The organism is Breoghania corrubedonensis, assembly GCF_003053845.1.
In the GTDB taxonomy this organism is placed as follows: domain Bacteria; phylum Pseudomonadota; class Alphaproteobacteria; order Rhizobiales; family Stappiaceae; genus Breoghania; species Breoghania corrubedonensis.
The window spans coordinates 113,465-170,077 of sequence record NZ_QAYG01000010.1; the positions used below are offsets into that span (position 1 = coordinate 113,465).

The following is a 56,613-nucleotide window of genomic DNA, read 5'->3' on the forward strand; positions in this document are numbered from 1 at the left end:
AACCCTGTATACGAAAAGGGCCGCAATTGCGGCCCCTCTCTTTTCTCATGTCGCAAGCGTCGGCTGCGTCGGGCTTACTGTGCCGCGTCGCTGTCGTCCGAACGGCCATTGTCGAGATCGGCCGGAGCAGAGGACGGCGTATCGTCGTCCTGCATTCCCCAGCCCGGCATGCCACGGCCCATGCCGCCATAGCCCATGCCATTCGGCATCATGCCGCCGCGTATCCCTGCCTGGCAGGGGCCGCCTTTGCCCCAGCCACGATGATGACCGCCCCAGCCGCCGTGTCCTCGGCCCATCATCGGCATCATGACGCCCACTTCCTCGGCATCGACCTCACCGTCATTGTTTCGGTCGAGCAGAGCAAAGCGCTTGGCCCGGAAAGTGTCGAACTCTTCCTTGGTCACGTTACCGTCGCCGTTGGCGTCGAAGGGCGCGGACATACGCGCGACACGCTCTTCCATCCGCTTGGTCATGGCCTGAACGATTTCATCCCTGGTGACCGTGCCGTCCTTGTTCGTGTCGAAACGCGCGAAGAAGGGGCCGGCTTGGCCGAGAAACTCGTCCTTGGTCACCTTGCCGTCCTTGTTCGTATCCATCATCTGGAACATCCCCATCCTGGGGCCGCCCGGACGACCGTCGGGGCCGCCGGCCGGGCCGTTCGCCCCGGGCTGCATCCGGCCCTGTGCCACCGCAACACCGGCGAAGGCGGACGCCGCCACGGCGATACCGGCGCCGGAGAGAATGAGTGCGCGGGTTAAGGTCTTCTTCGATTTCGCTGTCATAGCTTATGCAACTCCTCTTGCATCGATATCCTGGATGCTTTTCAGGATTGCAACATGACAGCGGCTGGCTGAACCCCGGATGAACCGCGCCTTCATTTTTCCTTTTCTTTTGCTTCCCGTGATTTCACTGCACCGACTATCTTTTCGAATGTTTTCCGGACCGCACTTTGCGTTTCCTTCACATACACTTCGAGCCGTGCAAAATCGGTCTGATGAGCGGAACGGGCGATCAGTTCCAGAACGCCGACCGGCGCGGCGTCGCGGTCGAAGCCCTCGCCGACCGACAGGCGCAGGATCTGGGTCAGCGTGTGGTAGAGCCGGATGGCGGGAACGAGGACCTCCGCATCGCCGACCGGCAGCACGCCTGCCTCCGCCGCGCGCGCAAGCGCCGTCTCCGTCGTCTGCGACAGGATTTGCGGATGTTCGGCCGCGTGCGCGAGCTGCAGGTACTGGGCGATGAACTCAATATCGATGATGCCGCCGGCCACCGTCTTCAGCGCCCAGATGTCGCTGGTGCCCTTTTCCGCCTCGATGCGCGCCCGCATATCGGCGACATCGGCGCGCAACGCCGCGTCGTCGCGCGGCCGGCAGAGAATATCGCGAATGACCGCCCGCACCTTTTCCGCCAGCCCTTCATCGCCCGCGATCACGTCGGCGCGCGTCAGCGCCATGTGTTCCCAGGTCCAGGCGTTTTCCGCCTGATAGACGGAAAAAGACGACAGGCGGGTGGCGAGCGGCCCGGCATTGCCCGAAGGGCGCAGCCTGAAATCGACTTCATACAGCGAGCCTTCCGCCGTCGGCGCGGAAATCGCGGCAACAAGGCGCTGCGTGAGCCGCATGTAATATTGCGAGGAGGAAAGCGCGCGCCTCCCGTCCGAGGCCGTCACCTCGTCAGGAAAGTCGTAAAGCAGGATCATGTCGAGGTCGGAGGTCGGCGTCATCTCCAGACCGCCGAGCTTGCCCATGGCGAGCACGACCACCTCGCCGCCCGGCACCCGGCCGGAGACCTCGGCCAGATGGTCGGCGGCGCGCACCAGAAGTGCACGCACCAGCACACGCGCGAGCCTCGAATAGGCACGGCCCGCCTGACCCGGATTGAGCGTGTCGGACAGAAGCCTCACGCCGATCAGGAACATCTGCTCCTGACCGAAGATGCGGGCGCGGTCGAGCGCGTCCTCGTAGGAACGCGCCTGGGCGAGCGTCGTCTCCAGCCGCTCGGCGAAATCGGCCTCGCGCGGCATATCCTCGTAGAAGCTTGGATCGAGGATAGCGTCGAGCACGCTGGCGCGCTGGGAGACAATCTCCGACATGCGCGGCGCCTCGCCCATGATGGTGGCAAGCAGCGACAGCAGATGCGGATTGGCGTGCAGCAGCGAAAAAAGCGGCACGCCGGCCGGCAGCCGCGACAGGAACCTGTCGAAGGCCATCAGCGCGGCATCGGCGTTGGTGGTGCGGCCGAGCGCATCGATGAGCACGGGGTGAAGCTCGGTCAGCCGCTCGCGCGCCTTGGCGGAGCGCGTCGCGGGATAGCGCCCGAAATGCCAGGACTTGACGATGCGGATCGCATCGAGCGGCCGCTTGAAGCCGATGCGCGACAGCGTCTCCAGCGTGTCGGGATCGTCGTCGTCGCCGGTGAAAACGAGATTGCCCAGCTCCGACGACAGTTCCGGCTCCGCCTCGAAGAGATCGGCATAGTGCTTCTGGACGATCTTCAGCCGGGCACGCAGGGCATCACCGAAGCTCTCCACGTCGGCGAACCCCATCAGGGCCGCGATGCGCATCACGCCCTCGTCCGTCTCCGGCAATGTGTGGGTCTGCTCGTCGTTGACCATCTGGATGCGGTGTTCGACGCAACGCAGAAAGCGGTAGGCCTCGTCGAGTTCGGCGCGCGCCTCGTCGTCCACCCAGCCCTCGGCCCGCAACCGCCCCAGCATCTCAAGCGTACGCCGGCTGCGAAGTCTCGGGTTACGCCCGCCGGCGATGAGCTGCTGGGTCTGGACGAAGAACTCGATCTCGCGGATGCCGCCGCGCCCGAGCTTGACGTTGTGCCCGGCAACCGCGATCGCCCCGTGGCCCTTGTGGGCGTTGATCTGGCGCTTGATGGAGTGAACGTCGGCGATGGCCGCGAAGTCGAGATGCTTGCGCCAGATGAAGGGCGAGATCTCGTGCAAAAAGCTCTGCCCGGCCTTGATGTCGCCAGCACAGGGGCGCGCCTTGATCAGCGCCGCACGCTCCCAGTTCTGCCCCATGCTCTCGTAATAGATCAGCGCGGCGGGAACGCTCATGGCGATGGGCGTGGCGCCCGGGTCGGGGCGCAGGCGCAGGTCGGTACGGAAGACGTATCCGTCGGCGGTGCGCTCCTGCATGATCTTGACGAGCTTCTTGGTGAGCCGCACGAACTCCACCGGCGCCTCCGCACCGGCCGCCATTGGCGCGACATGCGGATCGTAGAGCACGATCAGATCGATATCGGAGGAATAGTTCAGTTCGCCCGCACCGTGCTTGCCCATGGCAAGCACGATCCAGCCGCTGTCCTTCGCCGGGTCTTCCGGATCGACCGGCTCGAACTTGCCCTTTCCGGCAAGCTCGGTGAGCAGGAAGCGGATCGTGGCATCGAGCGCGGCATCGGCGAGCGCGGTCAACGAGGCCGTCACCGGTTCCAGCGGCCAGGTGCCGGAGAGATCGGCGAGCGCGACCGCAAGCGCGGCCTCGGCCTTGGCGCGGCGCAGGTCGTGTTCAAGGGCGGCCTCGCTGTCGGGCCGCAGCGCGCGCACCTCGTCGAGCAGGCGAAGCACGAAGTCGGCAGGATCGCTCTCCAGGATCCGCGTCAGGCGGTCCGGCTCGGCCATCGCGAGATCGCGCAAGTAAGGTGCGTTGGCGAAAACGCCTGCGAGAAACGGCTTGAGCGCATCGTCGCGCGCCAGAACCGCCTCAAGGCGTGCAGCGCCCTCGCCCGCCTTTTCGACGATGTCATTGATCACCTCGCCATTGGGGCCGCCTTCGGGGACATCGGGCACGATATCAATGCGCTCGGCAAGCGGGCCACCCCCGCACAGGGCTTTGATCGCGGCCACCACCGTCCCGTCCTCGTCGCCCGCCGCCCAGTTCATGAGGTTATCTCCACCCTTGTGCTTTGTTGCCATCCCGTTTGCCAGTTTCGAGGGGCGCTGTCATCCCTGACGGAGGGTGGAGCACCGGTCGGTCCGGGAGAGCGCCGTCGTTACCGTCTTGCTGTCCCCTCTCCATCGCGCTTAAATGAGTGTATCGCATACGGTTTCATGCCCCGATCTCCACGGCGTGGTCCCCATTTCCGTCGCCATCCGAGAATGGATCGTTTTCAACGACAAGATGTGTGTTGCGATGCAATTCAGAATTCACTTGATACGGCTCCTGCTTGTCTGCGCCTTCGCCCTCGACATTCTTGCTCCCGCCGCAGCCGACGAAATTTGGCAAGGACTGGAGAGTGGAGATCTCGTCGCTGTGGAAACCACGGGGCCGCTGGCGACCTTCCTGAAGCAGGCGACGGGCAGCCGTCTGACGCATATCGGCATCATGCGAAACACCGGCGGCGGCCCCTATATCATCGATTCCACACCGCAGGAGGGCGTGTTCGAAGCCGATATAGAAGCCTTCATCGCGCGCGGGATTGCAGGTCATTACGCGGTCTATCGTTTCGACGGGCTTGAACACCCCGCCCAAGAAAACCACCCCGCCATTAAGGCGGCATACGACCACCACTATCTGAAACCCTACGACCCGTTCTTCAGGCGGGAAACGTCGACGTTCTACGATGCGGAACTCATCTGGACAGCCTATGCCGAGGCCGGGGCCGAGCTTGGGGAATTTCAGCGCCTACGGGACCTTGGGGCCGATACGCCCGAAGGCCGCGCGATTTTTCTTCACGACTGGCGACACAATCCGGGCTGCAAGAGCACAGCAAGCGCAGGTTTCGAAGCATGCTGGGAGAGGATCCTCGACCACAAGATCATCACCCCGGCAAGCATCCTGCGCGACCCGAGGCTGCGGCGCGTCCATTCCACCTTTCCCGGCGAGCGCTAGATCGTTTCATGGTTCGGCGGAACCGGATCGCGGGCAATTATGCTGGGGCCCATCCTTCAAGACGGACGCTTCGCGTCCTCCTCAGGATGACGTTGTGTGTGTTGCCGCTTCCGCAGAAATAACAACACGATAACGTCATCCTCAGGAGGCCCGCAGGGCCGTCTCGAAAGATGGGCGCAGCCTCCGCCCAACCGCGGCCGCCCTCAGCCCGCCGTCGGCAGCCGCAAGCGGGCTATCAGCCCCGGATCGTTGTCTGCCAGTTCCAGCTTGCCGCGATGAAGATGCGCCACCGCCTGCACCAGCGACAGGCCGAGACCGGAGCCCGGCGCCGTGCGGCTTTCCTCCAGCCGAACAAACCGGCGCAGCACCCGTTCATGGTCCTCTTGCGGGATGCCGGGGCCGTTATCGGCGATCGTCATCACCACCTCGCCACCCGCGCAGGCGACGCTCAGCGTGATGTGCAAGGGCCCCGCGTCGTCGTCCCTCGCGGCCAACGTGCCGTATTTCAGCGCATTGTCGACGAGATTGGCGAGCGCCTGGGCGATCAGTTCGCGCGAGCCTTCCACGGGGGCGGCCTCGCAGATGTCTGCGGTGAACATGACGCCCTCATCCTCGGCCACCGGTTCGTAGAGCTCGGCGACCTCGCGGGCGATCTCGCAGGCGTCCACCCGCTCGCGTCCCTCATCGGGCGAGCCCGCCTCGACGCGTGCGATCTTCAACAGCGCGTTGAAGATGCGGATGAGCTGGTCCGATTCCTCGATCGTCGCGTCCAGCGCCTCGCGATAGCCTTCCACCGAAGGCTCCTGGCGCAGCGCCGCCTCCACCCGGTTGCGCAACCGGGTGAGCGGGGTCTTGAGGTCGTGGGCGATGTTGTCGGAAACGTCCTTCAGCCCCTGCATCAAAAGCTCGATGCGCTCCAGCATGGCATTGACGTTTTCCGCCAGCCGGTCGATCTCGTCGCCCGATCCGGTCACATGCAGGCGGCGGGAAAGATCGCCTTCCATGATGCGCCGTCCCGTGTCGGACACCGCATCGATACGGCGCAGGACGCGGCGGCCGACGAAGAGCCAGCTCAGCACCGCCAGCACGCCGACCACGGCGATCGTGATCCTGAGCGCTGAGCCGATCACCTCGCGAAAGCGCCTGCCCTCGCTCATGTCGCGGCCGATCAGGATGTGGAAGCCATTGGGCAGGACGAAGACACGCACGGCCGCCTCCTGCGGTTGCGCGTCCGTGGCGTTTCTCAGATAGTGCACGATCTGGATCGGCACTTCCGGGTCGCGCGGCATGGCGCCCTTGAGCTTGGCGATGTTACCGGCGATGAAGTCGCCCGAATAGTCGGTGACGAGATAGAGGCTCGCGCCCGGCTGCCGACCGCGCCGTTCCACCACGTCGATCAGCCGGCGGATACCGCCTTGAGCGAACTGCTCGCCGAGCCCCTTGACCTCCGCCTCGATCGTCTCGTTGAGTTGCTCACGCATCATCTGCTGGGTGGTGTGGCCGATATAGACCACCAGCAACACCGAAAAGATCGCAAAGGCCGCCAGGTAGACGACCGAGAGCTTGAAGGCCGTCGTGCGGACGAGCTTACCGAGCGTCGTCACGAATCGTGTACCCCGCGCCACGGATGGTGTGGAGGAGCGGCCGCGCGAACCCCTTGTCGATCTTCGCGCGAAGCCGCGAAATGTGGACATCGATGACGTTGGTCTGCGGGTCGAAGTGATAGTCCCAGACGTTCTCCAGGAGCATGGTGCGGGTGACAACCTGGCCTGCGTGCTTCATCAGGTATTCCAAAAGCCGGAATTCGCGCGGCTGCAAGACGATGGGCTGGTCTGCACGGGTGGCGGAATGGGCGAGGCGGTCGAGTTCGAGATCGCCGACCTTGAAAGTCGTCTCCGCATCCGCCGGCCGTGTTCGCCGCCCCAGCGCCTCCACACGCGCCAGCAGTTCGGAGAAGGAATAGGGCTTGGGCAGATAGTCATCGCCACCGGCCCTCAGCCCCTTCACCCGATCATCGACCTGACCGAGCGCGGACAGGATCAGGATCGGCGTCTGGTCGCCTTCCTGCTTCAGCGCCTCGATCACGGCGAGCCCGTCACGCCTGGGCAACATCCGGTCGACCACCAGCACATCGTAATCGGCGGAGGACGCCATGGCATGGCCCGTCTCGCCGTCGCCGGCGTGATCGGCCACATGGCCGGCTTCCTTCAGGGCCTTGACCAGATAGGCGGCCGCCTCCTGATCGTCTTCGATGATGAGAATCCGCATGGTGGACATCTTATAGCAAGCCGCGTGAAGGTTGTGGCGTATCGTTCGGGCGCTTTCAGGGGCGAGATCGTCGTTTGTTCGGCACATCACCGAAATCTCCGCAGCGTCATCCCGAACGCGATGCGGCGCGAAGTGCCGCTTCGCAGATCCGGGATCTTCCCACGGTTCCGGCCGCTCGAGGTCCCGGGTCTGCGCCGCAACGTTGCACGTTGCAGCGCGCCCGGGATGACGCTGGAGGGCCCCAAATACAGACGGCGGCGGACCGTTGGTCCGCCGCCGCTGCTCCGACTGGACGAATGTCGGGGGCGACATGAAATCATCCGTCCGGCGGAATTGGGAGAAGGGGGCCTCAGCCGTCCTTCTTCAGCGAAAGCGCCACGAAGCGCATGTCGTTGTTGTGCTGGACACGCAACAGCAGTGCCTTGCGGCCGTCCTCGCGCGCGGCTTTTGCCTGCTTGGCGACATCCTGCGGCGTGTCGACCTTGACGCCACCGGCCTCAAGGATGACGTCGCCGGCCTGAAGACCCTTGCTGGCGGCCGGGCCGTCGGGATCGACCGAGCCGATCACGACGCCGTCCGTATCGAGCCCCGCCTCGCGGGCATTGGCGAGTTCAAGGCCGAGGGAGGAGACCGAGCCTTGCGTGTCGCCGCTGTCGGCGGAGGCCACCTGCTGCTTGTCCGGCATCTTGCCGAGCGTGACGCTCAGCGTCTTTTCCTTACCGTCGCGCCAGATCTGGACATCGACCTTCGCGCCCGGCTCATAGCCGGCGATCATCTTGGCGAGTTCGCGCGGCCCTTTCACCGGCTTGCCGTCGACTTCGAGGATGGCGTCGCCGGTCTTAATGCCGGCTTCCGCGGCGGGGCTGGTGTCGGTCGGGTTGGCGACCAGCGCGCCTTCCGCCTTCTTCAGGCCGAGGCTGTCGGCGATGTCCTGGGAGACGGGCTGGATCTGCACGCCAAGCCAGCCGCGCACCACATGTCCGTCATCCTTCAGCTCGTTGATGACCTGCTTGGCTGTCTCCGCAGGAATGGCGAAGGCGATGCCGACATTGCCGCCCGACGGCGAGTAGATCGCGGCGTTGATGCCGATCACCTCACCCCTGGTGTTGAAGGCCGGTCCGCCGGAATTGCCGCGGTTGATGGGGGCGTCGATCTGAATGAAGTCGTCATAGGGGCCCGCGCCGATATCACGGCCGCGCGCCGAGACGATACCGGCCGTCACCGACCCGCCGAGGCCGAACGGATTGCCGACGGCCACCACCCATTCGCCGACCTGCGGCGCGTCGTTGGCGAAGTCGACATAGGTGAACTTGTGACCCTTGCCGTCCACTTTCAGCAGTGCCAGGTCAGTGCGTTCGTCAGCGCCGATGAGCTTGGCATTGTATTCGGTGCCGTCGTCCATCTTCACCGTGAACTTGTCGCCGCCTTCAACCACATGCTGGTTGGTGACGATGTAGCCGTCATCGGAAATGAAGAAGCCCGAGCCTTGCGCCATGCCATAGCGGTGCTTCTTGTGCTGATCGCCGTTATTGTTGCCGCGGCGGTCGTTCCAGAAGCGCTTGAAGGGATGGTTGGGCGGCAGGTTGCGGAAGAAGTCCGGCACGTCGCCACCGAAGCCGAAGCTCCAGCCCTGCATCTCGTTGTCGGCGACCGGGGCGACCTCGGAGCGCACGATCACGGAAACCACGGCGGGCTGCACGGCCTTGACGACGCCGGTGAAGTCGGTGGGGCCGGCATTGTTCACATGGACCGGATCGGCAAGCGCGAACTGGCCCGGGATCATCGTCTGTGCGGTGAAGCCACCGGCCAGGGCCAGAGCAAGCGCGCCGGCCATCAGCTTGGAGCGGCGCGTGCGCAGGATGCCGGAGGGGGCCTTCTTTTCGTTTTCAGCAGTCATCGTTGGCGTACTCCGATAATGAAGATCAGGGGGACGGAAACGAGACGGGGAGGAGGCCCTGTGCGTTTCGCTCCGTGCTTGATGCTCAATATGGGGCAGGCCGGATTACAGACGCCTTTCGGGCGGATTAAACATTGGTAATGTGGCACCGGATGACAGGTTTACCGCCTGTCACAGGCAAGGATCCATCACCGGCAATCGCGGTGTTGCGAGCAACGTCTCCAGCGCCTCAACGTCGAGCAGACCGGGCAGAAAGGTCCGCACGCCGTCAAGGCTTGCAGCATCGCACGCCTTCTGCTTCTTGCGCGCCGCTACGGTCGAAACGATGGCGCCATAGTTCTCGGCTGCGCGTTCAACTGGAACAGGAGGAAACGCATTGCTCGCGTAGTACGAAAGCAGTTTCGCTTTATTCGCTTCAAAACCCGTGGCCTGCTTGTCATCCATAAGGTCGGGACATCTTTTGCCTGCCGCCTCAATCTCGATGAACAACATGGCAACGCATCCAACAGCCCCTTTCGGATCGTGGCCGAAGTAGCCGTCCCCCGTATCAATAATTTCAACACCGTCGGGCAATGTCACGGATTTCGTGCCATCGGCATTTCGAACGATGCGATCGGAATACTTTTCAAACAGCGCCGCGTAGTCGATGAGCCTCAGAGGATCGGCGGACGCAGGAAAGACAAACGCGACAAGGAACAAGAAAACAGGAACTACCCCGGCAGCGACACGCCACCGCAGATCGACATACTTTGCCAGCTCCACGAACATTCCCTCCTCTGCATGGATCGAAAGGAGTGATCGCCTTCGGCCCCTCACCCCTCCCCCATGATCCGCTTCAATTCCGCCTTCTCAGCCTCGTCGAGCGGTGTCGCGCCGGGGGCGTCGTCTGTGTTGTGCTTCCTGCGGCGGTAGCTGACGAACATGATCACAGCGCCCAGTAACAGCGCGCCAAGGGGCGCGAACCACAGGATGAATGTCTTCCTCTCGAAACGCGGTTTCAGGAGAACGAATTCGCCGTAACGGGCCACCAGATAGTCGCGCACCTCTTCGTCCGTATCACCCGCCTTCAGGCGCTCGCGCACCAGAAGACGCAGGTCGCGGGCGAGATCGGCGTTGGATTCGTCGATGGATTCGTTCTGGCAGACCATGCAGCGCAGGCCTTCGGAAATCTCTCTCGCGCGCGCCTCCAGCTTCGGGTCCTTCAGCATCTCGTCCGGCTGAACGGCCCAGGCGGGCGTGGTGGCAATCAATGTGAAACCGCCGACACCGGCCCCGCTCAGGGCAAAAGCGATCAGGAAGGCGAGGCAAAACCGGCGCATCTCGAAATTCCTTGAACTCATAATCACGCCTTCCGAAACAATAGCCTACTCAGCAGGCATCGCCGCTGCGGCATGGTGCGCGCGGCGTGGTGCGCCAACGCGCAACCGCCGGTCGCTCAAAGAGAAAAGCCCGCCAATGACCATGACCACAGCGCCAAGCCAGATCAGCGTCACCAGCGGTTTGTAATAGGCGCGCATGACCACCGCACCTCCATCCTTGGCATCGCCCAGAGAGACGTAAACCTGGTTGAAGCCGAAAGTCTCGATCGCGGATTCCGTCGTCGGCATCTGGCGCGCCATGTAGAAGCGCTTGGCGGGCTCCATGTTCGCGAGCATCACACCGCCCTTGCGCAGGCTGAAATGACCCACGTCCTCGCGGTAGTTGGATCCGGTCGACGGCGTCAGCCCCTCGAAGGTCAGATCGTAACCGCCGATCGACCTGGTTTCGCCGGGCTGCATCACGGTGATCACCTCCTGTTGCCAGGCGGTCACCGCGACGATGCCGAGCATGGTCGCCCCCATGCCGAAATGCCCCAGCATCGCGCCCCAGGAAGAACGCGGCAGGCCGGCGGCGCGCGAAAACGACTGGCCAAGCGGAATACGGCCGAGCTTAACCCGCCAGACGATTTCCGAAACCGCCCCGATCATCACCCATGCCGCGATGCCGATGCCGATCGGCGCCATGACGTTGGCCGCCCCTTCCACCCAAGCGACAACAAGCGCGATGACAATGGCGATGGCGAAAGCCACCATCAGCCGCTGGGCCGCGCCCAGCAGATCGCCGCGCTTCCAGGCCAGGAACGGCCCGAAGGGAATGGCGAGCAGCAGCGGGATCATAAGCGGGCCGAAGGTCATGTTGAAGAACGGCGCGCCAACGGAAATCTTGTCACCCGTCGTCACATCAAGCGCCAGCGGATAGAGCGTGCCGACGAGCACCGCCGCGCAGGCCGCCGTCAGGAACAGGTTGTTGAGGATCAGCGCCCCCTCGCGGCTGATAGGCGCGAAAATGCCACCTTGCTTCAGCATCGGCGCGCGCCAGGCGTAGAGCGACAGCGAACCGCCGATGAAGATCGCCAGGATCGCCAGGATGAACACGCCGCGCGAAGGATCGGTGGCAAAGGCATGCACCGAGGTCAAGACACCGGAGCGCACCAGGAAGGTGCCGAGCAGCGACAGCGAGAACGTGAGGATCGCAAGCAGAACCGTCCACACCTTCAGCGCATCGCGCTTTTCCATCACGAGGGCGGAATGCAGCAGCGCGGTGCCGGCGAGCCACGGCATGAAGGAGGCGTTCTCGACCGGGTCCCAGAACCAGAAGCCGCCCCAGCCAAGCTCGTAATAGGCCCAGTAGGAACCCATGGCGATGCCGAGCGTCAGGAAGATCCAGGCGATCAGGATCCAGGGCCGGACCCAGCGCGCCCAGGCCGCATCAATACGGCCATCGAGAAGCGCGGCGGCAGCAAACGAGAAGGTGACGGAGAAGCCGACATAGCCGAGATAAAGCAGCGGGGGATGGATGGCGAGGCCGACATCCTGCAGGATCGGGTTGAGGTCCTGGCCCTCCATCGGCGGATTGGCGATGCGGATAAACGGATTGGAGGTGAACAGGATGAAGGAGAGAAAGGCGAGCGAAATCCAGCCCTGAACGCCCAGCACGTTGGCCTTCAGCGTGGCCGGCATGGTGCGGCCGAAGGCGGCGACCAGCGCACCGAACAGCGCCAGAATCAGCACCCACAGCAGCATCGAGCCTTCATGGTTCCCCCACACGCCGGAAATCCGGTAGATCAGCGGCTTGTCGGAATGGGAGTTCTGCCAGACGTTGAGAACCGAGAAATCGGAGGTGAGATAGGCGAAGGTCAGCGCGGCGAAGGCAAGCCCCACCATCAGGAACTGCACGCCGGCAACCGGCGCGGCGACCGCCATCAACCGTTCGTCGCGCATCCGCGCGCCCCAGACGGGCACGACCGACTGCACGATCGAAAGCGCCAGAGCCAGCACGAGTGCGAAATGGCCGAGTTCGACGATCATCTGTTCCCTCTCCTGTTCCCGCGTGCCGGGCTTCATGCCCGTTCGTTAGTTCGTCCGGCCCGTCGCCGTCATCCGTCCGCAAACCATCCGGCCCCGAATGGAAGCGATGCGTCGCCTCAATTCGTCCGGCTTGCCGGTGCGCTCGGGGTCTCGGCCTGGCTCGTCTTGTCGGCCGCCGGCGCGCCCTTGGCGGCCGGATTGTCCGCGCCCATCTGCCATTCGCCGCGCGCCTTCAGCGCCTCGACGACCTCCTTGGGCATGTAGTTCTCGTCATGTTTGGCAAGCACGGTATCGGCGTGGAAAATGCCGTCATTGCCCACCGTCCCCTCGGCCACGACGCCCTGCCCCTCGCGGAAAAGATCCGGCAGGATGCCGGTATAGGTGGCGGAAAGATCGGCGGCGCCGTCGGTGACGACGAAACGCACCGTCTCGCCCTGCCGGTCGATGGAGCCGTCCTTCACAAGCCCGCCCAGCCGGATGCGCTGACCGTGCGGCACGGTGTGCTCGGCCACGTCGCTCGGCGACTGGAAGAAGACGATCTCGTCTTTCAGCGCATAAAGGATCAGCCCGGCGGCAACCGCCAGGACCGCCCCCGCGCCGCCGATCATCGACAGCCGCCGCTGCTTGCGCGTCATCGCCATAAGCTTCGTCCTCGTTTCGGCGGCGCGCCCGTCATCGCGCCACTCGTCGTCAAATCGGATCGCGGACCACCCGCAACAGCAACATAGGGGCGCACGGGCACCGCGATAAGGCCGACCTTCGCCCGAAACCTCAGCTCTCGAGCCCCAGCTGCGTCGCCAGGGCGTCGATGGTCGTCAGCCCCTGCTGATCGCCGGCAAGGCCCGCCCGCGCGCGCTTGACCGCATCGATAGCCTGATCGCGCTCGCCCAGCACCGCCAGCGCGCGCACCAGCCGGACCCATTCGTCCACGCTGCCGCCCTCAGCCTTCAGCCGTTCATCGAGCTGGGAAACCATGCCGCGGATCATCGCCTGGCGATCCTGCGCCGACATCTCGCCGGCAGCCCTCACATCGGCGGCACTCGGCCCGGGCATTCCGCTTGCGCCCGCACCATTCCCCGTCCCGGCGGACATACCGGGCGCCGAAGCGACCCCGGGCGCCCTCACGGGAGCGGCATCGGGGGTGGCGACACCCAGCTCGCGCAGTTCAGCCTGCGCCATCGGCACCCAGGCCTCGTTTCCCTGAGCATCCTTCAACAGCGTCTGCCACGCGCTGATCGCCTCGTCCTTCTTGCCCTCCTGGCCAAGCCCCAGCGCCAGATAGAAGCGCGGCTTGACCATGCCGGGGGCCAATTTCACGGCGCGCTCGAAGGCCTCGCGGGCTTCCGCCGTCACCACGCCGTCATTGGCCGCGACGATCGCTTCGCCCTGGTTGGCGCGGCGCGGCGCGTTCTCGCCGAGCAGACGGATCGCGTTGGCATAGGCCTTCGCCGCATCGCCGGCGCGCCCCATGCGCATGTAGGCCGGCGCGATCACATCCCAGCCGCGACCATCGCCGGGGTTCCTGGCGAGACGCTCCTCGACCTTGGCGACCAGATCCTTGAACTGGTGAAAGCCATCGTCGCTCGGCATCAGGCGTGCGGCAAGTGGTGCATCCGGCATGGAAGGCGAGCCGAGCGCCAGATAAAGGGGAACCGAGACGAGCGGCACGCCGACAATGGCGAGAGCAGCGGCGATCCGGGCCCGGCCGCTGCCGCTGCGCGGGCGCGTTGCGGCGTCATCCCGGTCGCTGCGCGCGGCCTTGAGCAGCCGGCGGGAGATCTCCGCGCGGGCCGCCTCTGCATCCTCCGGCTCAATCACGCCGCGATCGAGGTCGCGGTCGATTTCGGTGAGCTGATCCTTGTAGATGGCGACGTCAGGCCCGTTTTCACGGCCTTGCCCCTCCTCTTCCGCCGCATTGGAGCGGCGGGCGAGAGGCGCCAGAATCGCCAGCGCTGCAGCGACGGTCAGGACGGCGAACAGAAACCAGATCATCATGATGCGCGCGAAAGCCTGCGGTTGGCCGGGTCGGATAGGATCGTCCCGAATGGGACCGTCATCGGGATTGGGCTGTCGAATTCGAAGCCAGTCAACTTAGAACAGCTCTACACTATCCCTTGTCGCGTAGCGTGGCGACAATGTGTCGCCCGTTACGTCATCCTGGCTGGATGATGCGGCCTCTTATGCGCCAACGGCCGCGCCACTTCAACAATCGCCTTAATATGGAGCCAACATGCACCGATTACGGTGACATGAAGCTGACATACGGTACGATTGACAATCATTCCATCAGATTGAAGCAGGTCCGCCCGATCCGGATATGAGACACGGCTTCATGGGGGATCTGGGCGAATCATTCGTGCCGCACGCGCGTTTTTGCGCTCCGGCTACCGTTCGCCAATATCCGGTTCATGCGGAGAACCTGACGGCTTTCCGCAGACCGCGCCTCGCATCCGAACCGCTGCTATATCATTTGTGGGTAGACACCCTGGAGCATATTGCGGCCGGATCGAATCGATCCGTTTGTTCGCAAAGCGCTCTAGCTCGCCAGCGGCCGCCTCTCCTCGCCGATCACGGCGGTGCGGCGCTTCTTCAGAACCTCGACATAGTCGTCGCCGAAGACGATCGCGGCATAGGCGATGGCACGATCCAACGCTGCCTTCAACGCCTCGCGACGCGCGCCCACGGCGGCTCGCAGTTCATCGACCAGCGAACGACTGGCGATGTCCAGGACCTGTTCGATGGCACGGCGGGCCTTGGTGACGGTTTCCGAGACGGCCAGCATATCGGGGCTCTTGCACGCGATGTAGAGGACCCGCAACGCGCGGTAGGAGGTGGCGGCGGCCGCCACGTCGGGACCGAACCCGCCCTCCTCGGCTTCCCTGGGCACCTGCAGGGCCTTGTGGATATGACGATGGGCCTCGGAAATCTGGCCGCAAATGACATCGGCCATGTCCCGGTTGATGCGTTCCAACTCCTGGCGCCATTCGGAGACCTCGCGCAGATCGATGCCTGTGCGCATCTCCCGAAATTGATCGTGATAGCGCGACACCGCCACGACGACGGCTTCGCTTTGCCATTCCACCCCGTGTGCGGGTTCCTCCGCCGCCGCATCGGTCACGGCCTCCTGGGCCATCAGCACGTAGCGGCGCAACTCGCTGAGGGCGATTTCCACCATTTCGGCATAGGGACCGGAATGAATGGCCTGCGGCTGGGCGAGCCCCGTCGCGGCACCCGCGATACGAGCCAGAAGCGCCGGATCATCGCAACGCCACAACAGGATCGCAGCCAGCCAGCCGACATGGCCGGGATGGTCGTCCACCACCAGCTTCAGCGCATCGATGACCTGCGCGCGGGTCTTCGAAGCCTCGCGGGTCGCAAACGAGCGGCGGGTGATGACCGGCGGCAGGTTCGTCGCGAACCCTTCCAGAACGGCATCCGCCTTCAAGATTCCGTGAATGTCGCCAAGTTCGCTCAGGACATCCTCGCCACCGACGCGATAGGCGACACGCTGATGGGCCACGCCCGGCCCGCGCGCTTCCTCCAGCACATCGCCGATCGCGGCCACGACCACCTCGCGCAGCTTCTGCGCGGTGCGCCCGACCACGTCCGGGTCATAGTCCGATTGCGCCAAAAGGGTCTGGGCCTCGGCAATGCTGTCGGGCATCACGTCGCGCTCGACCCACGTCCACATCGCATCGAGGCGGGCTCGGCGGATCCGACCCGGCAACTTGCGCGGCAGCTCCTCGGTGATGAGATAGGGTTCGAGCGGCAGGAAGATCGCACGCTTCAGCAGGTTCTTGCGGTGAGCACGGGGCTGGTCGTTGCCGGCGCGCTTGCGCAGGAGCGGCCGCGCAGCGTCCAGGATCAGCTCGACTTGCGGATCCGTATCGCCGCGCTCGCGCGAGGCTTCCAGGTTGCGGATCAGCATGTCGCACGCGTTGCGCGACAGCGCCCCGAGATAGGAGCGCACCTTCAACGTCATGAGGCTCTGGTCGACCATGTGCCTGTCCGAAGCGGGGTCCCTGTTCGACGCGAAAACCGACGGCCGTTTCTTCCCGTGCATCACCTTATTCCACGTCAACCAGCCGAGAACGCCCTTGGAAGGCGCGCTCCCGGCGTGTTGTCTGTCAGATTGCCTCACAGATTTTAACTAAAGCTTTCGCTAACCGTAAAAAAGCGCAGGCGAAGGCCTTCGGCCCCACACGAACCGTGCGGGAAACACAGCCGTGGCCAAACGCAAAAAGGGCGGCCCGACCGGGCCGCCCTTTGCTGTTCGAAATGTTCCGGTCGTGAACCGGGCTCCATTCACCGATATCGGTTCACGGGCTTCCGTTTACCGGCTTCAGTTCACTGGACGCCAGGTGCCATCGGGCTGGCGGCAAGCGGTTCCGCGGGCGACTTCCGGACGACCATCGATGTAGATCGTGTGGGTGTAATCGCGGCAATTGGCGTTGTTGATGGTATATCCTGGGCCCGGAACCACCTCGCCGTAGTGACCGCTATCGGGGTTGCGCCATTCGACCGGCTGGCCGGAGCGCGAATATTCCAGCGCACGGTACTGGGCGTTGTAGGCTTCCTGCTGGTCGCGCTCATCGAGCGAGCGGCCGATTTCCTGACCGATCAATCCGCCGATAACCGCACCGGCCGCCGCCGCGGCAACCTGTCCGGAGCCGGCGCCGAACTGGCTGCCGATGACACCGCCGGCCACGGCGCCCGCCACGGTGCCGATGCCTTCCTTCGGCCCCGTGTTGGTGCAACCAACAAGGCCGAGCCCGGCCAGGACCACGACCGCAACCTTAAAAATCCGCATCTTCGTCCCCATAAAATGCCATATCTGCCGGCAGGCCGCCCGCTGCGGAGCGTTCTGCCCGTGTACCTTCCTTACCAACTGGCCTTACCAGTTGGCCATGCCAGCCAGCCATGCCGGCCGGCGATACCGAACCGCGATACCGAACCGCGATGCGCGACAGGTCGCCCCCGCCATGCGCCAATCTCCGGCCAGGCAGGCATCCGCCGTTCCACCTCGGCAAGCGCACCACCGTGGTATCGCCGCCACCGTTAACGAAACGGAAACCCATCAGCGATCGGCGAGCGAAATCACACAGATTTGTGGCCAAAGTAGGCCGATTGAAAGGGCGTGAAAGCACAACCGCACGTCTTTGCGGCGACGCGCACCCCGCTTGTCAGTCGAGGGTGGCCGCAGGCAGTTCCAGCCGGGCGCCAAGTCCGCCCAGTCGCGACCCCTCCAGCACCAGACGTCCGCCGTAAAGCCCGGCGAGCTCGGCGACAATGGAAAGCCCCAGCCCGGAACCCGGAACCGTCTCGTCGAGGCGCTTGCCCCGCTTGAGCGCCTGTTCGCGCTCCGCCTCGCTCAAGCCGGGACCATCGTCGGCGACGACGAAAACGAGCAGCGGCCGCTCCGCTTTCGCGCTTTCCTTCCGGCACACAGTCAAGGCGACGGTTGAACGGGCCCATTTGCAGGCGTTGTCGAGCAGGTTTCCCAGCATCTCCTCCAGATCCTGCCGCTCGCCGCGAAAACGAAGGCCCGGCGCAATATCGGAGGAGAGATCGAGATGGCGTTCGTCGTGGATTTTTTCCATCGCCCGCATCAGCCGTTCGCTCACGGGAGCGACCTCGGTCGCCACGCCGATCACCCGGCGCTGGGCCGCCATGCTGGCCCGCTCCAGGTGGTGATCGATCTGGGTGCGCATGATCGCCGCCTGCTCTGCCACCTTTTCCGCCAACGGCCCGTGCGCGGCGCGTGCTTCATTGGTGATGACCGAAAGCGGCGTCTTGAGCCCGTGCGCCAGATTGCCGACATGACCGCGGGCGCGCTGTACCGTTTCCTTGTTGGCCGCGATGAGCGCGTTGAGTTCCACCGCGAGCGGTGCCAGTTCGCGCGGAAGATCCTCGTCGATCTCCTCCGCGTCGCCCCGGCGCACTGCGGCGAAAGAGGCGCGCAACCGCTTGAGCGGACGCGTCCCGATCCAGACCTGCAGAAGCACAGCCCCCATGAGGCCAAGGCCGAAGACCGCAAGGGTGATGGCCACCTGCCCCGCGAAGGCCTCTATCTCGTCGCGCAGGCCGGAGGTCTCGGCTGCCACAGCGATGATATAGCGCTTTTCGGGACTGAAGCCGATGACGCGCTGGCTGGCGCGCAGCCCCTCGCCGCCAGGCCCGTGCGCGTAACCGCGCCAAACGCCATCGGCGGAGGTGACGGCAGGCAGGGAGAGAGTATCGCCCAGAAGAGAGGACGAGGCATAGAGAACGCGGCCGCTGGCCGCATCGCGCACCGTCCAGTACCAGCCGGACAGCGGCAGCCGGAACCGCGGCTCTCCGGGAAGCTCGAGAGAGATCGGCGTACCGTCCGGGTCGCTTGTACCGGAACCTTGAGCATCGGGCGTCCGGGTGTCGGACGACAGACTGTCGAAGGATTTCGTGTCGGAGGATGGGGTGTCGGAGGATGGGGTATCGGTCGGGGATACCGCCGCGTCCTCATCCGCCTCCTGCTGGTCGAGCCCGGCAAGCGCGCCGATGACCGTCGTCACGTAGACATCGATACGCTCGTCGAAGGCCCGTTCGCTCGCCAGCCGATAGACGTGCACCAGCACCAGCCCCGCGATCACCAGCGACACGATCGACCAGACGCCGGCGGAGATGAGCATGCGCAGGGAAAGGGATCTGTTGCGCTTTCGTTTCACCGCGCGGACGTCTCCCCATCCGCCTCGCCGGCGCCTTCGCCTGCCGCCCCGTCAGGCGTGTTGAGGCGATAGCCCAGTCCGCGCACGGTCTCGATCATGTCGGTGTCGAGCTTCTTGCGCAGCCGGCCGATGAAGACCTCGATCGTATTGGAATCGCGGTCGAAATCCTGATCATAAAGGTGTTCGGTCAGCTCTGTGCGCGAAACGATGCGGCCCATGTGGTGCATCAGATAGGCGAGCAGGCGGTACTCGTGCGAGGTGAGCTTGACCGGCGCGCCGTCGCACGTCACGCGGCTGGTGCGGGCATCGAGGCGGATCGCCCCGCAGACAAGCTCGTTGCTGGCGTGTCCGGCCGCCCGTCGCAGCAGCGCGCGCAGGCGTGCCAGCACTTCCTCGATGTGGAAGGGCTTGGCGACGTAATCGTCCGCCCCCGCATCGATGCCGGCCACCTTGTCGGACCACCGGTCGCGCGCCGTCAGCAACAGCACGGGCATGGTGCGGCCTCCCGCGCGCCAGTTTTCCAGCACCGTGAGGCCGTCCATCTTCGGCAGGCCGATGTCGAGCACAACCGCGTCATAGGGCTCGGTATCGCCAAGGAAATGGCCTTCCTCGCCATCCTCGGCGGCATCCACCGCGTAGCCGGCCTCCTTGAGAGCCTCGACCAGTTGACGGTTGAGATCGGGATCGTCTTCGACAACGAGCAGTCGCACGCCGCTTCTCCTTGGATTCTCGCTTCGGCCTTGTCGGCCCGTTCGTTATGTGTCGCACGACTGGCTCAGCGGCGGCGAAGGATCTTGCCGGTGCGCGCGTCGATGATCAGTTCGTCCACCCGCGCATCCTTCAGCACCGCGACGCGATAGATCAGACCGCGCGGCGTTTCGCACAGAATGGCCCGCACGATCTGCCCGCCGCCGATGGCGCTCATGATGCTTCCCAGCGGCAGCGCCTGGCCGGCACCGACCGCCTGACGCATTTCCCCCGGGCCCAGGCAGTGATGGCGCCCCATGGACGGCATTCCCGGGCGCCCGCCGCCCGGCGGCGGCGGCTGCGCCACGACCGGGAGGGCCAGCAACGCCGCGCAGAGAAGCGCGCACGTGGCAAGCACAAGCCGTCCGGGAAGCGTGGGGACCGAAATGACACTCATGATCGCCGTTTCTAGCGTCCCACGCGTGAACGGTACATGAATGAGGTTCCCAATCCCCCTCCGCTCACGCCGCGCCTGCCCGCTTTTCCGCCGAGCGCTGCCAGACATAGACCCCGAGCACCGATGCCCCCATGCCGTAGAAGGCGATGAGGAAGCCGGAGATGCCGGCCAGCGCGTTGATCGCCGCGGTGTCGCTCAGCCACAGCGCGCGCACCAGCGCCAGCGCCAGCGCCGCGAAGGCGAGTGCGTAGAAAAGCCCGAAGACAGGCCGCCAGATGCGTTGCAGCACACCGCTCGCCTGCTGTTCGCCGCGCATCGTGGCGTTGACATCGGCCAGCATTTCCGCCCAGTCCTCGCGCCGGTCGATTTCAACCTGCCGGATCGCGGCGGCCGCCGTATCGGGATCGGCGCGATAGGCCGCCGCGACCGCCTCGGGCGTCGCGGTGGTCCTCAGGCGCGCGGCCAGCGCATCGACGACCGCGGACCCGGCCTCGCCCGCCGCCCCCGCCGCATGACGGGCAATCAGCCGCTTCAGCAGCGGCGCGCCGACATCCGCCAGGATCGGCAGCAGAACGGCAATCGGAAAGGCCATGGCAGTCTCCTCGTGATATCGGCGTGGAAGGGTATCGTCACAGGCGCGCGGCCAGCAGCCGCAATTCCTCGCGGTAGCGCCAGACGAGAGCGGCGCCGGCGATCATCAGCACGACAAACCCGACACAGGTTACCACGACCAGCGGATCGCTCCACCCGCCACCGGCGACGGGGGCCGTGTCTGCGAGCGCCGCCGCGCCGCCGGCCGCGACGAGGGCGGCGCCACCGGCATGGCCCGCCTCCTTCAGCGCGTTAACCGCGCGCGTCAGCGCGGCGCGCGTCGCGGGCCCGACGATACCGTCCTCGTTCAGGTGCGGGTGGGCGCGCTGGAAGGTGCGCACGGCGGCGCGTGTCTGCGCTCCCGCCAGCCCGTCGAGCGCGCCGCCATAGAGCCCCAACCGTCTCAGCTGGCGCTGGTAGGCGCACACCTCTTCGCGTTCGCGCGAGCGCGACGGCACGTCCGGGGGCTCCGGCGAACCCGCCTGCTCCCCTCCGCCGGCCTCCCACGCTCCTGTTTGGGAGCCGGCGGCATTGTCCGTGGCAGGGCCATAGCGGCCGCGAAAGATGAGCGCGGCTTCGGCCGTGCGGCGGCGTTTCAGGCCCGGCCAGGTGCGCCCGCCGGCCTTCACCCATCGCATCAACGCGGTTTCTGCGCGGGCGAAGAGGCCGGCCCGGTAATGCGCGACCCAGGAGGCGTTGTGGATGCGTCCGGTGTTGAAGTCGAAGGAGACGGCACCATCGAAGGGGCCTTGCGCCCGGAAGGCACCGGTTCGCGCCACGCGCGCCTCGAACCTGGCGAGGTCCGCCTTCAGCAAGGCCTCTGCCTGCGCCGTGGTGATAGTCATCCCGGCCGCCGGTTTCAGCCCTCCCGCACGCGCGGTGTGTCCGACGCCGATGGTCCAGACGCCGGCCACGTCGCGATAGGCGCGCAGCACGATGCCCTCGTGCGCGGCGATAAACGCCCGCCCGCGATCACTGGTTCGCATGTCGGAGATCTCCGCATAAAAAAAGCCCCGCTAGTGGGCGGGGCTTTGGGTATTCGAAAATTTCGATTAGACGTCTGATTGCTAAAAAGCTTCGATAGGACGGAAGCCTGCGACCCCAGCAACCTGCACACTTAGTGGTGCCTTCCACGGACGTTTTGTGAGCACAGCTATTTGCTGTGTAGTTGTATGTGTACCATCTTCGCTCACGTTCATAAGCGGCCAATTAATATGGTACATATGATTGAACCCACTATTTTTTGCGATGTCTGAGAATTTTCTTGGAGTAAACGCAACACATTCCGGATAATACCATCCATCTTCTTTTACTTCATTTACCGGATTCAATATCCTTCCATAGGTTACAAGACATAAGGTGCCGTCATGTGAAACTTGCGCTAAATTTGTCAGAAGGCGCTTAAGCTCGGCGGGGCCTGTATGGGATGCAATTGATTGCGCAATTGCGAAATCAACTTCAGATTCAGTGAAAGAGAAATCGAAATCCGAATTATGAGAGAACGAGGGTTTTCTATCCTTTATTATTGGAGAGTTCTCCAGTTCCGCACCAAAGTTCCCAACCACACCCTCTCTCATAATCTTTTCGTTTGGCTCAACACCATAATATCGGCCTTCTAGCAAGTAGGTAATGAATAGCCGTCCTGCGCGCAACGAACCACATCCAACTTCTAGCAAACGATGATATTCACGCAAGCCAACGTTCGTAAGCAATTGAAATTGCATTGCGCTTTGAACATCGTAATTCATTGGAGGTCCAACCCAGGTACGCCAGTGGTCATGGCCAGCACCGAAACGGATCGCTAATTTCTCCGCCTCCGCCTCGGTCACCTTCTCCAAATACTCTTCTCTCTGCTTTTTTATGTTCGTAACCATCACAGGATCCCTGAATCATTATTCAGGCCTAGGATAAACAATTTCAGCACAATCAGACAAACTATAATTCCTAGAATATCCTGACGAATTACCCCCTATCCATAGTAACCGTCTTGGACTTGGCTTCCCACCGAATCGCCGGGAAGATACATACCTCCAGCACCATTTACAAATATAAATCCTTTTCCATCCACTCTATAGCGAATACCTATAGCGCTGTTAATGAATATAATTGAGTAAATTGTCTGATAACTCTGCCCCGACGCAATCGTGAAGTAGTTCGTAAACTCAGGTGTACCGGTGAACGTCACCGTTTTTCCTTGCACTTTCAAAATACCGCTATCGCCCGTCCGCCAATGTGCCCCGGCCCCGCCCGAGATCGTGTAATCCCCCTGCGCTTCGACAAGCGCGTGCCCTTCGGCGAAGATGTGATAATAATTCGCCACCGCCCCGATTGCCCCGAAATCCATGTTGCGGAAGCCGATGACGCCTGAGTTGGCGTGGATCGAACGTGAAATGCCCGCGCCCTCGATCTTCACCCCGCGCAAGCTCCAGGTGCCATTGATGCCGTTTGCACCGAACGCGATGCCGGCGGCCGGCGACACCAGCACGTTTCCCGGGGTTGTCTCGTCGCCGACGATGACGCAAGGGCCGCCGACGAGATCCTTCAGCACCACGCTTTCCGCATAAGTTCCCGCCGCGACCGATATGAAAGCCGTCTGGCCCGCCATGTCGATCGCCGCCACCGCGTTCACCGCGCGCTGGATGGTGGCAAACGCCGTGGCAGCCGACAGGCCGTCATTGGCGTCGTCGCCGGCCGTTCCGTTCACGTGGTAGGTCCGCGCCGCGCTCAGCGCCTCGCGCACGCCGGCAAGCCCGGCGGGAAACCGTGCGATGCCCGTCGCGTTGTCGATCGCCAGCGCCGTGGTGAAGGCCGCGCCATCCGCCGAGACCTTCACCTGATAGTCGCCGTCGCCGAAGAGACCGGCCAGCGCGCGGGCCTGCCAGCCGACCTTGTAGGCATGGCCCGCGTCGTTGGCATCCGCCGCCTTGTTGAGGGTGACGACCATGTTGCCGGTGCCGGGCGTCACGTCGTCGTGGGAACAGATCACCTCGTCCGATTTCACGGCGAGCCGCTGGCTGGCCGTCGCCATCGTGCCGATGCCCACGCTGGCGAGGTTCTGAAGCGCCAGAAAGGTCGCGAAATCGGCCCAGACGCCGCCGGCATGAACGATCAGCGCCATCTCGTCCGCCACATAGGCGACAAGCCCGTCGAAGGGCGCATAAAACCGCCAGCCGCCGTCGATCAGATAAGCGATGCGGCCCTCCTCGCCCGTCCACGCGCCCGCCGCCGGGCTTGCCACGAGATAGGCGTCGCCATCCGCCTCGCCGCCGGCGGGCTCGGCGAGATCGCGGTCGAGGAGGCGCAGGTTCACCAGCGCGTCGAGGCCGACAAGCGCCTCGTTGTGGGTGACGTGCTTTTGCGCCTGCGCGGCCTCGATGAGCGGCAGGGACAGTCTCGGGGTGTCAGACATGGATGGTGGTCCTTTGTGGCGTGCCGCGGCCGGTGCGCGCGGAAAGCTGGCTCAATGACAGGTGGATTTCGTCCGGCAGGACGGTGAAATCGGCGCTCTGGTCGGCGGCGGTGTAGGTCGCTCGCGGTTCGGCGAGGCTCAGCGTGCGGATGACCGCTCCGCCGGGCGCGTCGAGAATGTCGAGTTCATAGGCTTCCGCCTCCTCGGCCAGCGGCACCTCGAGCTGCTCCCAGCCATCGCCCGAGACCCGCGTGCGGCGGATCCAGGTGAAGACCACGTCGCCGGATGCCTGCCGCCTGCCGCGCAGATGCACGGGCGACAGGGGCCTGAGCGCCGCGCCCTCGACCGCGAAATCGAGCGCGGTGGCCGTCTCGTCGTCGATCGCCCGGCCCTGCGGCACGACACGCCAGGAAAACGGCAGGGCCAGCCGGTCCCCCCCGACATCAACGAGCGGAAGGGCCGCGTCGATCAGCACGAAGGCGGCACCAATCGCGGCCCCCGCCGCCATCGCCGCATCCGTGCCGGCCTGCGCGCGCAGAAGGCCCGAAAGCCGCCAGGAATTCGCGCCGGTCAGCTCGGCATGGCTGAATTGCAGCACCTCCCATCCGCCGTTCCCGCATTGAATGGCGGCGATGTTGGCGCCGGCCAGCACGTCGCGTTCGTCGCGCGCGGAAAGCGCCCCGCCATAAAGCGTCACATGGATCTCGTTGACCCGGTCCCAGCGCGCCGTCGGGCCGGGAAAGAGCGCACCCGACAAGGTGCCCATGGTCGCCGGTGTCGCGATCCCGGCCACGGCTTCGAAGCCGGCGCCGCTGGCCGAGCGCCACACGCTCATGCCACCGAGCCAGGGCCGCGCGAAGGCGGCGGCGCGGAAGGCAGAGACCGGCTCGTCGCCCTTCAGAAGCGGCAGGTCGAGGAATTTAACGGCGGGCGCTGCGGCAGCACTTGGCAGGGCCGAGCGATGGCTGAGCGATGCGGGCGGGCGCTCGCGCAACAGGTCGGGCGCGGCACTCACCCCCTCGATGCGGCGCATCGCACCGTCCTCGATCTGGGAGACGCGGATGAGCGCGCCTTCCAGCGTGACGAGATCGCCCGGCTCCAGCGCCAACCCCGTGCCCGCCCCGTTTTCCGGCAGCGAGAAGGCGAAACGTTCGCGCCCCGCCCAGGCATCGCGCAGTCGGGCTTCGACGCTCACCTGCATCAGCCCGGCATCGGCGGCGATGTTGAGATCGGCATCGCTGATACGCCGGCTCAGGCCCGCGAGCCGGCGCGAGGCGACGGAAATGCGCGCGAAATCGCGGGTCGGATCGGTGAAGCTCAGCCGGATTTCGGACGGAAGCTCGGATTCCTGCGCGCGGGTGGCGGAAAGCAGCGTGGCGCCCGCTTCCGCTTCGGCGAGATCGCCGCGCGACAGCGCCCGCGGACGGCCCAGCGCGGAGCGGAAGGCGAGCGCGGTTCCGGTATCGGCGGCGATGAAGCCGAAGATCTCTCCCAGCTGTTCCAGCACGGCGCGCGCGCTGGTCGGACCGGGAATGACGAAGCCGTCGATGGCCCCGCCGAACCCGTCCGCATCCGTATCCGCGACATCGATCTCGAAATCGGCGAGGATCGCGCGCACCAGGCCATCGACACCGGCACCGCCCAGCCGCCCGTTCAGCCAGTGGCCGAGCTGCCAGTTCGCGCCGTCGGCCCAGGTGCCGGTGTCGGAGGGAAAGGCCGGCCACGGCCGCGCGTCCCAGGCCCAAAGCTGGATGGCGGACGGGTCGACCATCGCGGCGCCATACAGGGACGAGACCGGATTGCCGCCGGGCTCAAGTTCGGGATGGTCGCTCCCCCACCAGCTCAGACAGGCCTCAAGCGCCCGGCGCTGCTGATAGTCGTCGCGCGCGCCGTTGGAAAAGTAGGGTAGCGCGGATTCGGATGATTTCGGGTCGTAGAAGACGTTCGGCTGGTTGGCACCACGGTCGATGGCGGGAACGCCCAGCTCGGTCAGCCAGATCGGTTTGGATTGCGGCACCCAGGCCGTGGGGCTTGCCGCTTCCACCCCGCCCGGCCGGTCGTGATGCGGGTTCGACCACCAGCCGACGAGGTCCTTGGCCCGGTAGACCCACGGCTTGCCATAGGCGCCATCGGTGATGGGCGTGCGGATATTGGCGGTTCGCTCCGCCTCGCTCGCGTAATACCAGTCGTAATCCTCGCCGCCGGCAAGGCGGGCGCGCAGATAGAAGAGATCGCAAGGGGAGAGCGCCTCGTCGCTGTCGGCGTGCGTTCCGTCGCGCCAGTCGCTGATCGGGGGATAGAAGTCGATGCCGACGAAATCGATATCGCTTGAGGCCCACAGCGGATCGAGATGGAAGGTGACATCGCCCGATCCGTCGGCAGGCCGGTGGCCGGCATATTCCGACCAGTTCGCCGCATAGGAAACGGCCGTATCGCCCCCGAGCACGCCGCGCACATCGCCGGCGAGCGCGACCTGCGCATCGACAAAGGGATAGCCGGCATCAGAACGCACCGTCGTCATCCCCGGCATCTCCGACCCGATCAGGAAGGCGTCGACCCCGCCGGCCGCCGCCGCCAGATGGGCGTAATGGAGAATGAAGCGCCGCCACGACCATTCGGAAGGCCCGGAATAGACCACCGTGCTGGACGTCGCCGTGAAATCGCCGGCAGCCGCCTCTCCGACGAAGCCGGCCACCTGCGCCGCCGCGTCCGAAGTCTTGTCCACGGACCCCGTCCCCCCCGGTGCCGGGTGACAGGTGATGCGCCCGCGCCAGGGATAGGCCGCCTGCTCGCTGGCGCCGTAAGGGTCGGCAAGGTCGTTATCCTGCGGCACGTCCATCAGCACGAAGGGATAGAGCATCACCTTCAGCCCGCGCGCCTTCAGATCGGCGATGGCCGCCATGACGCTCGCATCCGCCGGCGTACCGCCGAAGGCCGGACGGCCGTCCTTTCGCGAAACCTCGGGCGCCGCACTTCGCGAAAGCCCGCCGGCGAGCCAGGTCAGTCCCGAGCTTCTTGTGTTGCGGTCCTCCACCGCCGGGCGGATCCGGCACTCGCCGCATCGCAGATCGTCGCCGAACCAGGAAACCACCAGCGCCACCCGCTCCAGGTTGGGGCAAAGCGCCTGCAACTCATCAAGCGAGGCCTGCCAGTCGCTCGCCGCGTGAGCGATGTGGCGGTTGGCGGGCACGCTGGAGCCCACGCCCGTGACGAGATTGACCTTTTTGTCCGCATAGATGAACTCGCCCGCCCCGGGAATGAGACAGACGGCGCGCACCATCTCCTCCAGCCGGTCGACGGCGCGGATCACTTCCACCGCGATCTGCGGCAGCCGGTTGCCGAAATTGGCCAGCGCCAGCCCTTCGAATACCAGATAGGCCGTACCGCGATAGGCGGGCGCGTATCCCAAGCCCTGCTTGGCCTCGATCAGCGGATCGGGCTCCTGATCGGCAGACCCCAGATAGCGGCGCACGGTGATCGTGGTGGTGTCCAGCAGCTTTCCATCGGCCCAGATGCGACCGATATGGCTCACCGGCCCCTCGCACAGGGCGACGGCGAAATTGCCGTAATAGGAATAGCTGGTGACGGTGGTGGTCGAGCCGCCCCCACCGCCCTTGCCGCCGCCCTCTTCCTCCCTCTTCACCACCTCCTGAAACCGCGTCGCCCAGATCACCTGGCCCGTCAGCCGGGCGCGGCCGTAGACGCGGGGAACGGACGTGCCTTCGGTGGAGGACTGCACATCGAGGTCGGCCAGCCGCGCGCCCTCGACGGCGTTTTTCGTGCCGAACAGCCGCTGGTCGATCGCCTGGCCGGCGAGCGCGCCGGCGGTGCGGCCGATCATGCCGCCGATGGGTCCGCCGATCGCGGTGCCGACCGCCTGGCCGATGGTGGAAAGGACAAGAGTTGCCATCACTCGCTCACATCTGGAAAGCGGAAGACGAAGGCGAGCCGGCGGCGCCACCAGGGCGCCAGCCGGGTCTCCGTCACCGCGGAAAGCTCATAGGCGTGGATGAAAAGCCCCGCATGCGCGGTGCCCGCGCTCAGGATGCCGGCATGTTTTGCGGGCGCATTGGCCGCGAACCGGAAGAGCAGAACATCGCCCGGCAGGGCATCGGCCGGATCGACGGCGACGAGATGGGCGCGCCCGGCCTCGGCCAGTTGTTCGGCACCGCCGGCCTCCGCCCAGTCGGGCGTATAGGCGGGAAGACGCGCCGGCTCGGTTCCGTAAAAGGCCCGCCAGACACCACGCACCAGACCGAGGCAATCGGCGCCGACACCCTTCACGGATGCCTGATGACGATAGGGCGTGGCGAGCCATTGCCGCACCTCGGCGACGAGGGCGGCGCGGGTATAGGTGATCTGTGGCATGGATGAAATCTCGTGAAAGGATGGCGGCTCGCGGTGGATGCCGGACTTGCGCGGCCCGCGCTCTTTGCCATTGGAAACGGTGCCGGCGTCGGCTACATCTTGACGGCGCACTCCGCGCGTCTTTCCCACCAGAGCGCTTATGAAAAGGCCAATCGCTGTGCCACGACCGGTTGCTCCTCGTTCCTCCCTTCTGGGCCACAATGGCGGCCCGCCGCTCGACGGGTCCCGCCCCTGGAACGAAGGCCATTTCGGAAGCTATTTCGGCTGGCGGGCGGCCCATGACGCGGTGTGGAAATCGATCCCGCCGGCGATCGCCCTCAGGCGGGCCCGCAAGGCGGCCGCTCTCGGCCTGACCTATGTCGAATACACGATCGAGATCCTCGACCGCGGCCGTTACCTGCAAGCCGGCGACACCCAGCGCATCGCCGAGATCATCGCGGCCCGGCGGGGCTGAGCGTCCCTTTGCCGTCACGTCGGTATCTTGCCGGCCGCAGTGCGGCGAAGGGAGAGGGGAAATGGAGCGGCTTCGCCGCGCTTGTTGCGCTGGATTCCGGATCAGCGTTCGGCTTTGCCTCACTTGTCCGGAATGAGGGCGAGCGAAGCTCGCCGGGGCTTGAGGCTTCAACTTGCCTCTTGCTCCCTCATTCCGAGCGGTCTGCCGCGAAGCGGCCCCAAACCCTACTGGGCCAGACCCGGAATCCAGCGCAACAAGCGCGGCGAAGCCGCTCCATTTCCCTTCCCTTCCCTTCCTTCCCGTCCCCTTCTCCTATTCCACCAGCGCCCCGCCATCGTTCACACCGGTATTGCGGTCAGGGTAGGACAGCGCGAAATCGTTGCCGGGCATATGCGGAAAACCGCGAAAATTGATGAGGTTGGCGAATTTGGCGCGGCAGGTCGCCGCCCGCTTGTCGCAGCCCGCACTCACCGTGAAGCCGTCGCCCGCCGTGATCGCGGCCGAAGGCGCAAGCCACAGCGTGAGCACCGCGCCATCCGCGCCAATGGCATGGCCCGTCACTTCCATCGCCCGGCCCATATTGGCACCCGATGTCCAGCGCAGCAGCCCGCGGGCGAAGAAATCCTCCGCAAAGCCGTCAAGCCCGGCCACGACGATGCGGCGCTCATCCCAAACCATGCTCACGATGCCCGTTCCGCGATAGGCTCCCGTCTCGACATCGACGCCGCAGCGCGCATCGCCCAGATCCGCGTCGCAGACATGGGAAAAGACGCGACCGCGCACCTCCTCCAGGCCTTGCGCCAGCGAGCGCAGTTCGGCCTTGAAGGCACCGTCTGCGCGCGTCACCTCGCCGATCTCGGCGATCCGCATCAGCATGCGTTCGGCCGGATCGGCCCAGTTGACCCGCCACACCTCGATGCGCGCCCTGTCCCACAGCCCGGCGGCGAGATCTGCCTCCGACAGCGGTTCGCCCGACAGCACCAGATCGTTGAGCGCCCCGGCGATTTCCGATCCGCCAACGGCGAGACCCGGGCCTGTCGTCGCCTCGCTGGCCTCGGGCCCGCTATCGGCGAGATACGTCACGCCATCGAAGACGATATCGGCGTCGTGATCGGTAAAGCCCAGCACCGTGCCGTCGCCGCGCGCGGCCTTCCAGCAGGTGGCGAGCGTCGTCGCGCCGGCGGCCAGATGCGCGGCGAAGGCGGGATCAAGCGTCTTCACGGGAGGATCTCCACGATGGGGACCTGGGGAATGGCGCCGGCCTCGAAATGGCTCATGGAGATTTCCAGCCGGTCGGTGTCGAAGCGCGCGGGCACGTCGAAGGCGAAGCCGGCCGTGATCGCGGCGCCCTCGGCGGGCACCGATCCGGCATCGAAGGTGACGCTGCCGCTCAGCGCGTCGAGCGTGAAGCCGGACGCGACCTCCACCCCGTCGATGGCGATGCGCAGCGTGCCCGCCACCGGCTTGGTGATGGGGCGCACATAGGCGGTCGCACCGGATCCGTAGATCTTGACGAGCCGGAACCGGTCGGTCTCGCCGTCGCCGGTGCCGATGTTGCAGTCGGTGGCGGCGGGTTCGGCCGAAGGCAGGCCCGATTTCCAGTCGAAGGGATCACGAAAACGGAAGCCGTAGAGCCGGCCGCGCCGTTCCTCGAAGAAGGCGACGACCGCCGCCAGATCATCGAAACTGCGGATGCCGTAGCCGGCGTCATACCGACGGCGAGAGCGGGACCAGCGGGCATTGCGCGCTTCGCCGCCCGACCCCAGCGCCACGATATCGGTGCGCCGTTCCGGCCCGCCCGACGAGCCGAAGCCCACTGCGACCGGAAACCGCACCTCGTGGAAGGCCGTTATCGTCGCCATGCGTCACCTTTGCGTTTGGGATTTGATTTGCGTCATGTCGAAATGCGGACGGGTGGGCAAGAGTCACCGCATAGCGGAGGAGAAGAGCCCATGACGCATGTGCCCCATGAGCTGCAGGAGGAATTCCCCGAAGCCGCGCAGGTTCTGCACCAGCTGAAGATGTCCGATCCGAGGCTGGAGTCGCTTTGCGAACGCTACGGGACGGTCAACCACGATATTCATCTCATTGAATCGGAAATCACGCCCGCCAGCGACGCCGCGACCGAGGATCTCAAGAAAGAGCGGCTGGCGCTGAAGGACGATATCGCCGAGGTACTGCGAAAGGCCGGCGCCATCGGCTGAACGCCTTGCGTCAACATCTTGCGATCGGCGGCGCACGGTTGACGGATTTCAATGAACTCATGCGCCGTCTCTTCGTAAAGTGAGAAACGGTTCACGTGAGTAACCGCAAAGGCCTCCGACACGGAATTCCCCTCCCCTCCCCGTGTCGAAGACCCGAAGCACCGCTGCCGCAGCCCCTCCTCGCGGCGACGGTGTTACAGCCCGCGTTGCCCCCGTCCGGCAACGCGGGCAACCATTCTGGAAAGCTGCAATTCCGAACGGGCGAAGCTCTCGGCATCCGGCGTCGACACGTTGAAGGTGATGGCGACGCCGCCCGACCCGCTGGCCGACCCACTGGCCCCGCGCACGCCAAGCCGCCCGTCCGCGCCGCGCGCCAGCGGCAGGATCGCCTCCGCCCCGGCCTCCCCGGCAAGCCCTGTTCCGCCGTCCGACATCGGAAAGTACGTGGGCGCCGCGACCACGCCGCCTTGCGCGAAAGCGCGCACCGTTCCCCCCTTGGCGAAGGCCGTGGTGGAGCCGCCGCCGGAAAGGGCGTTGGTCAAGGTGGAGGTGAGCGTCGAGGTCAGCGACGACAGCGAGCGCGAGACGAGGCTTGAGGAAAAACTCAAGGCCGCCTGCCGCAGCACATCGTCAAGCCGCTTGCCATCGGACACCGCCCCCTTCAGCGCACCGGAAAGCACCCGGGAGAAATCGCCCGCGGAGGAATTCAGAAGCCGCATCTCGGAGCGGAACCGGGTGAGATCGTCAAACGGCAGATCGAAGCCGGTATCGTCGGTGGCGGGCATGGGATGACCTTTCGGGTTCGGGGCTCGGGACTCGGGGGTTTGAGTGTTCTGGAGAATGAACGAAGGAGGAGCCCGGCCCACCTCTCCGCTTGTCATCCGTGCCAGCCCTCTCCGCGTATCGTCCGCCTCCCGCAACGCTTGTCATCCCGGCCGCAGCGAAGCGGAGAGCCGGGACCGAGTAATCGGGATGCTTGTTAGCTGGCACGATGGCAAACCACGGAACCGCGCCTTCACGGCAAGAGCCTCAAACCGCAATGGCTACTGGGTCCCCGCTTTCGCGGGGATGACATCGAGGGTGGCGCGCGTCTTCCGGTTTTCCGGCGCGCGCCCCTCCCCCTCACCGGAACGACAAGAGAGAGCCGGGCCGCATCCGCCTGGATGCCGCGTCCTCAATCGGGATACCGTCTGAGCAATGCCGCCAGTCTCGCGCGCTCCGGCGCACCTGTCCTTGCGGGCGGCGCAAGGGCGGCGGCGAGTTCGCGTGGGGTGGCCTGCCACATGGTTTGCGGGCTCCAGTGCAGATGCGCCAGGCAGAACCGCATCACGTCGCGCCACGGAAACGGCGCTACGGAACGAAAGGGCCGCCGCTCTCCCCCGCCTCCCGCGCTTGAGGCGTCTGCGAGACCCCGGCGAAGTCCTGCCACTCGGCCTCGCTGCCCTCGCTGTCGGCGCCGCCGAAGGTGGCCCTGAGAAGATCGCCGACGATCGCGGCGAAGCCCGGCGCGCCGCCAGCGGCGGTCATCGCCGCGACCTGCTCGTCCTCCACCATGTTGCCCGCGCCTCTCAGGCCGGCAGCGATGATGCGCACCGCATCGCGCGCGCAAAGCCGGCCTTCAGCGAAACGCTCGGCAAGCGCGCCCATGTCGGCGACGGAGAACGCGTCCTCCAGCTCCGCGAGCGCGCCCAGCGTCAGGCACAGCGTCCAGCGCCGGCCATCGAGCATCGCCTCTATCTCGCCCCTGTGCCTGTTGACCATCCGCCCATTCCCCCTCATTCGGCCGTGAACGTGAGAGCGCCGGCCGATTCCAGCGCCATTTCGTAAGAGACCTCGCCGGCATGTTCGCCCGCATATTCCAGCGCGGTGAGCTGGAAGGGCCCGGCGACGGTGCCGAAATCCGGGATCACCACCTGCCAGACGCGGATCGCACCGGCGAAGAAGATCTCGCGCACCGCGGCATCCGACGCCCCGTCGCGAAAGATGCCGCCGCCGGAAAGCCCCGCCCGGCGCACGCCCGCGCCTTCCAGCAATTCGCGCCAGCGCCCCACGCTGTCGCTGTCGGTGACGTCGACGCTCTCGGCATTGAAGGCGATGCGGCGGGCGCGGAGCCCGGCCACCGTGACGAAGCTGCCCGATCCGTCGGAATCGAGTTTCAGCAAGAGGTCCTTGCCCCTTTGCGCACCCATGGTGTTCTCCCTGGACGTGGTGGATGAGTGATCCGGTTGATGGCCGCGACGGCGGAGAGCGATTGTTGATGGCGGTTGGCGGGGAACAGGACGAACCCCTCACGCGATCCCTTCCGGCTCCGTTACCGCGCGATAGACGAGCGTGCCGCGCCAGGTGCGCCCGTCGCGGGTGCGCGTCACGGTCTGGGACGTGCGGGCAAGCGTCACCAGCCGGTGACCGGCGAGCGTGATCGCGGCGCCGTCGATCAGGTCGGCAAGCCGCGCCAGCAGCGCCAGCGTCTCCTTGCGACCGCCGGCGCGCGAGAACACCAGAAATTCCAGCCTGTGCTCCTCGCCGGGCCAGTCGTCGCCGGCAATCGCGCGCGCCGACCAGTCGCCGATCGCCACGTTGGGATAGGCAGCCGCGCGCCTTGCACCGTCCTCCACCCGCCCCTCGCCGAGAAGCCCGCTCAAGCCGGCATCGGCGCGAAGCTGCGCAACCAGCGCCGCCTGCATCTCTTCCGCCGCATGGGTCATAGGCCCTCCTCCTCCGCCAGGAGGTCGAGCCAGCGCCCCCGATCGTCGGGATCGCTTGCGGCCAGCACCCGGAAGACCCGCGCGCCCTTGATGAGCCGCCAGCCGCCAGCAACCTGACTTGGCGCGCGCAGGCGAATGCGGTGGGTGACGACGCCGTCGAGCCGTTCGTCGGAAAAGCGCTCGGCCATGCCGCGTACCATCACGGCGCCCCAGATCGCGCCGGCGGGCTCGAAGCTCGTCACGGCGCCGCCCGCGCCATCGTCCGTGATGACCGGGCGCTGCACCGTCAGCCGCGTCGCGAGATCGGAAATCCGGGTCATCAGCGCCCCCCCAGGCTCACCAGCCGGTACGGCGCCAGCAGCGCCGCGACGGGACCCGGGACATCGCCGCCGGGATTGCTCTCGCGATTTTCGTACCAATGCGCGACGAGACGCCGGATCGCGAGGGTAAGCGGCTCGGGAACGTCGGCGGCCGTGCCGTAGCCGGCCGTAAAATCGATCTCGATGCCGTTGACGGCGGTCCCCGGCGCCGGCGCGGACGCGGAAACCACCAGCCGCGACGGCCGGCCGGCCGTATCGAGGCGGAGGTCATCGGGATCGAGGACGCTCGCCACGCCATCGGCGTCATAGACCGTCACCGCGTCGATCGCCGCCACGGGACTACGGGTGATGCGCACCACGCGGTGGGCGGGCCAGGCGTCCAGAACGGTCCGCCAGCCCTGGCTCATCAGCGCCCGGCCGGTGGCGTTTTCCACCTGTAGCCTGGCAGCGGTGACGAGCGCCTCTATGAGCGCGTCCTCGTCGTTGTGATCGACCCGCAGGAAGGCCTTCGCCTGCGCCAGCGAAACGGGCTCGCCCGCCGGGGGCGAGATCAGGATGGTGGGCATGGGCACCTCTTTGTGGAAGGGGCAGAAGGGATGCGGACGGGCCTGGCCGCTATCTTTCCGGCATCCCTGTTCGATTTCTCCAGGGTCATCCCGGACGCGAAGCGGCACTTCGCAGATCCGGGATGACGCTGGAGAGATCGCGGTCAGCGCGGAACGCTGTCAGCGGAGAATGCGGTTCCCAAGCGGCCCCGCCCTCAAAGAGAACGGGGCCGCTTGGGGGGGACGGCCGGCGGGAGGGGGCCGGCCGCAAGCGCTGCTCAAGGCGGTTCATCCGGGCGACAGGCGCCCGGAGGGATCAGGCCGAGAAGGCCAGCAGCTTGATGGCGTCGAAATCCTGCACCCCGCCGCCGACGCGCTTGGTCGTGTAGAACAGCACGTAGGGCTTGGCGGAATAGGGATCGCGCAGCACCCTGAGCCCCATGCGGTCCACCACCAGGTAGCCGCGGGCGAAATCGCCGAAGGCGACCGGCGTCGCGTCCGGGGCGATGTCGGGCATGTCCTCGGCCTCGGTGATGGGGAAGTTCATCAAGGAGGCATTGGCGCCGACACCGGCCGGCGGCTGCCAGAGATAGTTGCCGTCGGCATCCTTCAGCTTGCGGATCTCTGCCTGGGTAGAGCGGTTCATCACCCAGTTGGCGTTCTGGCGATGACCGGCCTTGAGCGAATAAATCAGATCGATCAGCACGTCGGAGGCGTCGGACGCGGGAAGCGTGCCGGCGACGCCGGTCGAGATCGTGCCGATCTTGCCCCATGCCCACCCGCTTTCGTCCACGGTGGGATAATCGAGGAAGCCGCGCGGCTTGTTCGCGCCGTCGCCGTTGATGAAGGCCGCGCCCTCCTGCTCGGCGAACGCCGTCTCCACCTCCTGGGCGATCCACTCGTCGACATTGACGGCCGCATCCTCCAGCAGCGAGGCGGTGGCCGCCGGCATGGCGTAAAGCTCCATCGTGGGGAAGGAGAGTTCGGCCAGCGTCGGCGTGGCGGTCTGGGCGCGGGCATCGGTCTCGCCCACCCAGCCGGTGGCCGCTCCGGTGGTGGCGAAGGGCTTCTTGAAGACGGAGGCCGAGACCTGCCGGTTGCCGGCGATCGCGCGGATCGGCGAGATGTTGGCAAGCCGCGAGAGCACCTGGCTTTCCGTCTCCTGCGGCACCAGATAGCCGCCATCGGGATCGGAGGCGACGGAAAGCGCCTTTTCCTCCAGCCCACGCAGCCGGTCCTCGCGGCCGGTGCGGATATAGGCCTCGAAGGCGGAGCGATGCTCTATCGCCTGCGAGGGGGCGAAGCGGCTGCCGTGCGTCGCCCCCGCACCGCCCAGCCCCGAACCACCGAGCCCCGAACCTCCAAGACCCGGCCGGCGGGACTTCAGCATCAGCTCGTCGAGAGCGCAGTTGATGCGGTCGAGCTTCTCGTCGTGGAGCACGTCGCCGCGCGTCTCCAGCGCCTTCAGCCTTGAATCATTTGCGGCCTTGAACTCCTCGAAAGCATTGAGGAATTCATCGAGACCGGCATCCGTATCGCCACCGCGATCACTGGCCGGCATCGCCGCCACCTTGGTCTCGCGCACCGGCGAGCCGTGTTCCGGCGCACCGCCCGGCTTCGACTTACGTTCCATAATGTCAGTCATTTCACGCACCTTTCGTGAAGGGTGGAAGATTGGGTTTGAGGGAGGGAGATGGAGAGGTCGGCGAGAATGCCGGGCGGCCGCCAGCTCGCGTGGGGCCGTCGTCTTGCCATGCACCAGCCGGTTCAATCGGCGCCCTGCCCTCGCATCAGGGCATCCAGCCGCATCCGCCGGGCGACCCGCCGCAGCCTCGCACCGGACGAGACCGCTGGCACATGAGCCCGCTTCATCGCGTCGATCCGGGCCCCCTCCTGCATCGGAAAGGTGACGACGGAGATCTCCCACAGGTCGACCTCGTTCAGCCGGCGGATGCCGGTGCGCGGATCGCGCTTGCCGCGCACGGTGCGAAAGCCGATGGAAAGCCCGTCGAGAACGCCGGCCTTCATCAGCGACAGCACCTCGCGCGCCCGCGCGAGGTCCGGCATCAGCTCGCCGCGCACCTTCAGTCCCCGTCCGTCCTCGACGATCTCCAGCCAGCGGCCGATGGGCTCGGCCGGTTCGTGCTGGTAGAGAAGCTTGATGCCCGCCGCGCCGCGCTGGCGCAGCGTCGCGGTGAAGGCGCCGGGCATCAGGATATCGCGCCCGAGGTCGGCGACGCCGAACAGGGCGGCATACCCGGAAAACACGCCCGCGTCGGAAACGGTCAGCGGCGCGGGCGGTGCGGCGGGGGCGATTGCCCCTTCCATGATCTGCATGGGCACTTCCCCTTTAGCGAAGCGCGCGGCGTACGCGCGGCTCGGGCCGGGGCGCCGCGTGCGGCCGGGCCAGGATCTGTTCCAGCGTGCGGGCAAAGCGGGCGAAGACATCGCGATGCGCGCCTTGCCGCCTGAAAAGTCGGATCCGGTGGTTCGCCTGCATGGCTTTCCTGTTCCTGTCGTTCGAGGGATGAGAGGAAGAACAACGACCGAAAGCGGAGCCCGTGGAATCCCTTGGCCGGGTTCCCTCAAGGCTCACTCGCGGCCGTTGAAGCGTTGATTCAACCGGGCGATTTCCTGAACGAAATCGTTGAACCGGCGGTTCGAAAGCGCCAGCTCGCGCAAGGCCCAGACGAGCAGCGAACTCGCGCCGCTCGCCCACAGGAAGAGCGCCAGATGGGCCAGGTCGCCGCGCTCGATGACGGAGCGGGTGACGTCTTCCACATCACGCGCCTTCGGCAGTAACAGCGCTGGCGGCAGTAACAGCGCTGGCGGCAGGATCAGCGGCGGCGGCCGGGTCCGGCCCGCCGTCGGGCGAGTAGCCGACAGCCTCGCGCTTTTCCGCCTGGGTCAGGAAATCGGCGCGGCCGAGACGCCGCCACAGCGCCTCGCGTTCGAGCGACAACGCCTCCACCGCGTCCGTATCCCAGCCGAGCCTCAGCCCCTCGCCGTAATGGGGGCTGAGCCAGTTGGTCAGCGCGCGCGCCGTGCGTGAGACGAGCGGCAGCACGGTCTGGCGCCAGAAGGCGCGGTTCGCCTCCTGGTAGTTGGAATAGGTGTTGTCGCCGGGAATGCCGAGCAGCATCGGCGGCACGCCGAAGGCGAGCGCGATCTCTCTGGCCGCCTGGTTCTTGGCGCCGATGAAGTCCATCTCCTGCGGGGTCAGCCCCATCGGCTTCCAGTCAAGCCCGCCTTCCAGCAGCAACGGCCGGCCGGCGTTGCGCGCGCCCTGATAGCCGTCCTCCAGCTCGCCCTTCAGCCGCTCGAACTGTTCGTCGCTCAGGTTCCCCCCCTCGCGCGCGGCATAGATCAGCGCGCCGGAGGGACGCGCCGCATTGTCGAGCAGCGCCTTGTTCCAGGCGCCAGCCGCGTTGTGGACGTCGAGCGAGACCTGCGCCGCCTCGATCGGGGCGAAGCCGTAGTGGTCGTTCAAGGGATGGAAGAGCTTGAGATGCAGCACCGGCGGCATCCCCTCCCCGCCCTCGGCCGCCAGCCGCACGCTGCGGCCCGCCACGGTATACTCGAAGGCTTCCGGCCAGCCGTCGCTCCCGGCGATCACCTTCATCCGGTCGGGCCTCAGCGCATGCAGCTCTCGCAAGGTGTCATCAAGGCTGACGGCCTCCACATAGGCGTTGCCGGCGACCAGCAGGTGGCCATAGACGGTTTCGAGAAAATCGCTTCCGGCCTGGCGCGGGTTGGGGCGGGAGAGAAGCGCGAGCAAGGGGTGAACATCGCGCTCCGCGTCGTTCTCGTAGAGCAGCCACGGCACCGAGGCCGCAGCCTCCGAGATCATCCTGACCGCGCGGTGGACGACCGGGTTGCGGGCAAAGCCCTCGCGCGCCAGGGCCGCATAGTCGCGCGGCGTCCATACCGGCTGACCGGCCCCGTGCAGGGCGATGAGTGGCCCGGTCCGCGAGGCCTTGGCGTCGGGTGCTGCCGATGCCGTCCGGACGGGTGCCGGGCGAAAAAGGTCGAGAAAGCTCATGGGATGATCCTGTTTTGCCTGATGGCCCGAAGAGATCGGCGCACCGGTGGCGCGGGTTCGCGAACCGTCGCGTGCGTGACCGCCGTCACAGCGGCGATGACGCAACGTCGCTAGTCTCAAATCATCGGCGCAAGGGAGGTCACCGCCCCCCCGCAACAACCGCCAACCGGCCGAGAACCGGCCACCACCAAGAGGGAATGAAAAGATGTTTCGCAAGACCGCCATCGCCGCCCTGACCGTCGCCGTCGTCGCGACTTCGGGCATCGCCGCCACCGTTGGATCGGCGGAAGCCAAGAACGGCAAGAAGGGGGCGTTCGCCGCCGGTGCCGTCATCGGCCTCGCCACGGGCGCCATCGTCGCCGGCCGCTATCGCGACCGCCACTACGACAGCGGCTATTATGACAGCGGCTACTACGGCAACGGCTACTACGCATCGCGTCCGCGCCGCTGCTGGGACAAGCCGGTCCGTCGCTGGGACCCCTACTACCAGCGCCGTGTCGTCGTCGGCTACCGCACCGTCTGCCGGTAACGCGCACGACCTGACATCCGCGAAAGAAGCCCCGGTCTCCCCGCCCGGGGTTTCTTTGCGTCTGAAAAGAGGCCGTCGGGCCAGAGCCGCGTTGCAGGGGCCGTGAACAGCCCGTTCAGCGGCAGTTCAAGCGCGGCGGATAAGCGTGGTTTTGCGGATAAAGGGGCTGTGTGTGATTGCGGTCACAGCAATCGGATGGAGCACACCATATCTCCCCATCGTCGCCACACGGCCGTCACAGGCGGGAGCTAGCGTTCCCTCCGCTCCGCTCGCCGGACCGAAAGCCGGCCGCCAGGAAGGAGACAGAAAGCCCATGTTCTACAAGATCATCCTCGCCGCCGTGACCTTCGGCATCGCCCTCGTCTCCGGCATCGCGGCAACGCTTGCCACCACCAATTCCGGCGACGCCGCCCGCCGCGCCGAAGCCCCGCGCGACTGCTACGAGATGCCCGCCTACAAGTGGGATCCCGAGACCCAGTCGAACAAGTTCGTCGGCTACCGCCGGATTTGCCGGTAATCCCGACCGGAAGCTTCCATATCGCCAGAAGGCCCCGGCATCCCCGCCGGGCAATGACGATGGAGCGTGCACAGGCCCGGTCATGGCCCATGGGCCAGCCGCCTGCCCCCCTCTCCCCCCTTGCGGGGGAGAGGTCGGCGAATGCCGACAGAGGGGGGGGGTGAGCCACCCGCACCGAGCCTGCCGCCTTCCCCCCTCTGTCACCCTGCGGGTGACATCTCCCCCACAAGGGGGGAGACGGGCGCAAGCTGCAAACTTTCGGTATACGGCGGGACCGAATATCCCTCACATCGCCCGCACCTTCGGCTCGCCGCTCTCGCTCAGCATCAGCGCGGTGAGCGCCCAGACGAGCGCATCCAGCCGGTCGGGCGAGCGGCCGGAACTCAGGCCGTCGAGGCCGAAGTCGCACATCTCGTCTTCCAGCTTCGAAAACGCGCCGACATGGTGTACCCGGCCCTGTTCGTAGAGCGCGGCCACCGGTTCCGCCCTGAGCCACTTGCCGCGCGTGGCCCTGACCGGCTTCACCGGCACCGATGCGTCGATGCCGGACAGAACGGCGGTCACCATCTCTCCGCCCTGGTTCACCTCCGCGATCAGGCAGTCGGCCGCATGGCGGTGATAGAGCGCGATGGCCGCCCTTCCCCAGCGCACCGGGCGCACCTCCTCCATCGTGCCGTCGGCCAGCACATAGGCATGACCGTCCGCCCCGAGGCCTGCGACGACGAGGCCGCAGGCATCCGCGCCCTTGCCCGACGAGGCCGGCGGATCGATCGCCACGACGATGCGACCCATGCGCGGGGCGGCGGTGGCGCGCGCCTCCTCGATCGCCTCGCGCCGCCACAGCGCATCCACCCGGTCCTCGATCAGTTCGCCGTCAAGCTCCTGCCGGCCAAGCCGCGTGCCGGCATAGCGGCCGACAATCGCCTCCAGAAAACCCGGCGCCAGATTGGTGGCGTTGTCGCGGGTGGCGGCCCGGCTCACCGCGGTCAGCGGATCGGCCAGCAGGCGTTTCATCAGCGCGATGGGGCGCGGCGTGGTGGTCGCCACCTGACGCGGCCGCTCGCCCAGTCTCAATCCGAATTGCAGCATGTCCCATGTCTCCTCGGCGTTGCGCCACTTGGCGAGTTCATCGCACCAGGCGGCCGCGAATTGCGGTCCGCGCAGGGCTTCGGGGTCCTCGGCGGAAAATCCTTGCGCCACCGCGCCGTTCGCCCATTCCAGGCGGCGGCGCGAAGGTTGCCACTGCGGACGCTGCCCGGCGGGATGAACGCTGAGCAGCCCCGAAACACCCTCCACCATCACGTCGCGCACGTCGCCTTGCGTCTCACCCACCAGCGCGATGCGGCCGACCGGCTCGCATGCATAGGGGGAAAGCCCCAGCGCCATGCCGCGCACCCATTCCGCGCCCGTTCGCGTCTTGCCCGCGCCGCGCCCGCCCATGACGAGCCACGTCGTCCAGTTGCCTGCGGGCGGTGTCTGGTCGGGCCGGGCAAAGAGGGCGAAATCATGGGCGAGGCGTTCGATCTCCGATCGTTCAAGGCTCGCCAGCAACGCCTCGATCCGGGCTCTCGATGAGCGCCTCAAGGCGTTGCGCAAGGCTTCGGCGGAATTCGTCAAGGTTCCCGTCTCCTTCCTGATCCGCCGCCACCGCGCGGCCGCTCGCATCGCCGCCACTCCACGCCGCATCGAGTGTCACCAGACGCGAAAGCGTCTGGGCGAGCGTGGAAAGCAGTCTCGCGTCGCGGTCGTCGAAGGCGGTATCGACCGGTTCGCCCTCGCCGTCGGCCCGGGCCTTCAGCCGGGCGCCGAGGCGTTCCTCCAGTTCGCCGACCTGCCGCTCGAAGGCGCGATAAAGCCTGCCGACCAGCTTTGCCCGTTTGGTGTGATTCTCGACCGTCCGGTGCATCCGTGCGCCCTCGGCGCGGATCCAGCCGTTCAGGCGGGCATGGTAGGCAAGCGTTCCCGCCGACATGCCGCATTTGCGGGCGATATCGGCCTGCGTGGCCTCAGCCTCGCCTTCGTAGAGCAGGCGGGCGGCGGCAAGCGCCCGGTCATCGACGCGCACACGTTTCGGCGCGGCGGAGGGAGACTCAGCCGTCATGAAGACCTCGTTGCGGATGAAGAAAACGGACCGGCGGTTATCAGACAGGGTTCAGACAGGTCAGCCGGCATGGTCAAGGCACACGGCATGACCGGTTCCCCTCTGCCATAGGGAGAGGAGATCGGAGTGGGCCTTGCCCGGATCAACGGGCCCGACAGCTCCCCGCCACACTCTCCGCCGTCATTGCCCGGCTTTGTCCTGGCAATCCAGCGCCGCTCGCAGCACTTGCCGATGACGCGATGGATCACCCGGACTTCGCCGGGCGATGACGGTGGAGGGATCGGTCCCCGATTTCCGCATTCTCGGAAACCGAGTTGATGACATCCGGAGGGAACGAGACAGCCCACAAGACAAGAAAGCCCGGCCAGCCACCCCGCATGAACCGGGGGCCCGCCAGGCGATTTATCCTCGCACCTGTCCGACGATGGCATCATCCTGTCAGATCAGCGTGACGGTGTCAAGGATAATTTTCCTATCTCTTGAACTGCCCCCTCGCACAGGTGCCCTATCCGTTCGGCGATATCGGCGACCTGCCGCCAATCGGTGTACTCGACCTGCGCCGTCCGCTCAGTCGGCCCGCCCGAAATCAGCAGGATCAGGCGCATCATCCACAAATCGTACCAGCGATAGGCGGGATAGTTCAGCCGCCCGGCGATCGCGGCGGCAAGCGCGGGTTTGACCGCAAGCTTCTTCAGCCACCGCCTCAGATAGCCGTTTGTCTGCGCCGACGTCCTGTCCGGCTTGCGGGCAAGCAGACACACCAGCAGGATCGCCAGCCGGTCGGGTGGAATGTTGCGAAGATGCGCGCGCAGGAAGCGATCGGCGGCGGCGAGCGGATAGCCGTAGCGTATCGGGGCCGCGACGATGGTGAAGTCCGCTTGCCCGATTTCGTCACAGGAAAGTCCCGACGCCTCAAGGTCGATCAGCGCGATATCGCCCGAACAGCTTTCCGCCAGCAGATCGCGCAGGACAGTCGCGATCTTGCGGGTCTGCCCGTCCCTGCTCGCAAAGAAGATATCGATCCGGCCCATATCGCCTTTTCCCCATGGCGGCGGGCCCGCTGGCGGGTCACGCGGCCGGCCGCAACCGAACCGGCCAGCCGGTCACCATGGTGCAGGATAGAGCGCGATCGAGGACGGGGGGAGCGGTCCATAGGACGCAGGAGGGGCGTGAGACAGTCCGCGAAAGCGTGTCAGACGGCGTTTCTGAGCACCAGAACGCCTTCGTCGTCCAACGTGTTCTCGCGCGCTGCCTTCGCGCTGCGCACGATCGTTTCGCGGCGCGAGCGCATCACGTCGTCGAGAACGGGCGCATGACGGTTCGCGCGCACGGCGGGCTTGTGGGAAAGCCCGGTCCATTGCGCCACCATGTGACGCGCGACGCGGATGTCGATATGCGCGCGCAGGAAGGAAAGCTCGCGCACCCGGTCCAGCGAGAAGGCGGCGGGGCTGACCTGGAGCAGCAGCGAAACCGTGCGCGAGGTCGGCAGACCGATGGCCGCGGCCGCGATCAGCAGCGGCTCGCCAAAGGGGTCGGCGATCATCCGTTCGATGGCGGAAACGGGAAGCTCCAGCGTCCGCGCCATGAGCCGGCGCAAGGTTTCCATATCCCGCGCGGCTGCCGCGTTTTCCAGGCAGCAGACCAGTTCCGCATCGATCTTGGCGCGCATGCGGACCCGTGACGAGACCGCCTCGGCCATGAGGCGCGCCTGCGCCGTGGCGATGGCCTCCATCCGTTCGCCGGTATCCGCGCGCAAGAACGCCACCAATGCGGCGGGAAGCGGCGGCACCTCGGCGCGCCCGGTCCCCTCGCCGGGGGTTTCGACGCCGTTCTCGACGGACGAACCGCGTATCATGCGGCCGGTACTTGCGGAAAAGCCCGGGGTTGGCGCCGAACGCTCGGCGCGTGGTGCAAGCGTCGCACCGGCCTCGACACTGCGTTCGCCGCGTGCGGCAACCGGTTCGGGACGCGGCGGTGCGCGGAACACGACCTGACGCGGCTTTGAGGGCATATCGGGTTCGACCGGAGAAGCCGCGGCGATCTCGCGACGGGTCTCAAGCATCCGGGGAATCGCGGCGAGCGATCCGGGGCGGGCGGGCGGCGGCGTGCGACGCAGGCCGAATTCGACGCGCAGCGGCGGCTCCGCGGGATCCGGCTGTTGTTCGGCCTTCGGCTGATGCTCCGGCGACGGTTCGGACCCCGGGTCCTCGGTGGCATCGGTGGCCTTGACGACATCGGCGACAACTTCACCGGCGTCCCGGTCGGGTGTGACGGCGCAGGCCGTTTCTGCCCCCTCGCGCTCAAGCGTGGCGGCGTGGATGACGTTCGGGGTCGATGCCACGTCGTCGCGGGGGGCCTTTCGTGTCGGGCGCGCCATATCCTTGAGCGCCTGCAACACCGCGTCGACGCTTTCGATATGCGCAGGGAACGCACTCGCCGGCGCAGCGAGGCGCGGCACGGCGGTTTCCTTGAGGTCCGCTTCCGGTTCGATCGCCTCACCCGCCGCAGCGATCACGGCCGGTTCACCCGCATCGCCGGGCGTTTCGTCAACCGGGGCGTTTTCGTCTTCTGCATGGGACGGCGCGCGCACATCGGGCTGGCCGCTTGCATCGGCGACGCCGGCCGGCACGTCCTCGTCCAGCAGCGCCAGACCGTCCCCGTCCCCGGCATGACGACGCAGCGCGGCGCGGACCTCGGGGGAAATGTCGTGGCGCAGGGAAATGGCGCGGCGCACGGCGTGCGGGCCACGGCCGATGGCGGCGATCAGATCGCAATCGCCAAGAACGGTGGAATAGGCCAGTACACGGTGAGCGACGGAGGCGTCCTTGTCCTGCGCCAGCCGCAGCGCGCAGTCATGCGGCACGAACGGACAGCGGGCGAGAAGCGTGGCGACCTGGCGGCGCTCATGGACCGGCGTTCCGTCGACATACTGACGGAAAAGCTCGGCATAGACGTGCCGCTCGATCTTGGTCGGCGCCTCAGTCGCGACGAAAAGCTCCGTCGCGGCCAGCAAAAGTTGTGTTTTGCGAGTCCGAACGTCCGCCTGCACGAGTGAACCGACGCCTTTCGGTGTGGTGTAGCCTGTCATGGAGCCGAATACGCAAAACTTTGAGAACGACCACGGGATTGATGGCTAAAATTGCGCCGAAACCGTTAGCGATCGATTAACCACAAGGAAACCGGCGCGATTATTTATCGCCCCGAGGGCCCGGATGAGGTGCGGCATCGCCGACGAACGGCGCGCGCGGAGGTCTCCCGGTACCGCAAAACCGCAGAAATCCGCTGCGTAGAAACCCGGCCCGGGCGCGCGGTTAAGGTTCCGTTAACCATCCAAGCCGCCTAATGTTAATGCAAAGTAACGGATACGGCCGGGCCAGGCCCGCCCGCAGACCTTCCGTTGCGACATGCGATCGGTAACGGAGGATAGGATGGGCACTTTGCTGGACTTTTCCGCGACCGCCCGGCCTCGCAGGCCGAGCCGGACAGACCTGCGCAAGGAAGGCGCGCAGATCCTGGTCTTTCCCGGCGTCCGGTTTGAGCGGCAGGCGGTTGATCTTGCCGCGCGAATCCGGAAAGTGACAAAGGAGACCGGCGGCACCGCGCAACCGGACGCCTGAGATCTTTTCGTGCCGGGGCGACGCCGCGACGGCCGGAAAGAGGATGAAGAGCGGCGCGCAACACGACGCCGTCGAGGATTCGATGCAAGACACGATGCGGCGGCCGGCACGGGCCGCGCCGATCCGGTCTCTGACGGCCGCTCTACAGGCAATGCTGGTCGCCGTTCTCGCGGCCGGCCTGCCGGGCGGGTGCGCGCGTCCCACCGGCGATTTCGATCGCGCCACCCCAAACGTCATGCATGACGAGATCCTGCCCGAAGCCGGCCGGGTGATGGCCGCCAAGCGGGGCGAGCCGACCTCCACCTTCAATCTCACCGATCAGGAGGAGGAGCTGCGCAACCGTGCCTGGGCGCTGATCCGCCCCGCCTCCTCGCGCGATTGGGTGGACGCGACCGCGACCGAGGCCCAGCGCACCCGCATCATCAAGCCGATCGACGACAAGCTCGATCCGCGCATCTATTACATGTACCTGCGCTCCGACAAGTTCTCCTCCTCGCAGACCCGCTACGATCGCGTCATCTCCGACATTTCCGGCGATACGGATCTGGTGCGCCCGTTCTGCCAGCTGGCGGTGCGGGTGGAGGACATGGACGCGGAACGGCTCAACGCCACCAACCGGCGGCCGGACCTCAAGCCGGAGGAATATGCGGCGGCCGTGGGGCGGGTAAACGAGAACCGAAGGATCATTTCCTGGGTGACGCGCGCGCTGAAGTTCCGCCTTGTCGCCTACCGCCATGCGATCGACCGGCTGGAGATCGAGACACCATCGCGCGATCGGGTATGGGACGCCAACACCGCCTGGCGGCATCTGGCCGGCGAGGTCGCCTTCGCCAGCGGCGGCTGCCGCGAAAAGCCTCAATCGGGCGCCGAGGCCGACGCCCGGGCACGCAAGTCACGCATCTACACCCACTGGGGCAACGAACGGCCGGCTCCGGTGAAGTGAGGCGGGCGAACGGGCGGAGGCCGCGCCCATATTCTCTCCGCCGTCATCACCCGGCACCCGCCTTCGCGGGCACAGGCTCCATCCGGGTGATCGAGCGCGCTCCGCTCACCCCTCCTCCAGCGGCCAGTCCACCACGTGATACTCGTATTCCTCCAGCGCCATGCCGTCCTCCGGCACGGTGCGGCCGCGCACCGAGATGCCGGCCTCGTGCACCGTATCCGGCGAGCCGGAGACCAGCGGATGCCACCAGTAGAGATCGCGCCCCTCCGCCACCAGCCGGTAGGCGCAGGTCGGCGGCAGCCAGGTCAGCGTGCGCACTTCCTCGGGCGTAAGCTGGATGCAGTCGGGCACGGTGGCGGCGCGGTTTTCGTAGTCGCGGCAGCGACACGTCTCGCCGTCGAGCAGCGTGCAGGCGACATTCGTCCAGGCGATCTCGCCCGTATCCCAGTCCTCCAGCTTGTTGAGACAGCAGCGCGCGCAGCCGTCGCATAACGCCTCCCATTCGGCGCCCGACATCTCGTCGAGGGTCTTTTCGCGCCAGAACGGTTCGTGGGCCGGGCGCATCGCCTGATCGGTTGCGGTCATCGTCATCATCTCGTTGGCTGTCGTCTCCCGCCCGCCGGGGCGGACGTCGCGGAATTCACGTGCGGGCGGGCGCATTGCGGACTTGTGCGAACGTCATTTCAACCCGGCATCTTCTTCCCATTGACGAGAGGGCGCGGTTGCGGTTCCCTCTCGCGCGACAGGATAGCGGACGGGGGTCATGTCTCGGCATTTGAAATGTGTCGTTTCGGCATCGTTTGCATGCGGATCGACACGGAGACATGCCTTCCAGACGCTTTCGCGTGTTTCACTGCCCCCCCGGCCCGTCCTATACTGTGTGACGCCCGGTTTGGAAACGCACCTTCGCCGATGGGCCGACAAGAGTTCGCGACCTCAAGGCCCCGCGCCACCAGAACCGCCTGGGCTGCTGCGGAGCGCCCGCTTCGCATATTGGCGGCTTGCGTCGTTCGCATCGCCGTTCGCATTGATGGAAACCTGAAACGTTGAGCCACAACGAAACCGATCAACCCGGCCGGCCGGACGCGCCCGAAGGCGAAAAACCGGGAAGCGCCGAGGCACCCAAGCGCAAGATGCGCCGCCTGTCGGAACGGCTGCTGGCGGTCGACGCCTGGATCGACAGTTCCGTCTGGCGGATCGGCCATGTCCTGCGCCGCGCCATCGAAGGCTATTCGATCTGGCTCCGCCGTTTCCGCGTCAAGGGCTTCGCCCGTGTCGCCAATGAACTGGCCTGCGACGGGCTGACCTTCGGCCTTGCCGGCTTCATCCTGCTGCTGGCGCTGGCCCTCCCCGCCTTCCAGGCGACCCGCAAGGCCGACTGGAAGACCACCAACGATTTCGCCGTCACCTTCCTCGACCGCTACGGCAACGAGATCGGCCGGCGCGGCATCCTGTTGAACAATTCCGTGCCGCTGGAAGAGTTGCCGGACTATCTGGTCAAGGCGACGCTGGCCACCGAGGATCGCCGCTTCTTCTCCCATTTCGGCATCGATGTGCTGGGCACCTTGCGCGCGCTCGTCGCGAACCTGCGCGCCAATACGGTGGTCGAGGGCGGCTCGTCCATCACCCAGCAGCTCGCCAAGAACCTTTTTCTGTCGAACGAACGAACGCTCGACCGCAAGATCAAGGAAGCCTTCCTGTCGCTGTGGCTGGAGGCGAACCTTTCGAAACGCGAGATCCTGAAACTCTATCTCGACCGTGCCTACATGGGCGGCGGCACGTTCGGCGTGGGCGCTGCGGCGGAGTTCTATTTCGGCAAGTCGGTGCGCGACGTAACGCTCGCGGAAGCCGCGATGCTGTCGGGCCTCTACAAGGCGCCGACCAAATACGCCCCGCACATCAACCTGCCCGCGGCCCGGCTTCGCGCCAACGAGGTGCTGACCAACATGGTCCAGGCCGGTTTCATGACCGAGGGCCAGGTCATCGGCGCGCGCCGCAACCCGGCCACCGCCGTCGATCGCTCCAAGAACGAGACACCCGACAATTTCCTCGACTGGGCGTTCGACGAGGTGAAGCAGCTCGCCCCGGGCAATGACCGCATCCTGACCGTGCGCACGACGCTCGACCCCGCATTGCAGGCCCAGGCCGACCGCGCCGTCACCTCCACCCTGCGCCAGTACGGCCAGGAGCGCCGCGTCGGCCAGGGGGCGCTCGTTTCGGTGACCACCGACGGCGCCGTGCGCGCCATGGTCGGCGGTCACGACTATGGCGCCAGCCAGTTCAACCGCGCGGTCGATGCGCTGCGCCAGCCCGGATCCTCGTTCAAGCCTTTCGTCTACATGACCGCCTTCATGAACGGCTATTCGGAGAACTCCATCGTGCCCGACGCGCCGATCAATATCGGCGGCTGGAGCCCGCGCAATTACGGCCGCTCCTATCACGGCTCGGTGACGCTGAAGACCGCGCTCACCCATTCCTACAACACGGTGCCGGTGCGCCTCGCCCAGGCGATAGGGCGCGACAAGATCGTCGCCACGGCGCACAACATGGGCATCCGCTCCGAACTCAAGATCACCCGTGCCCTGCCGCTGGGCGTGGCGGAGGTGACGGTGCTCGACATGGCCGGCGCCTATGCCGCCTTTGCCAATGGCGGCTACAAGGCGACGCCCTACGGCATTCTGGAAATCAAGAATTCCGAGGGCAAGACCATCTGGAGCCACGACCGCGACGCGCCGAAACCCCACCGTGTGCTGCCGCTGGACAAGGTGGAGGAAATGAACGACGTGCTGAACAACGTGGTGGAGCACGGCACCGGCCGTCGCGCGATCATCGACGGCGTCGTTTCCGCCGGCAAGACCGGCACCACCCAGGCCTATCGCGATGCCTGGTTCGCCGGCTACACCGGCAACTACTGCACCGTCGTGTGGTTCGGCAACGACAACTACACGCCAACGGGCCGGGTGACGGGCGGCAGCCTGCCGGCCATGACCTGGCAGAACTACATGCGCTATGCGCAGGCCGGCGTGGAGCAGAAGCCGCTTCCCGGCGTCAGCGAGAGCCCCGCCGATGCCAAGGTGGCCAACGCCGGCTCGGGCGACGACAGCCAGCCCTTCGGCGCAAATCCGCGACTGCTGACCAAGGAGGGCACCGAGGTGCTCCAGCGCATCCAGGCGCTCTTCAAGGACGCGGCCCCCCTGCCCCCGCCGGGCAGCCAGCGTCAGGCCTTCGCCCCGCCGGTGCGCAATGTCGGGCCCGGTCTGGCATCGAACATCACGACCGGCACCGTGTCTGCCTCCGCCAATGCCTCTGGCAATGCCTCTGGCGAGGTACACTAGGCCATGGCCCTCGTCGAGATCCCGCACACCCCCATCCGGCGGCTTGCCGGAGCGCTTTCGCGCGCGCGCCGGACAGGCAAGGGCGAGCGCCGGGGCGAGGCCGCACGGCCCGCTTCGCCACGCGACAACTGGCGCATCGACGATGTGCCCAGGCGCCCGACGGGCCGTCTGTTCCTGATCAACCTGCTGCTGGCGGTCATCGTGGCGCTGGTCTTCGGCATCGGCACGGCCTATCTCGCGGTCGATCGCGGCCGCCTGTTCGGCGAAGTCCGGCTCGGCCAGTGGACGGCCTATCCCACCGCCGGCACGCCCGACGCCGATCCCTATTCGGCGGCCACGACCGCGCGCACGGGCCAGATTCCGCTCGGCAAGGGCGAGGGTCTCGCCTTCTTCGCCGACCGTGACAGGTCCGGCAACCGGCTGGTGCCTTCGTGCGACTACCGCCTCGTCGGCCAGACACCGCCGGGCCGGCTGTGGACGCTGACCTCCACCGACGCGCACGGCCACCTGATGAAGACCCAAGCGGGCCGCGTCGCGCTCGACAGCCGCGACATCGTGCGCAAGCCCGATGGCGACTTCGAGATCACGGTGGCGGCGCAGGCGCGGCCGGGCAACTGGCTGCCGGTGGGCACGAGCGGGCCGCTTACGCTGGTGCTCCGGCTCTACGACACGCCGCTCACCACCGGATCGGGACTGGCCGAGATCGCCATGCCCGAGATCTTCAGGGGACAGTGCTCATGACCCGCGGCGGGCTCATAAAGACCGGGCTCTGGCTGCTGGGCGGACTGATGCTCGGCGGCATCATCCACATCGTCGCCGTCATTCTGGTGCCTGACTTCACCACCGACGACGCCTGGACGCGGCTTGCGAGCTTCGGTCCCGACGCGCAGTTCAACGTGCTGCCGGCGGTGGAACCGGGCGCGGAACCGCTGCCGATGCTGGACCCCACCATGGCGCACGCGGTGTGCCGGTTCACGCTGGACGATGGCCCGGTGCGCCTCGATGCGACGATCCCGGACACGTTCTGGTCGTTCTCGCTGTTCAACCGGCGGGGCGAGACCACCTATTCCTTCAACGACCGCACGTCGGGCGAGGGCAAGCTCGCCATGCTGGTTCTGACGAGTTCCCAGCTTTCGATGCTGCGCGAGAACCCGCCGGAAGACCTCGACAGCCTGATCGTGATCGAGACGGAAGACGACCATGTTTTTGCGCTGCTCAGGGCCTTCGTCCCCGACAAGCGCCGGGAAAAGGCGATCGATGCCGCGCTCGGCCGGGCCAAATGCGCGCAGGAGAAGGTCTGAGGGGAACGGGCGTTCGCAGGCTGCGTTTTTTGGCAGGGTACAAGCCGCCCATTCTTCGAGACGCCCGCCGGGCGCGGGCTTCTCGAAGTCTGACCCGAAAATGGTAGCCGGCTATGTGCGCCTGAACTATCCCCGTCATTGCCGGCTCCGACCGGCAATCCATGCCGTGATGTTTCGGCACGGTGTACTGGCGAATTCTCCCCTCATTTCAAATTCTTCCCGCATGGATGTTTCACGGCATGGATCCCGGCTCGGAGGCCGGGATGACGGGGGAGAAATAGAGACACATAACCGGCTACCATTTTCGGTTCAAACTTTGAGGAGCTCGCGTCAGCGACCGTCTCGAAGGACGGCCCACACGTCGCGCCCCATCCAACGCCCCCACACCACACTCCGCGCTCTCCATCGCCATCCCCCGGGCTTCGCCGGGCAACGACGAATGCGAGGGCGGAGCCAAGAGCTGGCTGCCGTCAGAAAAAGATACGTAATTTCAACAGGGAATAGATCGCGTACGGCACGTTTGCGGTTCCAAGCAGCACCAGCGAAACAAGCGACGCGACACCATAGGCCGCCCAGAGAGACTTTCTGCGCCCCCAGACAAGTCCGCAGAAAACGATGGCGATGTTCACTGCGGTAAACAGATAGCCGGGAAGCGCGCCGATCAGGCCTAATCCGGGTAAAAGCGAATGTCGGATTTCAAGCCAACCGACACTCAAGAAGAACACAAGCACGACCATGCCCGCGAGGAGACCGTCCCGGTTCTCCATCCATTGTCTGCGGATTACATCGCCGGTGCTCATCCTGTCGCCCCCCCCCGCCTGAGCAAACTGCCCATCCTTCGAGACGGCGCTGACGCGCCTCCTCAGGATGACGTTATCGTATTGTTATTGCGGTGAAACAAGCAACACAGACAACGTCATCCTGAGGAGGTCGCAAAGCGACCGTCTCGAAGGATGGGCCACAAACCGCGTCCCGTCCCCCTACTCCGCCAGATCGAGAAAGTGCCGGCCCTCGCGGTCCTCTATATCGAGCACCCAGAAATCCGGGTCCATGCGGGCTTCGCGCTCGAATTTTTCCTGAACGTCCAGCGGGCTCAGTCCCCTGCCGAGGCATTCGAACCGGCGCTCGCCGCTCGTCTCCTCGTCAAAATAGCTTTGCGGTGCGGGGCCGTAGAGATCGATCGTGCCGTCGAGACGGTCGACGCGCACGAAAATCGCGCCGGCTTCCGGCGATCCCTTGCGCACCACGGCCGCGAACCCGCCTTCGATGAAGACGCGGCGGACATGGGCGGCAATCCAGAATTCGGAGGTGAGTCGGGCCACGGATCAGGCGGCCGCAAGGGCGGCGTCCGCGTCGCGGCGGATGCGGTTGACCATCGAGTTCAGCCCGTTGGAACGCTGCGGCGTCAGATGCTCGCGCAAGCCCATCCGATCGAAGGTGGCGTCTATGTCGAGGTCCTTGATTTCCTTCACCGTCTTGCCGGAAACAAGGGCGAGAAGAATGGCCACGAGGCCGCGCACGATATGGGCGTCGCTGTCGCCCAGATAGGACAGCCGGGTCACGCCATCGGCATCCTTGTCGATCTTGCTGACCAGCCAGACCTGGGAGACGCAGCCCTGCACCTTGTTGGCGTCGGTGCGCTCGGCCTCGGGGAATTCGGGCAGTTCGCGGCCGAGCTCGATCACGTAGCGATATCGGTCTTCCCAGTCGTCCAGGAACTCGAAATTCTCGATGATGTCGTCGATGTCCGTCATGCCGCAACCGCGCTGTTCGCCTTGTCTGCCGCGCCCGGCACGGAGCCGGAGGCGACTTTCCCTATCCGACATATAGGCAAGCCGGCGGTGTGGCAAATGGCGGTGCGGAGAGGAGGGCAAAAAAGAAAAAACGCCGCAAGGGGAAAGGGCAGACACCCCTTGCGGCGTTGGCAGGACGAGCCCGCCTCAGTTGATGTCCGTGCCGGGGGTACAAGCGATACTTCACCGCTTTCCGGCAACGGCCACGTGATGGCAATTCTCCGGCTCGCCCGATCCCCGGCGGGCATGGAAAGGCGCGCCCGCGCAGGTCGGTCAGGCAAGGCCGTTTGGAACGGTCAGGCCGGCTTGTCCTGGGGCAGCGGCGGCACCCAGGCGGGGGCACGATCGCGCGCTGTCAGGGTTCCGCTGTCGAGCGGCGCGGCGGTCCCCGCCGCCGTTTCCGGCTTGTCGGGATAGCGGCTGGCGCTCGGCGCGCCCGCGGTGCCAGCAGTATCGGCGTTGATGGAGCCGGTGGCCGTGGCGTCGGGCGCTCGGCCTTCGGGGTCGAGATACTGGTAGATCATCCGCGCGCCGGTGCGCGCCTTGGCGCCGAAGACCTCCAGCGCAGCGCCGCCGGCCTCGCAGGCCGTGGTGTTGCGCTCGCAGAACCGCGTCATGTCGACATAGGTCTGCTGCGCGGCGCCCAGCGCCTGGAGTGCGGAGATTTGAGTCTTGTCGTTATCCCCGGTCGAGGCATCGGCGGGGATCAACAGGATGACGAGCGACAGCCAGAAGGCAGTGCGGAGAAGAAAAAACATGACGCAGCCCTTTTTCAGTCTTGCGGGAGCCTGCTCGTTTTTGTGGCGGGCTTTCCCGGTACGACTGGAGGCTAGCAAGGAGACGCCAAGACGCCGTTTCGTCGGGGCTTGCGATTTTCGACAAATGCGAAGCGAATTCGATACAAATTCGATTCAAATTTTAATCGAATGCGAAAGGCGCGCGGAAATGCTGGGGCGGCGGGGGACCCGGACGGGTGATGGCGGATTCGCGCCCTTTGCAGGCGGCCATAGATCAAGCCCTTGAAACCGGTTTTTTCCCCGCACCGGCAGGCTTGCCCACGCAAAAGCCGACACGTGCCTACCTTTTGCATAAGTACAATAGCGCAATTGTCGGAGAGCGCTTTAGCGTTCCTTAAGTCGTTGCTGCCATCATTCTCGCAGACTCACGATGAGGGACGATGTCCGCGTATACGGCATCGGATTCAAGGCTTTGCATAGTATCGAGTTCATAGCCTCCGCTGGGGCCTCCGCTGCGCGCTTTCTGGATGGGCTGGTGCACCCTTGCGCCGCCGCCGATTCGATGACGCGCGGCCGGCACCGGGCCTTCATCGCCGCCAACCTGACGGCGGGCGCCTTCGCGCTGTTCGCCCTGCCGCTGCACCTGGCCTTCACCGGCGGCATCTCGCTGCCGCAGGCGCTGGCCTTCGCCTGGCTCGCCGGCCAGATGCCCATCGCCATGTACCTTTCCTATTCGGGCAAGCTGGAGACGGCGCACGCGCTGTCGGCCGCACTGTTCTCGTGCTTCATCGGCTGGATGGCCTTCGTCACCGGCGGTCTCGACTCCGTCGCCCTGGTGTGGCTCGCCATCGTGCCGCTGGAGGCCGCGCTGTCGCGTTCGCGAAAGGTGATCGCGCTTGCCACCATCTCCGCCGCCACCGTGGTCGTACTGCTGCTGCTGGCCCGAGATAGCGGTGTCGACGCAGGCGCCTTCGCCGCCGACTGGGCGAGCGATCAGGTCCGCACGCTGGCCATTCTCGGCGGCCTTCTCTATGCGCTGCTCGTCGCCTTCCGGGTGGAATGGTCGGGCGCCGATGCAGAGGTAATCGCGAGCGAGCGCGAGGCCCGCTACCGCCTTGTCGCGGACAATGTTTCCGACGTCATCACGCTGCATTCCCAGGATGGCGACACGCTGTTCGCCACGCCCTCGATACGTTCGCTGCTCGACCTGTCGGTCAACGAAGCGACCGGCGACGGTCTGTTCCAGCGCGTTCACGTCGCCGACCGGCCCGGTTTTCTGACCACGCTCAACGACGTCGCCCGGCTCAAAGCCACGAAATCGCTGCAGTTCCGCGCCCGGCGCGGGCCCTCCAAGCCCGGTGAAAGCGGCCAGCCGAGCTACGTCTGGCTGGAGATGCGCTGCCGTCCGCTGGGCTATCAGGAGATCGTCGACGGCGAGGCGGCGGTGGTAGCGGTCACCCGCGACATCACCCGCTACAAGGCGCATGAAGAGGAACTGGAAGAGGCCCAGATCGAGGCAGAAGCCGCCAGTGCCGCCAAGACGCGCTTCCTCGCCAATGTCAGCCATGAACTGAGGACGCCGCTCAACGCGATCATCGGCTTTTCCGATATCCTGCGCCAGTTCACGCCCGCCCAGCTGCCGCCGGAGCGCCAGCGCGAATATGTCGACCTCATCCACGATTCCGGCCAGCACCTATTGCAGGTCGTCAACGACATCCTCGACATGTCGAAGATCGAAACCGGCAATTTCGAGCTCTGCGTGGAACCGTTCCTGCCCGCGCGCTGCATCGGCGAATGCGTCGACATGATGCGCCAGCAGGCGGCGAACCGCGAGGTGACGGTCCATTTCGACGTTCCCGAAAGCCTGCCCGAACTCAACGGTGACCGGCGCGCCTGCAAGCAGATCTTCATCAACCTGATCTCCAACGCCATCAAGTTCACGAGGTCGGGCGGCTCGGTGACGGTCGGCGCCAAGCGGCACGGGGCCTGGGTCGACGTCCAGGTTCGCGACACCGGCGTCGGAATCGCCTCCGAAGATCTCGCGCGCCTTGGCACCCCCTTCCTGCAGATCGACAGCGGCTACGACCGCCGTCACGAAGGAACCGGCCTCGGCCTGTCCGTGGTGAAGGGGCTCGTTGCGCTGCACGGGGGCGAAGTTCATTTCGAAAGCACCGTGGGTGTCGGCACCTGCGTGTCGGTGCGCCTGCCCGCTCACGCGCCAATCGCCGACGTATGCGAGACCCCCGTCACGGTGGCGCCAGTCGAGAAGGCGGCGCGCAACGCAAACACGATGGTGGCGTGATGCGGCGTGAACCGAGCTTCAACGGCAACAAGGCTGCTTCCGCGAACACGCGGCAGACCCGCAATCCGGGCGCCGGCGCCGCGGTCCTTCGGGCGACGGGTGTCGCGCTCGACAATCCGGTGGCCGCCGGCGGGTCTCTGGTCATGCTGCTCACCGCGAGCCTGATCGTCGCCAACGCGCTTTCCTTCCAGCCGGGCAAGCACCCGGCCCCGCTGTTTTCAACCCGGGCGTCGGCGGTCGAAGACGTGCAGCCAGAGCGGCCAAAGCCCACCGAACTCGTGACCGACCTGCAGAATTCGCTGAAGCGCATCGGCTTTTACGAAGGCCCGGTCGACGGGCTGAACGGGCCGCGTACCGAACAGGCGATCCGGGCCTACGAGCGCGCATCCGGACTTGCCGAAACAGGACGGCCGAGCCATGCGCTCAGAGCCCGGCTAATTCTGGAAGATGTGGCGCTGCCGCGCGCGGCGCCCGCCGCACCGACGGCGACCCCTTCCGTGCCTGTCCCCATCCCCCCGGCGGAAGTCGGCTCGGCGGACAGCCCGACCGGCTCCATCGGTCCTCAGGCCGCACGCGAGACGGTACGCTTCGTCCAGAAGCTT

At 66.1% G+C, this 56,613-nt stretch carries 55 protein-coding genes (1 of these 55 running past the window's edge); 12 read left to right on the plus strand and 43 right to left on the minus strand.

Translation table 11 applies throughout. The annotated features are described in order from the left end of the window. Window positions 1-74: 74 nt before the first annotated feature. Together C8N35_RS20010 and C8N35_RS20015 are read right to left on the minus strand one after the other, a co-directional pair. Window positions 75-782, minus strand: a complete 708-nt coding sequence (locus C8N35_RS20010; RefSeq protein WP_107991504.1) for an EF-hand domain-containing protein — start codon at window positions 780-782, stop codon at window positions 75-77. Between the two features lie 92 nt (window positions 783-874). Further along, window positions 875-3,892: a bifunctional [glutamine synthetase] adenylyltransferase/[glutamine synthetase]-adenylyl-L-tyrosine phosphorylase gene (locus C8N35_RS20015; protein ID WP_107991505.1), complete on the minus strand. Its 3,018-nt coding sequence runs from the start codon at window positions 3,890-3,892 to the stop codon at window positions 875-877. Window positions 3,893-4,142: 250 nt separating this feature from the next. Between C8N35_RS20015 and C8N35_RS20020 the strand changes: the two genes are divergently transcribed. After that, window positions 4,143-4,841: a YiiX/YebB-like N1pC/P60 family cysteine hydrolase gene (locus tag C8N35_RS20020; RefSeq protein ID WP_170122190.1), complete on the plus strand. Its 699-nt coding sequence runs from the start codon at window positions 4,143-4,145 to the stop codon at window positions 4,839-4,841. 203 nt (window positions 4,842-5,044) lie between these two features. Here C8N35_RS20020 and C8N35_RS20025 read toward each other — a convergent pair whose 3' ends face one another. The 19 genes from C8N35_RS20025 to C8N35_RS20110 form a co-directional block, all read right to left on the minus strand. Beyond that, window positions 5,045-6,445, minus strand: coding sequence for a sensor histidine kinase (locus C8N35_RS20025; protein WP_245926875.1), 1,401 nt, complete (start codon window positions 6,443-6,445; stop codon window positions 5,045-5,047). Beyond that, window positions 6,429-7,109 (minus strand): response regulator transcription factor, encoded by a 681-nt coding sequence (locus C8N35_RS20030; protein WP_107991571.1) that lies wholly within the window; start codon window positions 7,107-7,109, stop codon window positions 6,429-6,431. The genes C8N35_RS20025 and C8N35_RS20030 overlap by 17 nt, the downstream gene beginning before the upstream one ends. Before the next feature lie 349 nt (window positions 7,110-7,458). After that, on the minus strand, window positions 7,459-9,006 hold the full coding sequence (locus C8N35_RS20035; protein ID WP_245926876.1) for a Do family serine endopeptidase: 1,548 nt from the start codon (window positions 9,004-9,006) through the stop codon (window positions 7,459-7,461). A 171-nt stretch (window positions 9,007-9,177) separates the two neighbouring features. Next, window positions 9,178-9,774: a hypothetical protein gene (locus C8N35_RS20040; RefSeq protein WP_107991508.1), complete on the minus strand. Its 597-nt coding sequence runs from the start codon at window positions 9,772-9,774 to the stop codon at window positions 9,178-9,180. A 44-nt stretch (window positions 9,775-9,818) separates the two neighbouring features. After that, complete coding sequence (locus C8N35_RS20045; RefSeq protein WP_245926877.1) at window positions 9,819-10,346, minus strand: cytochrome c-type biogenesis protein; 528 nt, start codon at window positions 10,344-10,346, stop codon at window positions 9,819-9,821. A 24-nt stretch (window positions 10,347-10,370) separates the two neighbouring features. After that, window positions 10,371-12,353: a heme lyase CcmF/NrfE family subunit gene (locus C8N35_RS20050; RefSeq protein WP_107991573.1), complete on the minus strand. Its 1,983-nt coding sequence runs from the start codon at window positions 12,351-12,353 to the stop codon at window positions 10,371-10,373. Between the two features lie 116 nt (window positions 12,354-12,469). Next, complete coding sequence (ccmE, locus tag C8N35_RS20055) at window positions 12,470-12,988, minus strand: cytochrome c maturation protein CcmE (protein WP_107991574.1); 519 nt, start codon at window positions 12,986-12,988, stop codon at window positions 12,470-12,472. 136 nt (window positions 12,989-13,124) lie between these two features. Beyond that, window positions 13,125-14,348, minus strand: coding sequence for a c-type cytochrome biogenesis protein CcmI (ccmI, locus tag C8N35_RS20060; RefSeq protein WP_107991510.1), 1,224 nt, complete (start codon window positions 14,346-14,348; stop codon window positions 13,125-13,127). Between the two features lie 541 nt (window positions 14,349-14,889). Next, window positions 14,890-16,353 (minus strand): hypothetical protein, encoded by a 1,464-nt coding sequence (locus tag C8N35_RS20065; RefSeq protein ID WP_107991511.1) that lies wholly within the window; start codon window positions 16,351-16,353, stop codon window positions 14,890-14,892. Between the two features lie 342 nt (window positions 16,354-16,695). Continuing rightward, window positions 16,696-17,163, minus strand: a complete 468-nt coding sequence (locus C8N35_RS20070) for an RT0821/Lpp0805 family surface protein (protein WP_107991512.1) — start codon at window positions 17,161-17,163, stop codon at window positions 16,696-16,698. A gap of 373 nt (window positions 17,164-17,536) precedes the next feature. Then, on the minus strand, window positions 17,537-19,054 hold the full coding sequence (locus tag C8N35_RS20075) for an ATP-binding protein (protein ID WP_210203623.1): 1,518 nt from the start codon (window positions 19,052-19,054) through the stop codon (window positions 17,537-17,539). Further along, on the minus strand, window positions 19,051-19,764 hold the full coding sequence (locus C8N35_RS20080; RefSeq protein WP_107991514.1) for a response regulator transcription factor: 714 nt from the start codon (window positions 19,762-19,764) through the stop codon (window positions 19,051-19,053). Before C8N35_RS20080 ends, C8N35_RS20075 begins: the two co-directional genes overlap by 4 nt. Before the next feature lie 65 nt (window positions 19,765-19,829). After that, a complete protein-coding gene (locus C8N35_RS20085) occupies window positions 19,830-20,198 on the minus strand; it encodes a PepSY domain-containing protein (RefSeq protein WP_107991515.1) in 369 nt (122 codons plus the stop codon). Window positions 20,199-20,262: 64 nt separating this feature from the next. Continuing rightward, the gene (locus tag C8N35_RS20090; protein ID WP_107991516.1) at window positions 20,263-20,790 is read right to left on the minus strand and encodes a 3TM-type holin; all 528 of its coding nucleotides are present in this window, start codon (window positions 20,788-20,790) and stop codon (window positions 20,263-20,265) included. A gap of 37 nt (window positions 20,791-20,827) precedes the next feature. After that, complete coding sequence (locus C8N35_RS20095; RefSeq protein ID WP_107991517.1) at window positions 20,828-21,775, minus strand: glycoside hydrolase family protein; 948 nt, start codon at window positions 21,773-21,775, stop codon at window positions 20,828-20,830. Between the two features lie 81 nt (window positions 21,776-21,856). Beyond that, on the minus strand, window positions 21,857-22,663 hold the full coding sequence (locus tag C8N35_RS23730) for a class I SAM-dependent methyltransferase (RefSeq protein ID WP_146177440.1): 807 nt from the start codon (window positions 22,661-22,663) through the stop codon (window positions 21,857-21,859). A gap of 95 nt (window positions 22,664-22,758) precedes the next feature. After that, window positions 22,759-24,198 (minus strand): DUF2793 domain-containing protein, encoded by a 1,440-nt coding sequence (locus C8N35_RS20100; protein ID WP_107991518.1) that lies wholly within the window; start codon window positions 24,196-24,198, stop codon window positions 22,759-22,761. Further along, window positions 24,191-28,108, minus strand: coding sequence for a baseplate multidomain protein megatron (locus C8N35_RS20105; protein ID WP_107991519.1), 3,918 nt, complete (start codon window positions 28,106-28,108; stop codon window positions 24,191-24,193). The genes C8N35_RS20100 and C8N35_RS20105 overlap by 8 nt, the downstream gene beginning before the upstream one ends. Then, complete coding sequence (locus C8N35_RS20110) at window positions 28,108-28,677, minus strand: C40 family peptidase (protein ID WP_342753517.1); 570 nt, start codon at window positions 28,675-28,677, stop codon at window positions 28,108-28,110. The genes C8N35_RS20105 and C8N35_RS20110 overlap by 1 nt, the downstream gene beginning before the upstream one ends. A 46-nt stretch (window positions 28,678-28,723) precedes the next feature. Between C8N35_RS20110 and C8N35_RS20115 the strand changes: the two genes are divergently transcribed. Continuing rightward, window positions 28,724-29,020, plus strand: a complete 297-nt coding sequence (locus C8N35_RS20115; RefSeq protein ID WP_245926878.1) for a hypothetical protein — start codon at window positions 28,724-28,726, stop codon at window positions 29,018-29,020. 312 nt (window positions 29,021-29,332) lie between these two features. Here C8N35_RS20115 and C8N35_RS20120 read toward each other — a convergent pair whose 3' ends face one another. Together C8N35_RS20120 and C8N35_RS20125 are read right to left on the minus strand one after the other, a co-directional pair. Continuing rightward, the gene (locus tag C8N35_RS20120) at window positions 29,333-30,241 is read right to left on the minus strand and encodes a DUF2163 domain-containing protein (RefSeq protein ID WP_107991521.1); all 909 of its coding nucleotides are present in this window, start codon (window positions 30,239-30,241) and stop codon (window positions 29,333-29,335) included. After that, the gene (locus C8N35_RS20125) at window positions 30,238-30,882 is read right to left on the minus strand and encodes a DUF2460 domain-containing protein (RefSeq protein ID WP_107991522.1); all 645 of its coding nucleotides are present in this window, start codon (window positions 30,880-30,882) and stop codon (window positions 30,238-30,240) included. The genes C8N35_RS20120 and C8N35_RS20125 overlap by 4 nt, the downstream gene beginning before the upstream one ends. Window positions 30,883-30,972: 90 nt before the next feature. On the opposite strand from C8N35_RS20125, the gene C8N35_RS20130 reads away from it, so the two are divergent. Further along, window positions 30,973-31,224 carry an HP1242/YdcH family protein gene (locus C8N35_RS20130; protein ID WP_107991523.1) on the plus strand — a complete coding sequence of 84 codons (252 nt, stop codon included), beginning with the start codon at window positions 30,973-30,975 and terminating at the stop codon, window positions 31,222-31,224. 194 nt (window positions 31,225-31,418) lie between these two features. On the opposite strand, the gene C8N35_RS20135 is transcribed toward C8N35_RS20130, so the two are convergent. From C8N35_RS20135 to C8N35_RS20185, 11 genes are all read right to left on the minus strand, one after another. Next, a complete protein-coding gene (locus tag C8N35_RS20135; protein ID WP_107991524.1) occupies window positions 31,419-32,009 on the minus strand; it encodes a phage tail tape measure protein in 591 nt (196 codons plus the stop codon). 389 nt (window positions 32,010-32,398) lie between these two features. Next, window positions 32,399-32,653, minus strand: a complete 255-nt coding sequence (locus C8N35_RS24415) for a phage tail assembly chaperone (protein ID WP_281261783.1) — start codon at window positions 32,651-32,653, stop codon at window positions 32,399-32,401. Then, a complete protein-coding gene (locus C8N35_RS20145) occupies window positions 32,575-32,985 on the minus strand; it encodes a gene transfer agent family protein (RefSeq protein WP_107991526.1) in 411 nt (136 codons plus the stop codon). The genes C8N35_RS24415 and C8N35_RS20145 overlap by 79 nt, the downstream gene beginning before the upstream one ends. Before the next feature lie 14 nt (window positions 32,986-32,999). Further along, a complete protein-coding gene (locus C8N35_RS20150) occupies window positions 33,000-33,413 on the minus strand; it encodes a phage major tail protein, TP901-1 family (RefSeq protein ID WP_107991527.1) in 414 nt (137 codons plus the stop codon). A gap of 99 nt (window positions 33,414-33,512) precedes the next feature. Further along, window positions 33,513-33,929, minus strand: coding sequence for a DUF3168 domain-containing protein (locus C8N35_RS20155; protein ID WP_107991528.1), 417 nt, complete (start codon window positions 33,927-33,929; stop codon window positions 33,513-33,515). Continuing rightward, a complete protein-coding gene (locus C8N35_RS20160) occupies window positions 33,926-34,249 on the minus strand; it encodes a phage head closure protein (RefSeq protein ID WP_107991529.1) in 324 nt (107 codons plus the stop codon). Before C8N35_RS20160 ends, C8N35_RS20155 begins: the two co-directional genes overlap by 4 nt. Continuing rightward, window positions 34,249-34,923 (minus strand): head-tail connector protein, encoded by a 675-nt coding sequence (locus C8N35_RS20165; RefSeq protein WP_245926879.1) that lies wholly within the window; start codon window positions 34,921-34,923, stop codon window positions 34,249-34,251. The genes C8N35_RS20160 and C8N35_RS20165 overlap by 1 nt, the downstream gene beginning before the upstream one ends. 187 nt (window positions 34,924-35,110) lie before the next feature. Continuing rightward, window positions 35,111-36,427, minus strand: a complete 1,317-nt coding sequence (locus tag C8N35_RS20170; RefSeq protein WP_428977128.1) for a phage major capsid protein — start codon at window positions 36,425-36,427, stop codon at window positions 35,111-35,113. Between the two features lie 134 nt (window positions 36,428-36,561). Next, window positions 36,562-37,131 (minus strand): HK97 family phage prohead protease, encoded by a 570-nt coding sequence (locus tag C8N35_RS20175; protein ID WP_107991531.1) that lies wholly within the window; start codon window positions 37,129-37,131, stop codon window positions 36,562-36,564. Window positions 37,132-37,386: 255 nt separating this feature from the next. Next, window positions 37,387-37,575, minus strand: a complete 189-nt coding sequence (locus C8N35_RS20180; protein ID WP_107991532.1) for a hypothetical protein — start codon at window positions 37,573-37,575, stop codon at window positions 37,387-37,389. Between the two features lies 1 nt (window position 37,576). Further along, on the minus strand, window positions 37,577-38,836 hold the full coding sequence (locus C8N35_RS20185) for a phage portal protein (RefSeq protein WP_107991533.1): 1,260 nt from the start codon (window positions 38,834-38,836) through the stop codon (window positions 37,577-37,579). 205 nt (window positions 38,837-39,041) lie between these two features. On the opposite strand from C8N35_RS20185, the gene C8N35_RS20190 reads away from it, so the two are divergent. Together C8N35_RS20190 and C8N35_RS20195 are read left to right on the plus strand one after the other, a co-directional pair. Continuing rightward, window positions 39,042-39,365 carry a tyrosyl-tRNA synthetase gene (locus C8N35_RS20190; RefSeq protein ID WP_107991534.1) on the plus strand — a complete coding sequence of 108 codons (324 nt, stop codon included), beginning with the start codon at window positions 39,042-39,044 and terminating at the stop codon, window positions 39,363-39,365. Between the two features lie 313 nt (window positions 39,366-39,678). Continuing rightward, the gene (locus C8N35_RS20195) at window positions 39,679-39,882 is read left to right on the plus strand and encodes a hypothetical protein (protein WP_107991535.1); all 204 of its coding nucleotides are present in this window, start codon (window positions 39,679-39,681) and stop codon (window positions 39,880-39,882) included. A 285-nt stretch (window positions 39,883-40,167) separates the two neighbouring features. On the opposite strand, the gene C8N35_RS20200 is transcribed toward C8N35_RS20195, so the two are convergent. The 4 genes from C8N35_RS20200 to C8N35_RS20210 form a co-directional block, all read right to left on the minus strand. Then, complete coding sequence (locus C8N35_RS20200) at window positions 40,168-41,499, minus strand: DNA-packaging protein (protein ID WP_428977127.1); 1,332 nt, start codon at window positions 41,497-41,499, stop codon at window positions 40,168-40,170. Beyond that, window positions 41,417-41,983, minus strand: a complete 567-nt coding sequence (locus C8N35_RS24295; RefSeq protein ID WP_245926880.1) for a hypothetical protein — start codon at window positions 41,981-41,983, stop codon at window positions 41,417-41,419. The genes C8N35_RS20200 and C8N35_RS24295 overlap by 83 nt, the downstream gene beginning before the upstream one ends. Window positions 41,984-42,426: 443 nt before the next feature. Next, complete coding sequence (locus C8N35_RS20205) at window positions 42,427-43,014, minus strand: flavodoxin domain-containing protein (RefSeq protein ID WP_107991537.1); 588 nt, start codon at window positions 43,012-43,014, stop codon at window positions 42,427-42,429. A gap of 161 nt (window positions 43,015-43,175) precedes the next feature. Further along, on the minus strand, window positions 43,176-45,071 hold the full coding sequence (locus C8N35_RS20210) for a DUF2336 domain-containing protein (RefSeq protein ID WP_107991538.1): 1,896 nt from the start codon (window positions 45,069-45,071) through the stop codon (window positions 43,176-43,178). A 340-nt stretch (window positions 45,072-45,411) separates the two neighbouring features. On the opposite strand from C8N35_RS20210, the gene C8N35_RS20215 reads away from it, so the two are divergent. Together C8N35_RS20215 and C8N35_RS20220 are read left to right on the plus strand one after the other, a co-directional pair. Continuing rightward, window positions 45,412-45,600 (plus strand): hypothetical protein, encoded by a 189-nt coding sequence (locus C8N35_RS20215; protein WP_107991539.1) that lies wholly within the window; start codon window positions 45,412-45,414, stop codon window positions 45,598-45,600. Between the two features lie 82 nt (window positions 45,601-45,682). Further along, window positions 45,683-46,543 (plus strand): hypothetical protein, encoded by an 861-nt coding sequence (locus C8N35_RS20220; RefSeq protein WP_210203624.1) that lies wholly within the window; start codon window positions 45,683-45,685, stop codon window positions 46,541-46,543. 105 nt (window positions 46,544-46,648) lie between these two features. Here C8N35_RS20220 and C8N35_RS20225 read toward each other — a convergent pair whose 3' ends face one another. Continuing rightward, a complete protein-coding gene (locus tag C8N35_RS20225; protein WP_245926881.1) occupies window positions 46,649-47,128 on the minus strand; it encodes a YcgN family cysteine cluster protein in 480 nt (159 codons plus the stop codon). Between the two features lie 548 nt (window positions 47,129-47,676). Here C8N35_RS20225 and C8N35_RS20230 point away from each other — a divergent pair. The 3 genes from C8N35_RS20230 to C8N35_RS20240 are packed head-to-tail and all read left to right on the plus strand — an operon-like array spanning window position 47,677 to window position 51,179. After that, window positions 47,677-49,878 (plus strand): transglycosylase domain-containing protein, encoded by a 2,202-nt coding sequence (locus C8N35_RS20230; RefSeq protein WP_107991579.1) that lies wholly within the window; start codon window positions 47,677-47,679, stop codon window positions 49,876-49,878. A 3-nt stretch (window positions 49,879-49,881) separates the two neighbouring features. Then, window positions 49,882-50,619 carry a DUF1214 domain-containing protein gene (locus C8N35_RS20235; RefSeq protein ID WP_107991540.1) on the plus strand — a complete coding sequence of 246 codons (738 nt, stop codon included), beginning with the start codon at window positions 49,882-49,884 and terminating at the stop codon, window positions 50,617-50,619. Continuing rightward, on the plus strand, window positions 50,616-51,179 hold the full coding sequence (locus tag C8N35_RS20240) for a DUF1254 domain-containing protein (RefSeq protein ID WP_107991541.1): 564 nt from the start codon (window positions 50,616-50,618) through the stop codon (window positions 51,177-51,179). Before C8N35_RS20235 ends, C8N35_RS20240 begins: the two co-directional genes overlap by 4 nt. Window positions 51,180-51,649: 470 nt before the next feature. Here C8N35_RS20240 and C8N35_RS20245 read toward each other — a convergent pair whose 3' ends face one another. The 4 genes from C8N35_RS20245 to C8N35_RS20260 form a co-directional block, all read right to left on the minus strand. Next, window positions 51,650-51,979, minus strand: coding sequence for a DUF4175 domain-containing protein (locus C8N35_RS20245; RefSeq protein ID WP_146177441.1), 330 nt, complete (start codon window positions 51,977-51,979; stop codon window positions 51,650-51,652). 180 nt (window positions 51,980-52,159) lie between these two features. Further along, a complete protein-coding gene (locus C8N35_RS20250) occupies window positions 52,160-52,501 on the minus strand; it encodes a DUF1491 family protein (RefSeq protein WP_107991543.1) in 342 nt (113 codons plus the stop codon). A 3-nt stretch (window positions 52,502-52,504) separates the two neighbouring features. Beyond that, on the minus strand, window positions 52,505-52,933 hold the full coding sequence (locus tag C8N35_RS20255) for a SufE family protein (protein ID WP_107991544.1): 429 nt from the start codon (window positions 52,931-52,933) through the stop codon (window positions 52,505-52,507). 335 nt (window positions 52,934-53,268) lie between these two features. Then, window positions 53,269-53,730: a DUF5330 domain-containing protein gene (locus C8N35_RS20260; protein WP_170122191.1), complete on the minus strand. Its 462-nt coding sequence runs from the start codon at window positions 53,728-53,730 to the stop codon at window positions 53,269-53,271. Window positions 53,731-54,181: 451 nt separating this feature from the next. Here C8N35_RS20260 and C8N35_RS20265 point away from each other — a divergent pair, with 451 nt between their 5' ends. Next, window positions 54,182-56,011 carry a sensor histidine kinase gene (locus tag C8N35_RS20265; protein ID WP_170122192.1) on the plus strand — a complete coding sequence of 610 codons (1,830 nt, stop codon included), beginning with the start codon at window positions 54,182-54,184 and terminating at the stop codon, window positions 56,009-56,011. Next, window positions 56,011-56,613, plus strand: partial view of a peptidoglycan-binding domain-containing protein gene (locus C8N35_RS20270; protein ID WP_107991546.1) — the 5' portion only. The gene runs 171 nt beyond the window's last position; only the first 603 of its 774 coding nucleotides appear in the window; the start codon lies at window positions 56,011-56,013; its stop codon lies off the right edge, out of view. Before C8N35_RS20265 ends, C8N35_RS20270 begins: the two co-directional genes overlap by 1 nt.

Coding starts and splice junctions, on each gene's coding strand:
- C8N35_RS20010 (WP_107991504.1), bottom strand. CDS start 782: ATGACAGCGAAATCGAAGAAGACCTTAACCCGCGCACTCATTCTCTCC.
- C8N35_RS20015 (WP_107991505.1), bottom strand. CDS start 3,892: ATGAACTGGGCGGCGGGCGACGAGGACGGGACGGTGGTGGCCGCGATC.
- C8N35_RS20020 (WP_170122190.1), top strand. CDS start 4,143: ATGCAATTCAGAATTCACTTGATACGGCTCCTGCTTGTCTGCGCCTTC.
- C8N35_RS20030 (WP_107991571.1), bottom strand. CDS start 7,109: ATGCGGATTCTCATCATCGAAGACGATCAGGAGGCGGCCGCCTATCTG.
- C8N35_RS20035 (WP_245926876.1), bottom strand. CDS start 9,006: ATGACTGCTGAAAACGAAAAGAAGGCCCCCTCCGGCATCCTGCGCACG.
- C8N35_RS20040 (WP_107991508.1), bottom strand. CDS start 9,774: ATGTTCGTGGAGCTGGCAAAGTATGTCGATCTGCGGTGGCGTGTCGCT.
- C8N35_RS20045 (WP_245926877.1), bottom strand. CDS start 10,346: ATGAGTTCAAGGAATTTCGAGATGCGCCGGTTTTGCCTCGCCTTCCTG.
- C8N35_RS20050 (WP_107991573.1), bottom strand. CDS start 12,353: ATGATCGTCGAACTCGGCCATTTCGCACTCGTGCTGGCTCTGGCGCTT.
- ccmE (WP_107991574.1), bottom strand. CDS start 12,988: ATGACGCGCAAGCAGCGGCGGCTGTCGATGATCGGCGGCGCGGGGGCG.
- ccmI (WP_107991510.1), bottom strand. CDS start 14,348: ATGATGATCTGGTTTCTGTTCGCCGTCCTGACCGTCGCTGCAGCGCTG.
- C8N35_RS20065 (WP_107991511.1), bottom strand. CDS start 16,353: ATGGTCGACCAGAGCCTCATGACGTTGAAGGTGCGCTCCTATCTCGGG.
- C8N35_RS20070 (WP_107991512.1), bottom strand. CDS start 17,163: ATGCGGATTTTTAAGGTTGCGGTCGTGGTCCTGGCCGGGCTCGGCCTT.
- C8N35_RS20085 (WP_107991515.1), bottom strand. CDS start 20,198: ATGAGTGTCATTTCGGTCCCCACGCTTCCCGGACGGCTTGTGCTTGCC.
- C8N35_RS20090 (WP_107991516.1), bottom strand. CDS start 20,790: ATGGCCTTTCCGATTGCCGTTCTGCTGCCGATCCTGGCGGATGTCGGC.
- C8N35_RS20095 (WP_107991517.1), bottom strand. CDS start 21,775: ATGCGAACCAGTGATCGCGGGCGGGCGTTTATCGCCGCGCACGAGGGC.
- C8N35_RS23730 (WP_146177440.1), bottom strand. CDS start 22,663: ATGGTTACGAACATAAAAAAGCAGAGAGAAGAGTATTTGGAGAAGGTG.
- C8N35_RS20100 (WP_107991518.1), bottom strand. CDS start 24,198: ATGTCTGACACCCCGAGACTGTCCCTGCCGCTCATCGAGGCCGCGCAG.
- C8N35_RS20105 (WP_107991519.1), bottom strand. CDS start 28,108: ATGGCAACTCTTGTCCTTTCCACCATCGGCCAGGCGGTCGGCACCGCG.
- C8N35_RS20125 (WP_107991522.1), bottom strand. CDS start 30,882: ATGGCGACGATAACGGCCTTCCACGAGGTGCGGTTTCCGGTCGCAGTG.
- C8N35_RS20130 (WP_107991523.1), top strand. CDS start 30,973: ATGACGCATGTGCCCCATGAGCTGCAGGAGGAATTCCCCGAAGCCGCG.
- C8N35_RS20135 (WP_107991524.1), bottom strand. CDS start 32,009: ATGCCCGCCACCGACGATACCGGCTTCGATCTGCCGTTTGACGATCTC.
- C8N35_RS20145 (WP_107991526.1), bottom strand. CDS start 32,985: ATGGTCAACAGGCACAGGGGCGAGATAGAGGCGATGCTCGATGGCCGG.
- C8N35_RS20150 (WP_107991527.1), bottom strand. CDS start 33,413: ATGGGTGCGCAAAGGGGCAAGGACCTCTTGCTGAAACTCGATTCCGAC.
- C8N35_RS20155 (WP_107991528.1), bottom strand. CDS start 33,929: ATGACCCATGCGGCGGAAGAGATGCAGGCGGCGCTGGTTGCGCAGCTT.
- C8N35_RS20160 (WP_107991529.1), bottom strand. CDS start 34,249: ATGACCCGGATTTCCGATCTCGCGACGCGGCTGACGGTGCAGCGCCCG.
- C8N35_RS20170 (WP_428977128.1), bottom strand. CDS start 36,427: ATGGAACGTAAGTCGAAGCCGGGCGGTGCGCCGGAACACGGCTCGCCG.
- C8N35_RS20175 (WP_107991531.1), bottom strand. CDS start 37,131: ATGCAGATCATGGAAGGGGCAATCGCCCCCGCCGCACCGCCCGCGCCG.
- C8N35_RS20185 (WP_107991533.1), bottom strand. CDS start 38,836: ATGAGCTTTCTCGACCTTTTTCGCCCGGCACCCGTCCGGACGGCATCG.
- C8N35_RS20190 (WP_107991534.1), top strand. CDS start 39,042: ATGTTTCGCAAGACCGCCATCGCCGCCCTGACCGTCGCCGTCGTCGCG.
- C8N35_RS20195 (WP_107991535.1), top strand. CDS start 39,679: ATGTTCTACAAGATCATCCTCGCCGCCGTGACCTTCGGCATCGCCCTC.
- C8N35_RS24295 (WP_245926880.1), bottom strand. CDS start 41,983: ATGACGGCTGAGTCTCCCTCCGCCGCGCCGAAACGTGTGCGCGTCGAT.
- C8N35_RS20205 (WP_107991537.1), bottom strand. CDS start 43,014: ATGGGCCGGATCGATATCTTCTTTGCGAGCAGGGACGGGCAGACCCGC.
- C8N35_RS20210 (WP_107991538.1), bottom strand. CDS start 45,071: ATGACAGGCTACACCACACCGAAAGGCGTCGGTTCACTCGTGCAGGCG.
- C8N35_RS20215 (WP_107991539.1), top strand. CDS start 45,412: ATGGGCACTTTGCTGGACTTTTCCGCGACCGCCCGGCCTCGCAGGCCG.
- C8N35_RS20220 (WP_210203624.1), top strand. CDS start 45,683: ATGCAAGACACGATGCGGCGGCCGGCACGGGCCGCGCCGATCCGGTCT.
- C8N35_RS20225 (WP_245926881.1), bottom strand. CDS start 47,128: ATGACCGCAACCGATCAGGCGATGCGCCCGGCCCACGAACCGTTCTGG.
- C8N35_RS20230 (WP_107991579.1), top strand. CDS start 47,677: ATGCGCCGCCTGTCGGAACGGCTGCTGGCGGTCGACGCCTGGATCGAC.
- C8N35_RS20235 (WP_107991540.1), top strand. CDS start 49,882: ATGGCCCTCGTCGAGATCCCGCACACCCCCATCCGGCGGCTTGCCGGA.
- C8N35_RS20240 (WP_107991541.1), top strand. CDS start 50,616: ATGACCCGCGGCGGGCTCATAAAGACCGGGCTCTGGCTGCTGGGCGGA.
- C8N35_RS20245 (WP_146177441.1), bottom strand. CDS start 51,979: ATGAGCACCGGCGATGTAATCCGCAGACAATGGATGGAGAACCGGGAC.
- C8N35_RS20255 (WP_107991544.1), bottom strand. CDS start 52,933: ATGACGGACATCGACGACATCATCGAGAATTTCGAGTTCCTGGACGAC.
- C8N35_RS20260 (WP_170122191.1), bottom strand. CDS start 53,730: ATGTTTTTTCTTCTCCGCACTGCCTTCTGGCTGTCGCTCGTCATCCTG.